The 56,115-nt window shown below is 70.2% G+C and carries 60 protein-coding genes and 2 tRNA genes (1 of these 62 only partly in view); 32 read left to right on the top strand and 30 right to left on the bottom strand.

The window, feature by feature from the left end:
* From VFJ21_08085 to VFJ21_08075, 3 genes are all read left to right on the top strand, one after another.
* A protein-coding gene (locus VFJ21_08085) for a fatty acid--CoA ligase (protein HET7407075.1) crosses the window boundary here: on the top strand, positions 1-373 show its 3' portion. 1,256 nt of this gene lie to the left of the window's left edge; the window shows 373 of its 1,629 coding nt (coding positions 1,257-1,629); its start codon lies beyond the left edge, outside the window; it ends in the stop codon at positions 371-373.
* Positions 374-407: 34 nt separating this feature from the next.
* Positions 408-496, top strand: a tRNA-Ser gene (locus VFJ21_08080).
* A gap of 32 nt (positions 497-528) precedes the next feature.
* Positions 529-2,145 carry a Na+/H+ antiporter gene (locus VFJ21_08075; GenBank protein HET7407074.1) on the top strand — a complete coding sequence of 539 codons (1,617 nt, stop codon included), beginning with the start codon at positions 529-531 and terminating at the stop codon, positions 2,143-2,145.
* Here VFJ21_08075 and VFJ21_08070 read toward each other — a convergent pair.
* Positions 2,131-2,763 carry a GNAT family N-acetyltransferase gene (locus VFJ21_08070; GenBank protein ID HET7407073.1) on the bottom strand — a complete coding sequence of 211 codons (633 nt, stop codon included), beginning with the start codon at positions 2,761-2,763 and terminating at the stop codon, positions 2,131-2,133. The two genes, VFJ21_08075 and VFJ21_08070, sit on opposite strands and share 15 nt — an antisense overlap.
* Before the next feature lie 64 nt (positions 2,764-2,827).
* On the opposite strand from VFJ21_08070, the gene VFJ21_08065 reads away from it, so the two are divergent.
* Positions 2,828-4,012 carry an LCP family protein gene (locus VFJ21_08065; protein ID HET7407072.1) on the top strand — a complete coding sequence of 395 codons (1,185 nt, stop codon included), beginning with the start codon at positions 2,828-2,830 and terminating at the stop codon, positions 4,010-4,012.
* Between the two features lie 114 nt (positions 4,013-4,126).
* Here the strand turns inward: VFJ21_08065 and VFJ21_08060 are convergent, their stop codons facing one another.
* From VFJ21_08060 to VFJ21_08040, 5 genes are read right to left on the bottom strand one after another with little or no spacing between them, the layout of a single operon-like run.
* A complete protein-coding gene (locus VFJ21_08060; protein HET7407071.1) occupies positions 4,127-4,459 on the bottom strand; it encodes a hypothetical protein in 333 nt (110 codons plus the stop codon).
* Positions 4,456-5,349, bottom strand: a complete 894-nt coding sequence (locus VFJ21_08055) for a carbohydrate ABC transporter permease (protein ID HET7407070.1) — start codon at positions 5,347-5,349, stop codon at positions 4,456-4,458. The genes VFJ21_08060 and VFJ21_08055 overlap by 4 nt, the downstream gene beginning before the upstream one ends.
* Positions 5,349-6,284 carry a sugar ABC transporter permease gene (locus VFJ21_08050; GenBank protein HET7407069.1) on the bottom strand — a complete coding sequence of 312 codons (936 nt, stop codon included), beginning with the start codon at positions 6,282-6,284 and terminating at the stop codon, positions 5,349-5,351. The genes VFJ21_08055 and VFJ21_08050 overlap by 1 nt, the downstream gene beginning before the upstream one ends.
* A 2-nt stretch (positions 6,285-6,286) precedes the next feature.
* Complete coding sequence (locus VFJ21_08045; GenBank protein ID HET7407068.1) at positions 6,287-7,327, bottom strand: ABC transporter ATP-binding protein; 1,041 nt, start codon at positions 7,325-7,327, stop codon at positions 6,287-6,289.
* 25 nt (positions 7,328-7,352) lie between these two features.
* The gene (locus VFJ21_08040; protein ID HET7407067.1) at positions 7,353-8,762 is read right to left on the bottom strand and encodes an extracellular solute-binding protein; all 1,410 of its coding nucleotides are present in this window, start codon (positions 8,760-8,762) and stop codon (positions 7,353-7,355) included.
* A 98-nt stretch (positions 8,763-8,860) separates the two neighbouring features.
* Here VFJ21_08040 and VFJ21_08035 point away from each other — a divergent pair, with 98 nt between their 5' ends.
* Entirely contained in the window at positions 8,861-9,772 is a 912-nt protein-coding gene (locus VFJ21_08035; GenBank protein HET7407066.1) for a 2-dehydropantoate 2-reductase, read from the top strand.
* A gap of 12 nt (positions 9,773-9,784) precedes the next feature.
* On the opposite strand, the gene VFJ21_08030 is transcribed toward VFJ21_08035, so the two are convergent.
* The 4 genes from VFJ21_08030 to VFJ21_08015 all read right to left on the bottom strand — a co-directional run bounded on the left by VFJ21_08030 (position 9,785) and on the right by VFJ21_08015 (position 13,291).
* Positions 9,785-10,330 carry a DUF2087 domain-containing protein gene (locus tag VFJ21_08030; GenBank protein HET7407065.1) on the bottom strand — a complete coding sequence of 182 codons (546 nt, stop codon included), beginning with the start codon at positions 10,328-10,330 and terminating at the stop codon, positions 9,785-9,787.
* A 461-nt stretch (positions 10,331-10,791) separates the two neighbouring features.
* Complete coding sequence (locus VFJ21_08025) at positions 10,792-11,334, bottom strand: AAA family ATPase (protein ID HET7407064.1); 543 nt, start codon at positions 11,332-11,334, stop codon at positions 10,792-10,794.
* A 116-nt stretch (positions 11,335-11,450) separates the two neighbouring features.
* A complete protein-coding gene (locus VFJ21_08020; protein HET7407063.1) occupies positions 11,451-12,119 on the bottom strand; it encodes a response regulator transcription factor in 669 nt (222 codons plus the stop codon).
* Entirely contained in the window at positions 12,116-13,291 is a 1,176-nt protein-coding gene (locus tag VFJ21_08015; GenBank protein ID HET7407062.1) for a sensor histidine kinase, read from the bottom strand. Before VFJ21_08015 ends, VFJ21_08020 begins: the two co-directional genes overlap by 4 nt.
* 235 nt (positions 13,292-13,526) lie before the next feature.
* Here VFJ21_08015 and VFJ21_08010 point away from each other — a divergent pair, with 235 nt between their 5' ends.
* Positions 13,527-14,153 carry a DUF998 domain-containing protein gene (locus VFJ21_08010; GenBank protein ID HET7407061.1) on the top strand — a complete coding sequence of 209 codons (627 nt, stop codon included), beginning with the start codon at positions 13,527-13,529 and terminating at the stop codon, positions 14,151-14,153.
* A 391-nt stretch (positions 14,154-14,544) separates the two neighbouring features.
* Positions 14,545-14,620: transfer RNA gene (locus VFJ21_08005), tRNA-Arg, on the top strand.
* Between the two features lie 228 nt (positions 14,621-14,848).
* Here VFJ21_08005 and VFJ21_08000 read toward each other — a convergent pair.
* Positions 14,849-16,129: a Fic family protein gene (locus VFJ21_08000; protein HET7407060.1), complete on the bottom strand. Its 1,281-nt coding sequence runs from the start codon at positions 16,127-16,129 to the stop codon at positions 14,849-14,851.
* Positions 16,130-16,231: 102 nt separating this feature from the next.
* Positions 16,232-19,309: a DUF3427 domain-containing protein gene (locus VFJ21_07995; protein HET7407059.1), complete on the bottom strand. Its 3,078-nt coding sequence runs from the start codon at positions 19,307-19,309 to the stop codon at positions 16,232-16,234.
* Between the two features lie 167 nt (positions 19,310-19,476).
* Between VFJ21_07995 and VFJ21_07990 the strand changes: the two genes are divergently transcribed.
* The 3 genes from VFJ21_07990 to VFJ21_07980 all read left to right on the top strand — a co-directional run bounded on the left by VFJ21_07990 (position 19,477) and on the right by VFJ21_07980 (position 21,455).
* Positions 19,477-20,376: a nuclease-related domain-containing protein gene (locus VFJ21_07990; GenBank protein ID HET7407058.1), complete on the top strand. Its 900-nt coding sequence runs from the start codon at positions 19,477-19,479 to the stop codon at positions 20,374-20,376.
* 276 nt (positions 20,377-20,652) lie between these two features.
* Positions 20,653-21,075: a hypothetical protein gene (locus VFJ21_07985; protein ID HET7407057.1), complete on the top strand. Its 423-nt coding sequence runs from the start codon at positions 20,653-20,655 to the stop codon at positions 21,073-21,075.
* Entirely contained in the window at positions 21,045-21,455 is a 411-nt protein-coding gene (locus VFJ21_07980) for a DUF5615 family PIN-like protein (GenBank protein ID HET7407056.1), read from the top strand. Before VFJ21_07985 ends, VFJ21_07980 begins: the two co-directional genes overlap by 31 nt.
* Before the next feature lie 76 nt (positions 21,456-21,531).
* On the opposite strand, the gene VFJ21_07975 is transcribed toward VFJ21_07980, so the two are convergent.
* Positions 21,532-21,696 carry a DUF4236 domain-containing protein gene (locus VFJ21_07975; GenBank protein ID HET7407055.1) on the bottom strand — a complete coding sequence of 55 codons (165 nt, stop codon included), beginning with the start codon at positions 21,694-21,696 and terminating at the stop codon, positions 21,532-21,534.
* A gap of 208 nt (positions 21,697-21,904) precedes the next feature.
* Between VFJ21_07975 and VFJ21_07970 the strand changes: the two genes are divergently transcribed.
* Positions 21,905-22,267 carry a YciI family protein gene (locus VFJ21_07970; GenBank protein ID HET7407054.1) on the top strand — a complete coding sequence of 121 codons (363 nt, stop codon included), beginning with the start codon at positions 21,905-21,907 and terminating at the stop codon, positions 22,265-22,267.
* A 23-nt stretch (positions 22,268-22,290) separates the two neighbouring features.
* Positions 22,291-23,502, top strand: coding sequence for an RNA polymerase sigma factor (locus VFJ21_07965; protein ID HET7407053.1), 1,212 nt, complete (start codon positions 22,291-22,293; stop codon positions 23,500-23,502).
* Positions 23,503-23,634: 132 nt separating this feature from the next.
* Here VFJ21_07965 and VFJ21_07960 read toward each other — a convergent pair whose 3' ends face one another.
* The 3 genes from VFJ21_07960 to VFJ21_07950 form a co-directional block, all read right to left on the bottom strand.
* Entirely contained in the window at positions 23,635-24,003 is a 369-nt protein-coding gene (locus tag VFJ21_07960) for a nuclear transport factor 2 family protein (GenBank protein HET7407052.1), read from the bottom strand.
* 303 nt (positions 24,004-24,306) lie between these two features.
* Complete coding sequence (locus VFJ21_07955; protein HET7407051.1) at positions 24,307-24,675, bottom strand: VOC family protein; 369 nt, start codon at positions 24,673-24,675, stop codon at positions 24,307-24,309.
* A 65-nt stretch (positions 24,676-24,740) separates the two neighbouring features.
* A complete protein-coding gene (locus VFJ21_07950) occupies positions 24,741-25,190 on the bottom strand; it encodes an ArsI/CadI family heavy metal resistance metalloenzyme (GenBank protein HET7407050.1) in 450 nt (149 codons plus the stop codon).
* A 93-nt stretch (positions 25,191-25,283) separates the two neighbouring features.
* On the opposite strand from VFJ21_07950, the gene VFJ21_07945 reads away from it, so the two are divergent.
* A complete protein-coding gene (locus VFJ21_07945; protein HET7407049.1) occupies positions 25,284-25,634 on the top strand; it encodes a metalloregulator ArsR/SmtB family transcription factor in 351 nt (116 codons plus the stop codon).
* A 44-nt stretch (positions 25,635-25,678) separates the two neighbouring features.
* On the top strand, positions 25,679-26,731 hold the full coding sequence (arsB, locus tag VFJ21_07940) for an ACR3 family arsenite efflux transporter (protein ID HET7407048.1): 1,053 nt from the start codon (positions 25,679-25,681) through the stop codon (positions 26,729-26,731).
* Positions 26,732-26,741: 10 nt separating this feature from the next.
* Here arsB and VFJ21_07935 read toward each other — a convergent pair whose 3' ends face one another.
* Positions 26,742-28,202: an MFS transporter gene (locus VFJ21_07935; GenBank protein HET7407047.1), complete on the bottom strand. Its 1,461-nt coding sequence runs from the start codon at positions 28,200-28,202 to the stop codon at positions 26,742-26,744.
* 98 nt (positions 28,203-28,300) lie between these two features.
* On the opposite strand from VFJ21_07935, the gene VFJ21_07930 reads away from it, so the two are divergent.
* Genes VFJ21_07930 through VFJ21_07920 form a run of 3 tightly spaced genes read left to right on the top strand, consistent with a single transcriptional unit; the run spans position 28,301 to position 30,566 of the window.
* Entirely contained in the window at positions 28,301-29,092 is a 792-nt protein-coding gene (locus VFJ21_07930) for an enoyl-CoA hydratase-related protein (GenBank protein ID HET7407046.1), read from the top strand.
* On the top strand, positions 29,089-29,859 hold the full coding sequence (locus tag VFJ21_07925) for an enoyl-CoA hydratase-related protein (GenBank protein ID HET7407045.1): 771 nt from the start codon (positions 29,089-29,091) through the stop codon (positions 29,857-29,859). Before VFJ21_07930 ends, VFJ21_07925 begins: the two co-directional genes overlap by 4 nt.
* A complete protein-coding gene (locus VFJ21_07920; protein ID HET7407044.1) occupies positions 29,856-30,566 on the top strand; it encodes a VOC family protein in 711 nt (236 codons plus the stop codon). Before VFJ21_07925 ends, VFJ21_07920 begins: the two co-directional genes overlap by 4 nt.
* A gap of 22 nt (positions 30,567-30,588) precedes the next feature.
* On the opposite strand, the gene VFJ21_07915 is transcribed toward VFJ21_07920, so the two are convergent.
* Genes VFJ21_07915 through VFJ21_07905 form a run of 3 tightly spaced genes read right to left on the bottom strand, consistent with a single transcriptional unit; the run spans position 30,589 to position 32,822 of the window.
* Positions 30,589-31,362 carry a maleylpyruvate isomerase family mycothiol-dependent enzyme gene (locus VFJ21_07915; protein HET7407043.1) on the bottom strand — a complete coding sequence of 258 codons (774 nt, stop codon included), beginning with the start codon at positions 31,360-31,362 and terminating at the stop codon, positions 30,589-30,591.
* A 4-nt stretch (positions 31,363-31,366) separates the two neighbouring features.
* Entirely contained in the window at positions 31,367-32,152 is a 786-nt protein-coding gene (locus tag VFJ21_07910) for an MBL fold metallo-hydrolase (protein HET7407042.1), read from the bottom strand.
* Positions 32,124-32,822: a TetR/AcrR family transcriptional regulator gene (locus VFJ21_07905; protein ID HET7407041.1), complete on the bottom strand. Its 699-nt coding sequence runs from the start codon at positions 32,820-32,822 to the stop codon at positions 32,124-32,126. Before VFJ21_07905 ends, VFJ21_07910 begins: the two co-directional genes overlap by 29 nt.
* Positions 32,823-32,940: 118 nt before the next feature.
* Here VFJ21_07905 and VFJ21_07900 point away from each other — a divergent pair, with 118 nt between their 5' ends.
* From VFJ21_07900 to VFJ21_07890, 3 genes are all read left to right on the top strand, one after another.
* Complete coding sequence (locus VFJ21_07900) at positions 32,941-33,915, top strand: ABC transporter ATP-binding protein (GenBank protein ID HET7407040.1); 975 nt, start codon at positions 32,941-32,943, stop codon at positions 33,913-33,915.
* Positions 33,912-34,634: an ABC transporter permease subunit gene (locus tag VFJ21_07895; GenBank protein ID HET7407039.1), complete on the top strand. Its 723-nt coding sequence runs from the start codon at positions 33,912-33,914 to the stop codon at positions 34,632-34,634. Before VFJ21_07900 ends, VFJ21_07895 begins: the two co-directional genes overlap by 4 nt.
* 90 nt (positions 34,635-34,724) lie before the next feature.
* On the top strand, positions 34,725-35,237 hold the full coding sequence (locus VFJ21_07890) for a CAP domain-containing protein (GenBank protein HET7407038.1): 513 nt from the start codon (positions 34,725-34,727) through the stop codon (positions 35,235-35,237).
* Between the two features lie 97 nt (positions 35,238-35,334).
* Here VFJ21_07890 and VFJ21_07885 read toward each other — a convergent pair whose 3' ends face one another.
* Together VFJ21_07885 and VFJ21_07880 are read right to left on the bottom strand one after the other, a co-directional pair.
* Entirely contained in the window at positions 35,335-36,948 is a 1,614-nt protein-coding gene (locus VFJ21_07885; protein HET7407037.1) for a sulfatase-like hydrolase/transferase, read from the bottom strand.
* A gap of 98 nt (positions 36,949-37,046) precedes the next feature.
* Complete coding sequence (locus VFJ21_07880) at positions 37,047-37,487, bottom strand: MscL family protein (GenBank protein HET7407036.1); 441 nt, start codon at positions 37,485-37,487, stop codon at positions 37,047-37,049.
* A gap of 101 nt (positions 37,488-37,588) precedes the next feature.
* On the opposite strand from VFJ21_07880, the gene VFJ21_07875 reads away from it, so the two are divergent.
* From VFJ21_07875 to VFJ21_07855, 5 genes are all read left to right on the top strand, one after another.
* Positions 37,589-38,845 carry an MFS transporter gene (locus tag VFJ21_07875; GenBank protein HET7407035.1) on the top strand — a complete coding sequence of 419 codons (1,257 nt, stop codon included), beginning with the start codon at positions 37,589-37,591 and terminating at the stop codon, positions 38,843-38,845.
* A gap of 1 nt (position 38,846) precedes the next feature.
* Positions 38,847-39,830 (top strand): sigma-70 family RNA polymerase sigma factor, encoded by a 984-nt coding sequence (locus VFJ21_07870; protein HET7407034.1) that lies wholly within the window; start codon positions 38,847-38,849, stop codon positions 39,828-39,830.
* Positions 39,831-39,917: 87 nt separating this feature from the next.
* On the top strand, positions 39,918-41,033 hold the full coding sequence (locus VFJ21_07865) for a sialidase family protein (GenBank protein HET7407033.1): 1,116 nt from the start codon (positions 39,918-39,920) through the stop codon (positions 41,031-41,033).
* Positions 41,034-41,037: 4 nt separating this feature from the next.
* Positions 41,038-41,334, top strand: a complete 297-nt coding sequence (locus VFJ21_07860) for a MoaD/ThiS family protein (protein HET7407032.1) — start codon at positions 41,038-41,040, stop codon at positions 41,332-41,334.
* A 75-nt stretch (positions 41,335-41,409) separates the two neighbouring features.
* Positions 41,410-41,841 (top strand): MarR family transcriptional regulator, encoded by a 432-nt coding sequence (locus VFJ21_07855; GenBank protein HET7407031.1) that lies wholly within the window; start codon positions 41,410-41,412, stop codon positions 41,839-41,841.
* Here VFJ21_07855 and VFJ21_07850 read toward each other — a convergent pair.
* Positions 41,739-42,779, bottom strand: coding sequence for a DMT family transporter (locus VFJ21_07850; GenBank protein HET7407030.1), 1,041 nt, complete (start codon positions 42,777-42,779; stop codon positions 41,739-41,741). The genes VFJ21_07855 and VFJ21_07850 overlap by 103 nt on opposite strands.
* Positions 42,776-44,611: an MFS transporter gene (locus VFJ21_07845; protein ID HET7407029.1), complete on the bottom strand. Its 1,836-nt coding sequence runs from the start codon at positions 44,609-44,611 to the stop codon at positions 42,776-42,778. Before VFJ21_07845 ends, VFJ21_07850 begins: the two co-directional genes overlap by 4 nt.
* A gap of 202 nt (positions 44,612-44,813) precedes the next feature.
* Here VFJ21_07845 and VFJ21_07840 point away from each other — a divergent pair, with 202 nt between their 5' ends.
* Positions 44,814-44,999, top strand: coding sequence for a hypothetical protein (locus VFJ21_07840; GenBank protein HET7407028.1), 186 nt, complete (start codon positions 44,814-44,816; stop codon positions 44,997-44,999).
* A 93-nt stretch (positions 45,000-45,092) separates the two neighbouring features.
* Here VFJ21_07840 and pheA read toward each other — a convergent pair whose 3' ends face one another.
* The 4 genes from pheA to VFJ21_07820 form a co-directional block, all read right to left on the bottom strand.
* On the bottom strand, positions 45,093-46,007 hold the full coding sequence (gene pheA / locus VFJ21_07835; protein ID HET7407027.1) for a prephenate dehydratase: 915 nt from the start codon (positions 46,005-46,007) through the stop codon (positions 45,093-45,095).
* A gap of 16 nt (positions 46,008-46,023) precedes the next feature.
* Positions 46,024-46,593: a DUF4446 family protein gene (locus VFJ21_07830; protein HET7407026.1), complete on the bottom strand. Its 570-nt coding sequence runs from the start codon at positions 46,591-46,593 to the stop codon at positions 46,024-46,026.
* Between the two features lie 21 nt (positions 46,594-46,614).
* Complete coding sequence (locus VFJ21_07825; protein HET7407025.1) at positions 46,615-47,112, bottom strand: PAS domain-containing protein; 498 nt, start codon at positions 47,110-47,112, stop codon at positions 46,615-46,617.
* Between the two features lie 66 nt (positions 47,113-47,178).
* On the bottom strand, positions 47,179-48,081 hold the full coding sequence (locus VFJ21_07820) for an SDR family NAD(P)-dependent oxidoreductase (protein ID HET7407024.1): 903 nt from the start codon (positions 48,079-48,081) through the stop codon (positions 47,179-47,181).
* On the opposite strand from VFJ21_07820, the gene VFJ21_07815 reads away from it, so the two are divergent.
* Positions 48,071-49,042 carry an iron-containing redox enzyme family protein gene (locus VFJ21_07815; protein ID HET7407023.1) on the top strand — a complete coding sequence of 324 codons (972 nt, stop codon included), beginning with the start codon at positions 48,071-48,073 and terminating at the stop codon, positions 49,040-49,042. The two genes, VFJ21_07820 and VFJ21_07815, sit on opposite strands and share 11 nt — an antisense overlap.
* 28 nt (positions 49,043-49,070) lie before the next feature.
* Positions 49,071-50,261 carry an arginine deiminase gene (locus VFJ21_07810; protein ID HET7407022.1) on the top strand — a complete coding sequence of 397 codons (1,191 nt, stop codon included), beginning with the start codon at positions 49,071-49,073 and terminating at the stop codon, positions 50,259-50,261.
* Between the two features lie 91 nt (positions 50,262-50,352).
* Here VFJ21_07810 and VFJ21_07805 read toward each other — a convergent pair whose 3' ends face one another.
* Together VFJ21_07805 and VFJ21_07800 are read right to left on the bottom strand one after the other, a co-directional pair.
* Positions 50,353-50,796, bottom strand: a complete 444-nt coding sequence (locus VFJ21_07805) for an ATP-binding protein (protein ID HET7407021.1) — start codon at positions 50,794-50,796, stop codon at positions 50,353-50,355.
* 107 nt (positions 50,797-50,903) lie between these two features.
* Complete coding sequence (locus VFJ21_07800) at positions 50,904-51,722, bottom strand: glycerophosphodiester phosphodiesterase family protein (protein HET7407020.1); 819 nt, start codon at positions 51,720-51,722, stop codon at positions 50,904-50,906.
* 247 nt (positions 51,723-51,969) lie between these two features.
* Between VFJ21_07800 and VFJ21_07795 the strand changes: the two genes are divergently transcribed.
* From VFJ21_07795 to VFJ21_07780, 4 genes are all read left to right on the top strand, one after another.
* Entirely contained in the window at positions 51,970-53,328 is a 1,359-nt protein-coding gene (locus VFJ21_07795) for a hypothetical protein (GenBank protein ID HET7407019.1), read from the top strand.
* Positions 53,325-53,900: a hypothetical protein gene (locus tag VFJ21_07790; protein HET7407018.1), complete on the top strand. Its 576-nt coding sequence runs from the start codon at positions 53,325-53,327 to the stop codon at positions 53,898-53,900. The genes VFJ21_07795 and VFJ21_07790 overlap by 4 nt, the downstream gene beginning before the upstream one ends.
* Before the next feature lie 12 nt (positions 53,901-53,912).
* Positions 53,913-55,886: an ABC transporter permease gene (locus tag VFJ21_07785; protein HET7407017.1), complete on the top strand. Its 1,974-nt coding sequence runs from the start codon at positions 53,913-53,915 to the stop codon at positions 55,884-55,886.
* On the top strand, positions 55,883-56,115 hold a 233-nt coding region (locus VFJ21_07780; GenBank protein ID HET7407016.1), incomplete at its 3' end, for an ATP-binding cassette domain-containing protein. The genes VFJ21_07785 and VFJ21_07780, both read left to right, overlap by 4 nt.

The raw sequence follows: 56,115 nt of genomic DNA, 5'->3' as shown, positions 1-56,115 counted from the left end.
CGACGCGATGGGCTACATCACGCTGACCGACCGGGCCAAGGACGTCATCAAGTCCGGCGGCGAGTGGATCTCGTCGGTCGAGCTCGAGAACACCCTGGCCGGCCACCCCGACGTGGTCGAGGCGGCAGTCGTCGGCGTGCCCGACGACCGTTGGCAGGAGCGCCCGCTCGCCGCCGTGGTGCTGAAGGAGGGCACCGCGACGACGGTCGGCGAGCTGCGGGTCTGGCTGTCCGAGCGGGTGGCGAAGTGGTGGCTGCCCGAGCGGTGGACGGTGATCGAGGCGGTGCCGCGGACCAGCGTCGGCAAGTTCGACAAGAAGGTCATTCGCCGGCAGTACGCCGAGGGTGAGCTGCAGATCCAGCACGCGGAGTGAGACGCGCCTGCCGTTGGTAGTCTCGGGAGCACCAGGAGGCTTCGCCTAGTCCGGTCTATGGCGCCGCACTGCTAATGCGGTTTGGGTTAATCCCCATCCCGGGTTCAAATCCCGGAGCCTCCGCTCACTGCCGCTCCGCCCACCCGCTCGCGTTCATGGTCAGCGCGAACGGGAAAGCGGGCGGTGTGCACGACGCGGCGTTCGTCCTGGGCCTCGTCGTCGCGATCGCGGTGCTCGCCAGCGCCGCGCTGTCGCGGCTGGTCGAGGTGCCCTACCCGGTGTTCCTCGTGCTCACCGGGCTGGTTGCGAGCTTCGTACCCGGTACCCCGACGTTCCACCTCGCGCCGGAAGTCGTCTTCTACGTCTTCCTGCCGCCGCTGCTCTACTACGCGGCCTTCCTGTCCTCGCCGCGGGCGCTGCGCGCCAACTGGCTGCCGATCGGGCTGCTCGCCGTCGGGCTGGTGCTCGCGACGACGGTCATCACCGCATTCGTCGCCGACGTCGTCGTGGCCGGACTGAGTCTCGGCGCGGCGTTCGTTCTCGGCGCGATCGTGGCGCCCACCGATCCGGTGGCGGCGACGGCCGTCTTCAAGCGGCTCGGCGTCCCCCGCCGGCTCACGGTCGTGCTCGAGGGAGAGAGCCTTGTCAACGACGGTGTGGCGCTCGTGCTCTACGGCCTCGCGGTCTCGGCCTCGATCACCGGCTCGTTCTCGCTGGCGCACGGGGTGTTGCGGTTCGGCGAGGTGGTGGCCGGCGGCATCGCGTGGGGCCTGGTCGTCGGCTACGCCATCGCGCAGGCGCGCACGCGGGTCCATGACGCCGGCATCGAGATCACCCTGTCGCTGTTCACGCCGTTCGTCGCCTACATCCCGGCCGATCGGTCGCACGTCTCCGGAGTCCTCGCCGCCGTCACGGCCGGGCTGTTCCTCGGCACCCGGTCCGAAGGCCTGTTCCGGCCCGGGGTCAGGTTGCAGGCGCGGGCGTTCTGGGACCAGCTCAACTTCCTGCTCAACTCGGTGCTGTTCGTGCTCCTCGGCCTGCAGTTCCGCGACGCCGTCGCCGCGCAGCACGGCCGGTCGGTCGGACGACTGGTGGTCGAGGCCGCGATCGTGAGCGCCGTCGTCATCGGCATACGCGTCGGCTGGCAGTTCGTCGTGCCCCCGAAGGTCTGGACCATCGGCCACGACGAGGAGACCGCACCGGCGACCTGGCGGGAGCGGCTGCTGCTCGGCTGGGGCGGGATGCGTGGCGCGATCTCGCTGGCCGCCGCACTCGCAGTGCCGATCACCGTGCAACAGTCCGACGGCGGCTCCGACCGGGCGACGATCATCTACCTGACCTTCGCCGTCATCTTCGCGACGCTCGTCATCGAGGGCGTGACGCTGCCGATCGTCGTGCGGGCGCTGGGCCTCACCGGCGCCGGAGCGGGCGGCCCGCACGAGCGGGAGGCCAAGCTCGCGATGGTCGAGGCCGCGCTCAAGCGCGCCGATGAGATCGAGGAGGCCGAGCGGGTGGAGCCCGACATCGTCGCCGCGGTCCGCGAGCGCTTCGAGCAGGAGCGCCGGTTCGTCGAGCACGAGGTCGCCGCGGCCGGGGGCGACGAGGAGGAGCGCCATCGCGGGCGGCGGGAGGACTACGACTGGCTGCGCCGCGAGCTCGTGCAGGCGCAACGGGACGAGCTCAACCGCCGCTACCGCTGCGGGGCGCTCAACGCGAGCGAGGCACGCCGGCTGCGCCGCGACCTCGACCTGCGAGACTCACTGATCGGCTGACTCCACCCGAGGCTCACGCCACATCCGCCACACCGGCGGACCACCGCCCGGCAGCGGCAGCTCCTCGACGATCTCGAAACCGTGGCGCTGGTAGAGGGTGAGGTTGCGCTGGTTCGACGACTCGAGGTACGCCGGGATGCCCTTGGTGTCGCAGTCGTCGAGGACCACCCGCAGCAGCGAGGCGCCGATGCCGCGGCCCTGGTGCGCGGGTTCACAACCGAGGTAGCCGAGGTACCAGTGATCTCGGTCGGTCGGGTGCTTCGCGTCGACGGCGCTGAGCGCGCGCAACGCCTTGGTCAGGTTGCGGCCGAACGCCTTGACCAGCGCGGGTGTCTCGCGGGCGATGTCGCTGTTGGCCATCTTCCAGGACCCCGGCGGGCCCCACAACGCGGCGGCGACCCCTCCCGGGCCGGCATAGACGGACTTCTCCCGCCGCACGTAACCCCTGGTCACGGCGCCGAACAGGCTCTTCAGCCGTTCGTGACGGTCGGCGCCACCCGGCGGGACCAGCCACGACATCACCGGGTCGTCGAAGAACGCGCCGGCCAGCGCCGTGGCCACCCGATCCACGCTCTCCGCGCCCACCCGTTGGACCGTCTGCTCGTTCGCCGTGGTCATGGCTGTCCTTCCGTCGGCATTCAGTGAGCATGCACGCGCGGAGAACGGGCACGCCAGAGAGGTCATGAGCAGTCTGGGCACGCGGGACCCACGGGTCGGAGAACGCAGTGGGGCCGGCGGTGGGTCCGACGGCTCGGGTCGGCGGCGCTGGCCGCGCCGGCTGCTCCTCGGGATCGGTGCCGCCGTCGCCGTCTGCGCGCTGGTTGCGGGCGGGCTCTACGGCTACGGGCGCTACCGCTTCGACCAGATCAAGACCGTGCACGTACCGTCCCTGGGCGACAGTGCCGGCGCCGCGGCGGGCTCCGAGAACATCCTGCTCGTCGGCAGCGACAGCCGGGCGGTGCAGGGCAACGACACGCAGGCGTTCGGCTCGGCGCAGCAGGTGGTAGGCCAGCGCGCCGACGTCATCAAGATCATCCATCTGGTGCCGGGCAAGTCGCAGGCCACCGAGCTGACGATCCCGCGCGACCTGCTGGTGACGCTCGCCGGCAGCGACCACAAGGGCCGCATCAACACGGCGTTCGAGAACGGTCCGGACCAGCTGGTCCGCACGATCGAGCAGCAGTTCGACATCCCGATCGACCACTACGTGCTCATCACGTTCGAGAGCTTCAAGAAGGTGGTCAACGCGCTCGGGGGGATCCACCTCGACTTCCCGACGCCGGCGCGCGACAAGTTCACCGGCCTGAACATCACGCATGCCGGCTGCCAGCACCTCGACGGTGCGCAGGCGCTCGCGGTGGCCCGCAGCCGCCACTACTCGTACTTCCGCAACGGGTCCTGGCACTACGACCCGACCGGTGACTTCGGCCGCATCGACCGGCAGAGCGTCTTCCTGCAGGCGGTCATCCACGAGGCGCACTCGATCGGGCTGCTGCACCCGTTGAAGGCCAACGCGTTCCTCACCTCGATCGCCGGCGCTATCACGATCGACGACGCGTGGAGCTTCAACCACGTCATCAGCCTCGGGACGCACTACCGCCACTTCGACTCCTCGCAACTGAAGACCTACGTGCTGCCGACATCGATCGCCAACAACTACGGCAACCTCGGCGACGTGCTGCTGCCGGAGAAGTCCGCCGACCACCAGGTGATCGCGCAGTTCCTGCACCCGGCAACGGTGCGGTCGGCGGCGCCCGCGCCACGCCCGTCCGCGTCCAAGCCCGCCGCGGCGTCGACGCCCGTGCAGCAGGTGCCGCTGTCGGAACCGGCCGACGGGTCGTTCAACCCGCGGGTCTGCTCGGGTTAGGTCTTTGTAACGCCGAGGGAACAGGTGACGAAATCGGCGTACACCCGACATTCGCGGTCGGCATGATCAACCCTTGGCGGGTGATGCGCGGCGTGAATCCATGCGGGGGGTGCATCACCCGTTTTCTCGTGCCCGCCGCAGGGCGACGCCGGCACGCAGCACCTGCACCCGCGACGCCTGCGTGAGCGCGAACGACGCGAGCTCGTCGACCTCCTGCGTCGGTACGGCGGCACCGGCCCGGGTCAGCAGCAGGTGCAACCCGGCCGGGGAGTCGAACGGCGCGTAGACCTTGGCCTGGGCGGCGCAGAAGTCGTCGAGCGACTGGCCGGCATGGTAGGCGTCGACGAGCCGCCGCATGAGCCGCGGATGAAGCCGGCGGAACTCGTCGGCCTGGGCGAACCAGCCCGCGACCCGGTCGGCGACCCGCTCCTGCAACGGCTCCGTCATCCCTTGACCGCTCCCATCGTGAATCCGGTGATGAACCGGTTCAAGAAGAAGTTGAACACGAGAGCGACCGGCACCGCGACCAAGACGGTCGCCGCCTGCAGCGACTGCCACTGGAAGACATCACCGCGGATGAGCTCCGTCGGCACGCCCGTGCTCAGCACCTTGTGCGACGTCGGCGCGATGAAGGCCAGGGCGTAGATGAACTCGCTGGCGACGACGGTGAAGGCGAAGACGACGACCGCCACGACGCCGGGCACCGAGAGCGGCACGACGGTGCGCACGAAGGCGCCCAGGCGGCTGTAGCCGTCGACCATCGCCTGCTCCTCCAAGTCCTTGGGGATCGCCCGAAGGAAGCCCATGAGCAGCCAGACCGACACCGGCAACGTGATCGTCGGGTAGATGACCACCAACGACCAGGTGCTGTCCTGCAGCCCGAGGAACACCACGACCCGGGTCATCGGCAGGAACAGCAGGGTGGGCGGCACGAGGTAGACGAAGAAGATGGCGATCGCCAACGGGCCGGTCCACCGGCCACCGAGGCGGGCCAGGCTGTAGGCGGCGGGCAGGCCGAGCACGAGCGTGATCAGCACGACCAGGACACCGACCCAGAAGGTGTTCCACACGAACGTCGGGAAGGACGTCTGCGTCAGCAGGAAGTTGATGTGGTCCAGGGTCGGGTTCTGGTTGAAGATGAACGGGTTGTTCGCCGCGTTGTAGAGATCGGCGTTCGACTTGAACGCGGTGATCCCCGACCAGATGAAGGGCCCGGCTGCGACGATGACGGCGAGCAGCGCGAAGGCGTAGATCCCGATGCGCGCCAGGACGTGGCGGCGGGCCGCCTTGCGCCGGAAGGCGTCGATCTGACCCTGGCCGGTGAGGTCCCAGGCCATCAGAAGACCTCCATCCGGCGTACGGCGCGCAGGATGGCGATCGCGGCGAAGAGCAGCAGCGGGAAGAGGAACAGCGCGATCGCGGCGCCCTGGGCGATGTCGCTGCCCTCGATGCCCTTGAAGTAGGCCCAGCTGGACAGCACCTGGGTGGCGTTGTTCGGCCCGCCGCGCGTCAACACGTAGACGACGGTCATGTCGGTCGCCGTGAAGATGGCACCGAAGAGGCCGGCCACGGCGATGACCGGCATCGTCATCGGGACGGTGATCTCGAAGAAGCGTCGCCAGAATCCGGCGCCGTCGACCTGTGCCTGCTCGTTGATCTCCTGGGGGATGGCGATGAGCCCGGCCATGATGATGACGGCCGCGAGCGGCACCAGTCGCCAGACCTCCACCGCGATGATCGAGGCCATCGCGAGATGCGGGCGGCCGAGGTAGTACTCGTGCCCACTGATCAGCCCGACACTGCGCAGGACGAAGTCGATCGGGCTGTAGATCGAGTCGAGCAGCCACAGCCACGACACGGCGGACAGCGACACCGGCGTCGTCCACGGCAGCAGCACGAGGAAGCGGACCAGCCACTTGCCCTTGAAGTTCGCCATGAGGATGTTGGCGAGGATCTTGCCGAAGACCACGATCAGGACCATCGAGATCGCGGTGAAGATCAGCGTGTTCTCGAACGACTTCCAGAACACCGGATCGTTGAAGATCCGCATGTAGTTGCGGGCTCCGACCCAGTTGTAGCTGGGGTTGCCGGCGGTCACGTCGCTGAAGCTGTAGGCGATCGCGAGGAAGAAGGGGACGGCGACCAGACCGATGATGTAGACGACGGTCGGCAGCAGGAAGATCTGCGCGAGCAGGCCCTCCTTGTCGGTCCAACGCTGGCGCGGTGCCGCCCGCCCCGTGACGCGACCCTGAGGTGCGGCGACCTGGGCCACGATCAGCCACCCACCGGCACCGGTGCGGTGCGCTCGCCGCTCTCGGCGTCGAAGAACCGAAGGCGATCGGCGTGCACGGCGAACTCGTGCATCTCACCGGGATGCAGCGGCGTCACGACGGTGGCCGGCAGCCGGGCGATGACGCGGGTCTCCTCGCCGATGCGGGAGACGCTGCCGTAGACGTGCCGGTCTCCGGAGAGGTACTCGAGCCGGTCGACCTTCAGGGGCATCGTCACCCGGTGCTCCGCCGGAACCGCCTCCACCGGCCACAGGTGCTCGGGCCGGAAACCGACCAGATGACCGTCGCGACGCACGAGGTTCATCGGGGGCGAGCCGAGGAAGGTCGCCACGAACGTGTCGGCCGGATCGTCGTAGACGTGCTCCGGCCGGCCGACCTGGCGGATGACCCCGTCGTACATGACAGCGATCCGGTCGCCGAGACCCATCGCCTCAACCTGGTCGTGGGTGACGTAGACGGTGGTGGTGCCGAGCTCCTGCTGGAAGCGCTTCAGCTCGTCACGCGCGCTGGTGCGCAGCTTGGCGTCGAGATTGGACAGCGGCTCGTCGAGCAGGAAGACGCTCGGGTCGCGGACGAGCGCACGGGCGAGCGCGACCCGTTGCCGCTCCCCGCCGGAGAGCTGGCGCGGCTTGCGTTCGAGCAGGTGGCCGATGCTGAGCAGGTCGGCCGCCCACCGTGCCTTGCGCTCCCGGTCCGGCTTGCGCATGCCTTCCGCGCGCAGCGGGAAGACGATGTTGGCGAACACCGTCTTGTGCGGGTAGAGCGCGTAGCTCTGGAACACCATCGCGATGCCGCGCGCCCGCGGCGGCAGGCCGTTGACGACGTTGCCGCCGATGACGACCTCCCCGTCGGTCGGCTGCTCCAGGCCGGCGATCGTCCGCAGCAAGGTGGTCTTGCCGCAGCCCGACGGGCCGAGGAGGACGACGTACTCGCCCTCCTCGGTCGCCAGGTCGATGCCGCGCAGGGCGAAGGTCTTGCCCCCGTCGTAGCTCTTCCGCAGATTCCGCGTCTCGACGACGGCCACGTGAACTCCTCCCCTGCACTCGCCGTCAGCCGATGAGACCCTTCGTGCGCCACTTGTCGAAGACGGCCTTCACCTGCTTGTCGGCGTCGGCGACGGCCTGCTGGGCCGACTTCTCGCCGCGGGCCGCCTGCGCGTACATGTTCGGGATGATGTACGTCGCATTGACCTCGCCGACCGCGGTGTTGGCATAGCCGGGGTGCCCGAGGTTGGTCGTCCAGGAGATCGAGTCTTTGAGCACGGTGAGCTTGTCGGCCGGCCGCGACCCGAAGGGATCGTTGGACAGCCAACCGTCGAGCTGCGGCACGAGGTTGTCGTAGCCGGGGAAGTCGTAGAGCTCGGAGTAGTAGGTCGCCGACGGGAAGTTGGCGGTGTAGTGGAGCAAGAACTCCTGGGCGTTGTCGGCCGACTTCGAGAACTTGGGGACGATCCAGTTGTACATGACGTGTGACGCGGCGATCGCGTCCTTGGGGCCCTTCAACGCCTTGACGAAGAGCACGTCCTCGGCCACCTGAGGGTTCTGCTGCTGCGCGCTTCGATAGGCCGAGATCGAGTTGAGGATGTAGGAGAGCTGCCCCGCTACCAGGCCCTGGTTGTTGGAGGCGGCGGTCCAGCTGAAGACCTCGGGCGTCATCGTCTGCTTGTAGAGCTTGGTCATGTACTCGACCGCCGCGACGGTCTCGGGCGAGTTGAGCGTCACGTTGGCGTTGGCGTCCTGCACGGCGCCGCCGAAGCTCCACATGATCGCCCGGCCGGCCATGTTGGAGTCGATCTCCTGGGACATGCCGATGCCCATCTGGACGTTCTTCTTCTTCTTGATCTCGGTGCCGCCCTGCAGCAGCTCGTCCCACGTGGTCGGGCCGTTGGCCATGCTGACCGTCGACCACAGGCTCTTGCGGTAGTCGCCCGGGTCGGGCACCCAGCCGGGCGCGTAGGCGTAGTACTTCTTCGTGTGCGGGTTGTAGCTCGACTTGGTGCAGATGTCGGTGAGCTTGCCGAACCGCTTGGCCGCCTCCTGGTTGAGGTTTGCCAGGTCGATGACGCTCGGCTCGTACTGCGGGATTGCGGAGATGTGCTGGATCAGGTCGTGCCCGGACCCGGCCTGGATCTCTGACGCGATGCGTGCGGGGATGTCCGCCGTGTTGATGTGGTCGACGGTGACGTTGACGCCGACCTTCTTGCCCCAGTCCTTGGCGAACTTGTCGAACCACACGTCGTGCCGGGGCACGAAATGGCTCCACATCAAGATCTTCAGGCTGCCGCTGAGCTTCGAGGCCGGCGCCGCGAAGGTCTCGGTCGGGGCCGGACCGCTGGAGGAGCCTGCCTTGGGGGTGCCGCCTCCACCACCGCCAGAGCTGCCACCGCAGCCGGCGAGCGCTGCCGCCGCGAGACCGGTGCCGACGAGGAACGTGCGGCGGGAAAGCTGGTAGTCACTCACTGCGACCCCCTTGTCGTGGTGTGTGGCGGGACGATATTCCTCGAAAGGGAGAGGAATAAAGACTCAGCGGCTCATCGCGTGTCGCGGGAAGGAGCGACGTGACGTCGTCGTGGCACATCGCCGTGCTCGGGCCCGGCGGTGTCGGCGGCCTGCTCGGCGGCCTGTTGTCGAGGGCGGGACACGACGTCGAATTCGTCGCCACCCCGGCAACCGCAGCAGCGTTGAACGGCCACGGATTGTCCGTGCACAGCAGGGTTTTCGGCGACTTCACGGTGCCGGCTCGGGCGGTCGAGTCACTCGCGAAGCCGGTCGACGCGTGCCTCGTCACGGTCAAGGCAACCGGTCTCGACGCCGCGCTGGAGCGGGTGTCTCCCGCAGCAGTGTCCGGAGCAGTCGTCGTGCCGTTCCTCAACGGTCTGGACCACCTTGCGGTGTTGCGAAATCGTTATCCGCGCGCCGACGTGGTCGCCGCCACGATCTCGGTAGAGGCCACCAGGGTGTCGCCAGGCGTCATCGAGCACACGAGCCCGTTCGCGAACGTCGAGATCGCCGGAGCCGACGAGTTCGCCGCTGTGTTGCGCGCGTCCGGGCCACCGGTCTCCGTCGTTGACGGGGAGCGACAGGTGCTCTGGCGGAAGCTGGCGCGGTTGGCGCCGCTGGCCTTGCTGACGTCGTACGCCGAGGCGCCGATCGGCGTGGTTCGGGACCGCTATGCCGACCTGTTGCGAGACGTCGTGCAGGAGGTCGCGACGGTGGCTCGGGCGGACGGGGCCGACGTGTCCGACGACGACGCGTTGCAGTTTCTCCTCGCAGCGCCGGCGGCGATGAAGTCCTCGATGCAACGCGACATCGAGTCGGGGCGGTCGTTCGAGCTCGACGCGATCGGTGGCGCCGTCCTGCGCGCCGCGGAACGGCACGAGGTCGAGGTGCCGTCGACCCGGCGGCTCGTCGAGGCGATCGTGAAGGCGTCGATCCGGTCGGGGCCGGCGAGCGGCTCCGGCGCCGGGTAGCCGGCCGGCGCGTCAGACGTCAACGGACCCGCCGGTGCGCCAGTAGTCGCCGACGCCGCCCTCGCGGCTCAGGAACCCCTCGTCGACGAGGTAGCGGCGCAGCGCCGCCACGTCGTCGTGAAAGGCGCGCAAGGAGGCGTTGACCTCCTTCTCGCTGTAGCGCACCCCGGGCTCGAATACGCGAGCCAGGTAGTCGAGGACCACCAGCCGCTTCCTGCGCACGGTCGGGATCGACGTCAGCCGGCCGTTGCGGATGAACGCACGCAGCACGACCGCCGTCTCGCGATCGGCCCTCGCGTGCTCGTCGGTCCCCTGCGCGGCGCCGGCCCTGGTCGCCTCCTGCAGAGTCTCCAGACGCGCGGTCCAGGCGCCGTCGGTCTCCTCGACCAAGCCCGCCGACTGCAGCCGCGCCAAGGCCCGCGCGACGACGCGGCCGGTCAGCCGGGTCGTCGCCGCCAGCTGGTCGACGGTGCGGTCGCCGAGCACGACGGCGGCGAAGACCGTGAGCCGGTCACGATCGGCCAGCTGCCCCAGCAGAGAGGCGGCTTCCGACGTCACCGCTGCCCTCCCGTCCGCTCGCCCACGCCGCCATCGTGGCAGTTCCCCTGGTAGCGCTGTTCTCATGAAATCGGCAGAACAGACTTGTATCCGTACGAGGCCTGGGTCGGCTACATGATCGATCGATCACTCAAACGCACGTGACGTCAAAGGGGTGGGGCACATGGCCGCAGCACGAATCACGCGATCCGGGGTAGACCTCGAAGCAACGGAAGCCGGCACGCGGATCACGCAATCGTTTCAAGTCACCAAGCTTCCCAGGTGGCTCGAACAGCTACTCGTCCGGACCAACCCCACACACATCGACCGCAGCGCCGCACTGCGTGAAGACCTTCATCGGCTTGCAGAGGTCGCAGCGCAACAAGAGCCAACCCGCGCCGCGACTCCGAGTTGAGCGGCAAGGCACATCGGTCGCTCCCGCCATCCGGCATTACTCGGGACCTACGACGCGCCACTGGTGGTCAGGTGGCTGCCGGACCGGCCGCCGCAACGACCGACCGGACGTCCCGCCGGGAATGCAGGACGAGGAACTGTAGATGTGCATTGGCGGGGTCGACCTGCGCCTGCGCGAAGCGCTCCTGGTAGGTGTGGTGGCGCGTCCACGCCCAGGCCAGGATCGACCGCTGCGGGTCAACGCTGAGCACGTTCGACCAGGGCTCGCGGTTGCCGTTCCACAGCTCGCGTCGCAGCAGGAGTCGACCCAGCGTCCGCCGGGCGACCCGGCGCATGACCAGGCTCCGTGGCAGGTCGAGGACGATCACGGTGTCCGCCCGTGCCCAGACGATGTCCTGCACCGTGGAGTAGTTGCCGTCGACCACCCACCCGGGCTGCTCGACGAACTCCTGCAGCGCCGCGCGGAAGTCGGCGGCCGGCAGCTCCTGCCAGTCGGGCTGGTGGAAGATCGCATCGAGCTCGACGTGAGCAACGCCGAGCCGCCCGGCCAGCTGTCGGGCGAGCGTGGTCTTCCCGCTGCCGCTGTTGCCGACGACCGACACCCGCTGCACGTGATCGAGCGTAGGACCCCGACGGCGTCGAGGCGGTGTTTCAGCGCTGCAGGAGCTGGCCCCCGGTGGAGGGGGCACGGCCTCACGCCCTTTCCCCCTGTTGAGCCCGAGGCGTGTCAGCGGGTGCCGGGCCGTACTAGGCCGCTCTCGTAGGCGGCGATAACGGCTTGCGCGCGATCGTTCAGGTGGAGCTTCGCCAGGATTCGCGCGACGTGCGTCTTGACGGTGGACTCGGCTACGACGAGTTCAGCGGCGATGGCAGCGTTGGCGTGCCCGCGGGCGATGAGGGTGAGTACTTCGACTTCGCGTGGTGTCAGTTCGGCGAGTGCGGGCGGTGTCGTCGTGGCTGGGGATGGCCGGGCGCAGAACTCCTCGATGAGGCGACGAGTGATCGTGGGCGCGAGCAATGTCTCACCGCGGATGACCGTGCGAACAGCGTCGGTGAGTTGGTGGCGTCGGGCGTCTTTGAGCAGGAACCCGCTGGCGCCGGCCTTCATGGCTTCGTAGACGTACTCGTTGCGGTCGAAGGTGGTCAGGACCAGTACCCGTGGCGGGTTCGGCGCCCTGAGCATCTGTCGGGTCGCCTCGATGCCGTCCAGCCCGGGCATCTGGATGTCAACGAGCGCGACGTCTGGACTGAGCTCGCGCGCGGCCGTGACCGCTTGCGCGCCGTCTGCGGCCTCGCCGACGACGGTCATGTCGTCTTCGAGATCGAGGATCGTGCGCAGCCCGTCGCGGACGATCGCCTCGTCGTCTGCGATGAGGATGCGAATGTCGGCGGTCATCGGTCGTTGATCGGGAGTCTGGCGCGAACGGTGAACCCGCCGGTGGGGACGGTGTGGGCGATGAGAGTACCGCCGAACACGGTGACGCGTTCGCGCATTCCGGTGAGCCCGCGGCCGGCCGGTGCGGGTGTGGCGGCTCGGCCCGCGTCGCAGACCTCGACGACGAGTTCGTCGAGGTCGCGGGTGACGCGCACGGTGCAGATCGGCGGGCGGGCGTGCTTGAGCACGTTGGTCAGCGACTCCTGCAACACGCGGTAGGCGGTCAAGCCGAGGCCCGGGGGCAGCGAAGCCAACGGGCCAGTGACTTCGACGGTGACCTCGGCACCGGCCAGCCGCGTCGCCTCGACCAGCTCGTCGAGGTGCTCTAGTCCGGGTTGCGGTGTGAGTGTCGAGTCGTCGGGTCCATCGAGCAGACCGAGGAGCCTTCGCATCTCGGTCAGCGTCTGCCGGGCGGTTTGCTCGGTAGTGGCCAGACGTGTCCGCGCTTCGACTGGGCGCTCTTTCTCGAGCAAGGCGGCGGCAGCGACCAGCTGCAGCACAGTGACGCTCAGCCCGTGTCCGACGATGTCGTGCAGCTCGCGGGCGATGCGGGCCCGTTCGGCACTCGCTGCTTCCTGGGACAGTCGTTCGCGGTGCGCGACGAGTTCCGCGGTCTGCGCCTGGAGCTGGTGGGTGTGTTCGGCACGGCGCCGGAACGCGTGTCCGAGCGGCCATGCGCCGGCGACGACGCCGTAGAAGACGGCGTTCGAGCCGGTCAACGTGAAGACCGGGTCCGTCAGCTCGTGGACGGCAATGCCGAGCAGCGCCAACGGCGCAGCCACAGAGAGGGCGCTGGTGCGGGCGTAGCGGCCGACGGCGTAGAAGCCCACCACGGTCGGTAGCAGCGATCCGAGTCCTTCGGGGGCACCGAAAATGAGGTACTCGACGGCGTCGACGGTGACGATGAACGCCAGGACGCCCAGCGGGAAGCGCTTGCGCCAGATCAGCGCCAGCGCGGTCACGGCGTAGAGCAGCGCCACCACGGGTGCTGGCCCCACCAGGTGACCCAGGTTGTACGACGCCGGCGCCCACACATCCGCTTGCGCGATCACCGCCAGCACGACCGGAAGCACGAGCTCCGTTGCTGGCCACGCGACCCGTGGCGCCGGTACGGCGAGTGTCTGCGCTCCCACGGACCCCGACCGTAGCGACCCAAACCGCCTCGCACGTCCGCCTTCGAGATGACCCGTGTCGTCTCCGGGACGACAACCGGCCGGCGACGTCATCCGCCATAGACACCTCAAGGCTGACGACCGGCGCCGTCCGCGATGCCTAACGTGCCCCCGTTCCCAACCCGGAGGTGCCCTCGTGAACAGCTCCACCCGACCCGTCCGCGGCCTCGCCACCGCCGCGGTCGCGCTGACGTCGTTGTTCCCGCTGATCGTGATCGTGCTCAACCTCATCCAGCGACACGACTACAGCCCCACCCGGCAGGCGATCAGCGAGCTGGCCCTTGGAACCGACGGCAACGCCATGATCATCGCGTTCTGCGGACTGGGCGTCGGGATCTTCTTGCTCGCCGTGAGCATCTACCGCACGAGTCGCAACGCGCGTGTCACGCCGCTGCTCCTCGCCCTCGCCTCCGTTCTGGCCGGTCCCGTCTCCGCGGCGTTCCACACCGACCGCACCGGCGCCAAGACCACGGTGCACGGCAACATTCACAACGTGGCTGGGCTGGCCGCCTTCCTGCTCATTCTGGTGGCGATGATCACCGCCGCTTACCGGTTTCGCCGTGAACCGGCATGGCGGGCACACGCAACCGTGACCAAGGCGTTCGCCGCGCTTGGTATCACCACGTTCTTCCTCGTCCCCGTGCTCGGCAACAGCCAGTTCGGGCTCGCCCAGCGGTTGTTCGTCGGCACATTCGTCGTGTGGCTGCTGTCCACGGCCGCCCATGCCGCCCGCGTCACCGGCACCTCCAACGAAGCCGCCAGGCGAGAAGAGACCGACCGCGCACTGGCACCTAACGAGGCACACATGCCGGCTCGCCCATAGCCGAGCATCGACGGGACATCCGGATGCAACGCGCCGCAGCAGGGAGCGGTAGCGGTTAGCGGCCGTCGACGGTGAGTGCCGCGCGAGCACGTCGTCGATGTACGCCTCGATGTGCTCGCGGCGGATCGCGGCCGGCCGTCGCGGGCATTCCGGTTCGCGCCAGGAAGTCGACGAACTGGCGGCCGGCCTCCAGGTAGCTGACGATGGTCCGTGGCGCACGGTTCATAGCCCGGAGGCGCCGCTGCCAGGACGGGAGCAGCTCCGCGAGCTGTCCTACACTGGTCATACCTCGAGTCGATGTCACGGCCCGAATCACTTGCTGTACCAGCGCTGTGCTCGCGAGCCGAAGGGATGTAGTCAAGCAAACCCGCAGGTCACAGCCTTAATTCTGGCGCTCGTAGCTCAACGGATAGAGCATCTGACTACGGATCAGAAGGTTGGGGGTTCGAGTCCCTCCGAGCGCGCCACGTTGGTGCAGGTCAGCGAATGATCACAATGTCGGCAAGATCGTTGATCATGGCTCGAGAGCCCAAATGGGGAGCCAAAGTCGGTTCTGCCCGCTCCTGGATCGCGCCAGAAGCCGAGGTCAGGGGCCGGCTTCCGGACAGCAGCGTTCGGTTGCAGTTCGCCAAAGCAGCCGGCCCGGCCTGATCATGCTGACCGTGAGTTGCGGAGGCAAGGGTTCAGTCGCAAGGTCATGTCCGACGGCGAGCAGGTACCGGACGGCTGGGCTTGCTCGTTCGCGTGTTGCCTTCCGGACTGGCGAGCTGTCGCTCCAGGTCCGTGAATGCCGCAATCACTTCAGGCGCTTCGAACGCCCGATTGCGCCGACCGATAGTCACCTGACGTAGAACGCCGGCCTCCACCATGCGCTGGATGGCGTCGTTAGCGGGCTTGTACGTGCGCCCGATGAGCGCAGCGGCGCTTTCGACGGTGATGACCGGTGCGCCGGGTAGGGCTCGGAGTAATAGGTCAAGGGCTGAGTTCGCACGAACGGGAGACAACTGAGCGCGCCACTGCTGCTCGAGCTCTGTCGTCTTGGCCTCGAAGGCGAATGCATCTTCAACTGCACGGGTGCAGGCAGCCGCGAACTCTCCGACCCACTCATTCAGACCCTCGCGTGCCTGCGTCCCGGTCGGCGGCCCTACATAGCGGAACGCGGTCAACCCGGCGATGTAGCTGGTGGCCCGCGTGGCAAGGACCAAGGACACTGGCGGCAGCACCCGTGGTGCTAATCCACGTCGACGCAGCACGAGGTGGATGAGCGCGCGTCCCGTGCGCCCGTTGCCGTCGACGAATGGATGAATCGTTTCGAACTGGGCGTGAGCGATCGCGGCCTGCGCGACGGCTGGAAGGTCGTCGGTGTCGCAGAACGCGCAGAGGTCGTCCATGAGATCGCGGACGAGTTCGTGCGGAGGAGGCACAAACGCGGCGGAACACGGGTTGTAGGAGCTTCCCCCGATCCAGTTCTGCTCGTTACGAAAGCGTCCGCCGTGTTCACGGATGCTGGTGTCCGCGAGTAGCCGCCGATGGACTTCGAGGAGCAGATCGACAGTGATCGGGTCCTGCTCGGAGACCGCGTCGAGAGCGTGCACCATCGCGTCGATGTTCCCGAGCACCTCGGCCGCGGTGACATCGGCTGATGGGTCGTGCCCGCGCCGTGCGGCCTCCGCATGCAGCAGGCGTCGCGGTCCGACCTCGAGCCCCTCTATTCGTGAGGAGGCGACCGCCTCGGCGCGGAGCAAGATTCGGGCGAGGGCCTCCGTGTCCATTAGCGCCACCGCGTCAATGTTCAGGCGGGAGATTGCGGCTTCGGCGTCTGCCAGATCGGCGGCCACCGCGCCGTCGAAGACAAAGTGACGGACGAGCAAGGAGTCCGGCACGTACGCTTCGTAGTCGCATGACCGGCGGTCGCGCCGCGGGACGCCGGTGCCGGCCATCTCACTCGGCCAGCGACGACGCAGAAGCTTCGACAAGTCCACCTCCTTATTAGAGGTTAACCCAGAACCTCCAATAAGGAGGTGCATATTGTCAGTTAGCGCACCATGCACTCATCGAACGCGGGACGGTCAGCCGGGTCAGGACGCCACAACGCTGGCTACGCGGAATGTGTCCGCCGGCATCGGGCGGTCGAGGTGCCAGGTGATCGCGATCGGTCGCTCGCCGCGGTGGTCGACGTACGTGGCTTGGCCGAGGCACAGGAACGGTGCCGCGCCGAGATCGTCGGTGGGTGACTCGCGGACGAAGAGCACGACGTGGGTCCGGCGACCTGCTTGCCCCAGGTACCGCCGGCCAGCCTCGGAAGTCGTGGAGGTGGCGTTCTGGGATTCCCAGTGGAACAGCTCCGGGCTAATGGCGTAGTCGCGGTACATCGTGGTCGGCGAAAACTCGTGCTCGGTCTTGCGCAGGTTGATCAGCAACGCGTCGGTCTGGGTCTCTTCGGCCCAGGCGACCCCGGTGATGTTGCCGCGGGCCGATCGTTCGAGGTTGGCCCAGCCGAGCGCAGCGAGGGCCTCCTCGCGGCGGTAGTGCGCGTGGCTGAGCAGGGGCACGTGCTGCAGGCCCTGGCCGAGTGACCGTGGTGTGTGCCGAGAGCGGTCGACCCCGAGCGCGATCAGCTCTCGCAGCTCGGCGCAGACGGCCGGGTGGCGCCGAAGGTGGGCGAGGCCGTCGGCGTACGACGTGAAGCCGCCTCGGTTGGGCCACAGCGTGAAGAAGAGCATCCGCGCGAGCCGCTGCTGGCGTTCATCGAGTTCTTGGTAGTCCGGGCCCGCCGGCTCGGCGAGGGTGGAGTAGAGGTCGGCCCGTTCCGGGTCATCCACGTGGGCGAGCGAGGAGACCCGGCGCAGGAGCGCTTCGTCGTCCGGCCCCGGCGGTAGCGTCGGTAGGGACGCGTCACGTCGTAGCCCGGTCCATGAGCCGTTGCCGCGGTAGACGTCCGCGAGATCGCGGCCGGACTCACCCAGGTACTGGGCAAGGCTGAGGTCACCGTAGGAGCGCAGGTCGGCGACGAGCTGCTTGCGGGTGAGGCGCAATTGCCGACGCACGTTGTCGAGGACGATCTGCTGGGCTACCCGGTCGAGGATCAGCTGCGAGCCGGAGGGCAGGAAGGGGAAGCCGGTCTCGATCTGCCGTTCCAGACCCTTACGGGTGGAGCCGGTCAGTGGCCGGTAGCGGACGTCGAAGCGGAACTCGCGCCGATGCTGGCCGATGAAGTCCAGCGCGGTGAGCACGGCCTTGCCAGGAGCCCGCCGCAGCCCGCGGCCGAGCTGCTGCAGGAAGATCGTCGCGCTCTGCGTCGGCCGTAGGAAGAGAACCGTGTCGACCTCAGAGACGTCGAGTCCCTCGTTGAACAGATCGGCGGCGAACAGGCAGTTCACCTCTCGCTGTCGCAGCTGGCGAAGCGCGTCCGCGCGGGCGGTGTTCGCGGTGTCGCCGGACACTGCAAGCGCCGGGATGCCTGCTCGGCGGAAGACCTCGGCCATGTACCCGGCGTGCGCGATGGACACGCAGAAGCCAAGAGCACGCATGGTGCCGACGTCGGTGACCTTGTCCCGAAGGGTCCGCAGCACCTTCGCGGCTCGGGCGTCGTTGCCGGTGTAGACCCGGTCGAGAAGTGAGACGTCGTACTGCCCGCGCTTCCACTCGATGCCGCTCAGATCGACATCGTCTGCGACGCCGAAGTAATGGAACGGCACCAGCAGGTCCGCCGCGAGGGCGTCCCAGAGCCGCAGCTCGTAGGCGGCACGGTTGTCGAAGAACGAGCGGACGTCGACACCGTCGGCGCGTTCGGGCGTGGCCGTCAAGCCGAGTAGCTCCGCCGGCTGAAGGTGGTCGAGCAGACGGCGGTAGGTAGGTGCTTCCGCATGGTGGAACTCGTCGATGACCACGACGTCGAAGTGGTTCGGCTCAATCCGGTCGACGCCGTACGAGGCGAGCGACTGAACGCTGGCGAAGACGTGGCTCCACCGCTCGGGCCGGTTGCCCGCGACGTACAGCTCGCCGAATGCGCCGTCCGCGAGCACTTCCCGGTACATCCGAAGCGACTGCTGCAGGATCTCTTGCCGGTGGGCGACGAACAGCAGACGCGCCTGGCCGTCCCGCTGCTCCCGAAGCCGTCGATAGTCCAGCGCGGCGACGACCGTCTTGCCGGTGCCCGTTGCCGCGACGACAAGGTTGCGGTGCCGGTGATGGATCTCCCGCTCGGCCTCGAGTGCCTCGAGGATCTCGGTCTGGTGGGGCAGGGGGCGGACCTCCAGACCGGACAGCGTGATGTCGGCGGACGAGGCGCCTCGGGAACCGGCACGCGCCAGCGCGTCATCGAGCCGGTCCGCGTCGCTGGCCGGGTCGTACCGCACAAACGCCGGATCAGCCCAGTAGGTGTCGAACGTCGCGGCGAACTTTCGCAGCAGTTCCGGCGTCGCGACACCCGACAACCGAACGTTCCACTCCAAGCCGTCGACGAGCGCCGACCTCGACAGGTTGGAGCTGCCGACGAACGCGGTGTCGAAACCGGAATTGCGCCGCAGCAGCCATGCCTTGGCGTGAAGGCGGGTGGACTGGGTCTCGTAGGTGATGCGTACGTCGGCGCCGAAGCGTCGGACGAGCTCGTCGATAGCCCGCCGCTCGGTCGCACCGACGTAGGTCGTGGTGATGACCCGCAGGCGGACGCCGCGGTCACGCAGCCGGAGTAGCGGCTCCTCCAAGACGCGTAGCCCGTGCCAGCGGATGAAGGCGCACAGCAGGTCAACCCGGTCCGCGCTGGACAGCTCCGCCCTTAGTTCCGAGCCGAGGGTGGGCTCGTCCGGCCCGTTGGTGAGCAGGGCCGCGGACGACAGCGGGGTTGCTGGCCGCTGTAACTCGTACACGCCCGGGGCGATGGCCCGGGTGAGGAGGACCAGTTGCTCGAGGCCATCGACAAGCCGCTCGTCGGGCGCGTGCACGACGTCCATCAACTCGTTGATGATCGCCGCCTGCTTCCCCTCGTCGCGCTCGTCAGCGAGCAGCCGGCGTACTGCCCGAGCCACGTGGCGAGCGAGGACGTCGGGAGCGTCCGCCGGATCAACCGGGGCGAATCTCGGCTCGAGGTCGCGGACGAGCGCGAGGGCGCCTTCCAAACCCGAGGTTCGAAGCGACTCGTACACGCCTTCGGCCAGAGGGTCGGTCACGCGGTCGAGCTTCGCACGCTGGTCATTCTGACGAGCGAAGTCGGCCGAATCGAAATGCTGGCCCCACGACCCTACGCACGCCGACTAGAGCCGTGCTCCCTTTTCCTGGTTGCAGCGGGAGCACAGCACGCAACCACTGGCGCTACCTGGCGCTTATGGCGAGTCTGCCGCTAGCCCTTGGCTCGCTGGCACTCTGGTTCATGCCGGACGGTCAGTTTCGGGCCTTCTGCGCCGGGCTGGTCGTAGCGGGTGACCTGGGCGCGGTCGCGTTCTGGGTAGCGCAGGCGACCGGGACGGCGTCGACCATGATGGGCGATCTGGCTGAGCAGTGGACGGCCTCTGAGCTGCGGAAGCTGCGGCGACGCGGGTGGCGGGTGCTCAACCACGTCATGCTGAAGCAACGCGATATCGACCACGTCCTAATCGGGCCTGGCGGCGTCTATGCCGTCGAGACCAAATGGGGCGCTGACCCCTGGGAGATTTCAGGTCCAGGCGGACGAGTCATCAAAGCGGCGCAGCAGGCCACCGACAACGCCCACGATCTCTGGCTGTGGTTGAAGAGCTACGGCGTAGAGACCGTGCACCCAGTCGTGATTCTTTGGGGCGCCCCGGATGCCACCGGCGCCGACCGCACTCGATGCGGCGATGCAGCGGTGCTGCACGGACACGCCGCCGATGAGTGGCGCAGATCCTTGGCCCAAGAGGGACTTGCCGACAGCGTGACGAGCCAGGTATGGCAAGAGCTGGACAAGCACGTGCGCAGGCGGGACGTGCGCGACGCGGAGAGCGAACAGGTGCCTCCTTCGCTGTACGAGTACACAATGCTCGGTCTGGCGATGTTCCTTGCCGCGGTCGTTGCAGTCGTCGCGGTTGGGGAAGGCATCACCCACACGCATCACACCGCGGTCTGGGTGGCCGTGTTCGCGGCAGCGTTACTGGTCGGTGTTGCTGGCGCCCGGCTGCGCCGGTTGCGACTGCTGGCACTGGGGTGGATCGCCGGTGTCGCCTTCTCGTTCCTCGTCCTGGTCGGCACGTACATCAACGCGGTTGCGTGACGAGGTTGTCTCGGCTGGGACCGAGGTCCGATCTCTATTGGGGCGACTGCCACTCGTTCCCGCCGGATAGGGCGAGTCCTTGGACCGCTCACTCTCCTCGCGGAGCCGTCGCGCAAAACCGCGGTTGATGCTCTCGGCCATGACCTGCCTCTCCGTTTCTCGCAACCGGCCAAGCATGCAAGGCGAAGCTGTAGGCGGTCCAGCCTCGGATCGGCGCTTGCGGATCTTGCCAACCTTGCGAATTGGCCTGTGTAGCGCGCGCGCTACAATTGCTACATGAGTACGCCGCTGTCGATCAGATTCGATAGTGCCGTGCTGGATCGACTGCGGCGCAGGGCGCAGACGGTGCCCGGAGCGACACCGTCCGGACTGGCCCAGCTGCTGGTCGATGAGGGACTGCGGATGGCCGAGCATCCCGGCGTCGTGTTCAAAGACGGCCCCGCTGGGCGACGGGCAGCCCTTGCCCTGGGCCCTGACATCTGGGAAGTCGTCACCGTCGCGAAGGAGATCGACCCGCGAGGGGCACGGGCGGTGACGGCGATCGCCGAGAGGCTCGACCTGCCTGCCGCGCGAATCGAGACGGCGCTGCGCTACTACGCGGCGTATTCCGACGAGATCGACGCCGAGATCGAGGACCGCGAGGCGGAGTCCCGCGCCGCCGAGGAGGAGTGGCACATCAGGCAGCGTCTGCTCTCGTGAGCACCGGACCCGCAGCGCGTCTCCTTCTCGACGAGATGTTCCCCCTGGTCATTGCGACGCAGCTGCGCGAGCGTGGCCACGACGTCGTCGCGGTCGCCGAGGATCCACAGCTGCGAGCCATGACCGACCCGGAACTGCTGGCATGGGCACGCGAGCACAGTTGCCGCGTCGTGACAGAGAACGTCCGCGACTTCCGTGCACTTGTCGTCGACGACCCCGCCGGGCCTGGTGTCCTGTTCACGAGCAGCCGGACGTTCCCCCGCACCAGGCGCGGCATCGGCAAGCTGATCGCGGCAATCGACGACTGGATCGCGGCCGCGGCCAAGACCGATCAACCGGTCGAAGTATGGCTCCAGCCGGCGTCGCGTCACCGACCCTGACTGATCCGCGACGTCACTTACACGGCACGTAAGTGCGTACAGCTAACGCGGACCGGCGCGTAACCATCGGAGCGGCCTACTTGATCCGCCAGCTCAAGCCCTTTCCGAGCCGGATTCGCATCCCGCCGCGGCTGTTGACGGTCACCGGCCCCACCCGCTCGGAGACCGAAGCACCTCGCTTGCTGACGTTCAGCCAGGAGTTGCGACCGGTGCGCTTGCGGCTGCGAAATATCAAACCCATGGTTGGGACGGTAGCGCCGCCGGACATCTGCTGCCGGCGAAATGGGGACGGAGCCTCCGCCGACGGTCCCGCCCGCTCATCGGTCCCCGCGATACAAACGCGACGACGCGCCGTACTCGCTTGTCGGAGGCTGTCGTATCGGCGGGACGTCGTTCGTAGTGAGGGTAAGTGGCGGTCACCGGGACCGCTCTGAACCGGGAGTAGAGACATGGCGCACTACCTGCTGAGCGTGCACGGCCCGGCCGAGCGCAACGAGTTCGGCAACTACACCTCCAAAGAAGAGATGGAGGAGGCGTTCGCGCGGACCGGCGAGTTCAACGAGAAGCTCAAGGCCGACGGCTACTGGGTCTTCGCCGGTGGTCTGGAACCGGCAGCCACGGCGACCGTGGTCGACGGCCGGGGTCCGACGCCGGTCATGACCGACGGACCGTACCTCGAGACCAAGGAGATCATCGGCGGGTTCTGGGTGATCGAGGCTCCCGACCTTGACGTCGCGCTCAGCCTCGCCGCCCAGGGTTCCAAGGCGTGTGGCGGCAAGGTCGAGGTGCGCCCCTTCGAGGGCCTGGCCTGAGCCACCACGACTCCGGCACAGAGATGCGTCGCGAGGCCGAAGCTGTCGAGCGGGTGTTCCGCGAGGAGTACGGCCGTGTCATCGCCTCGCTTGTCCGCCGCTTCGGCGACATCGACGTCGCCGAAGAGGCGGCCGGCGAGGCGTTGGTCACTGCCCTCGAGACCTGGCCGGACAGCGGGGTCCCGCCGAACCCCGGCGGCTGGCTCACCACGACGGCGGCCAACCGGGCGGTCGACCGACTGCGCCGCGAAGCGAAGCGCGACGCCAAGCATCAGGCGGCTGCCATGCTGTACGACGACTCGCCCCACGCACCCACCGGACCGGTTGAGGACGACCGGTTGCGGCTGCTGTTCACCTGCTGCCACCCGGCCCTGGCTGAGGAGGCGCGCACAGCGTTGACGCTGCGCCTCCTCGGTGGGCTGACCGTGGCCGAGATCGCCGCGGCGTTCCTCGTCCCCGAACCGACCATGGCCCAGCGCATCACCCGGGCGAAGAAGAAGATCGCCGCGGCGAACGTGCCCTACCGCGTGCCGCAGGCCACCGACCTGCCCGAGCGGCTCAGCGGTGTGCTCACCGTGCTCTTCCTGATCTTCAACGAGGGCTACCTCGCCACCGGCGACGGCGACCCGGTCCGCGCCGAGCTCACCGGCGAAGCGATCCGGCTCACGCGCGTCGTGCGGCAGCTGATGCCTGACGAGCCGGAGGTGACCGGCCTGCTCGGACTGATGGTGCTCACCGAGGCCCGGCGCGCCGCGCGTGTCCGGAACGGAGAGCTGGTCCCCCTCACCGAACAGGATCGCACCGCCTGGGACCGGTCACTGGTCGAGGAAGGGCACCGGCTGGTCCGTGAGTGCCTGTCGAGCAACCGGCCTGGCCGCTACCAGATCCTCGCGGCGATCAACGCGGTGCACACTGACGCCCCGACGGCGGCCGACACGGACTGGTCGCAGGTCGTCGCCCTCTACGACCAGCTGAGGCTGCTGGACCCATCGCCGATCGTCGCGCTCAACCGCGCGGTGGCCGTCGCGGAGATCGACGGCCCGCACGTCGCCCTCGCACAAGTCGACCGGCTGCCCCTCGCCGGCTACCACGCATGGCACGCCACCCGCGCCGACCTGCTGCGCAGGCTCGGCCGCAGCGCCGAAGCCCGCGAGCAGTACGACGCCGCCATCGCCGCCACCCAGAACTCCGCCGAGCGCGCCTACCTGAGCAGAAAGCGCGGCCAGCTGATCTAGCCGGGCTCAGACGCGAATCGCGTGACCGGGTGGGTCCGGGAAACGTGCACCATGACGACGGCCCGTAGTGGCGCGCCTCGGCACGGATGACGCCGGCCGCGCGGACCGGCGCCATCCGGAGAGCCGACTCGGCTATCCCTGAGCCGGCACCCGGTCGAGGAAGCCGCGCACCTGCTGAATTCGGCCGTCGTCATCGAGCACGGCGACATCGAAGCCCGCGACCGGCGCCGGTGCGCCTGTCGGCCCCAGCTCCCACGCGAACCGGAGTTGCCGGTGATGACCATCGACCTGGCCGCTCAGCCTGAAGGCGAAGTCTGGAAACTGGCTGCGCACTGCCCCGATCGTGGCCGCGAGCTCGTCATGCCCTTGCACATCGACGAGCGGGTCGACGTAGGACACCGACTCGGAGAAGAGCGCTCGCACCCGCTCCTCGCACGAAGCGTCGTCGGGTGCGTTCCACGCGTTGAGGTAGTCGGCGGCGATCCGCTGGTAGTCCGTCATGGCTCTCCTTGAAGGTCTGGCACCGAAGTGCTCCATGACGCTGTTCTCGGGCCTCCCGTAGGGGGAGAGTCAAGACCTTCGCTGGCCAACCTGGCGGGGCGCCGGTCGATGACCCGCGACAAGCCCCCCGCCCTGCGCACCGACCTGCCGGGTGCGCACGAGGACCTCCGCCTCGTTGACGGGTGTAACGCCCAAGGTCGGCAACTTAGTTCTTCGGTGCCGCGAGGACCGGCGGCCGATGAGGCCGGCACCACGGCGCGCGTTCGGCAGCAGGGGCCGTGCCGCCACGGCCGCGCTCTGCGCTCAGCCCCAGCAGAGGCAGAACGGGTGGCCGGCGGGATCGAGGTAGACCCGGAAGGGATCGCCTGCCTCCTCGCCCGGCTGGATGTGATGCCTGGTGGCGCCGAGCGCGAGCACCTCGGGTTCGACCGCGTCGACGTCGTCGACGGTCAGGTCGAGATGGAACTGCTGCGGCCGCTCACCGGTCGGCCACGTCGGCGCAGCGAAGTCCTCGGCCAGCTGAAACGCCAGGCGCCACCCGTCGACGGTCAGCACGACCCAGTCGTCATCTTCGAATGCGATCTCTCCGCCGACGAGGCCTCGGTAGAACTCGGCGAGCGTCCGCGGGTCTGCACAGTCGAGCACGACAGAACGCATGCGGGCCAGCGACATGGCCCGGCAGTGTCCCACGGGACCACCCGCGCGGGCAACGTCGGCACCCGGACCGGGACGTTGGTTCAGCAGCAGGCAGCCGCGGTCTCCGTGGTCGCGTCGGTGGAGCAGCAGGCCGGGTCGTCGCTGCTGTCGCCGAAGAACGTCGGGCTGTCGGCGAGCACCGTGTAGATCTCCCACCGCTCGCCGGCGGGGCTGCCCTCGACCCAGAACTTGTCCTGCTTGGCGTAGCAGCAGGTCGTTTCGCGCTCGTCGACGGAGGCAAGACCGTGCTCGGCGAGACGCGACTGCTCGGCGTCAACGGCGTCGGTCGACTCCACCTCGACGCCGAGATGGTTGAGCGTGCCGCCCTGGCCGGGGTTCTCGAGCAGCACGAGCTTGAGCGGCGGGTTGGCAACCGCGAAGTTGGCGTAGCCGGGACGGGTCTTCGCGGGCGCCGTGTCGAACAGCTTCGAGTAGAACGCGACCGCCTCGTCGATGTCGTCGACGTTCAGCGCCAGCTGGATCCGGGCCATGACCGAAGCCTCCTGTATCGATAAACATCTATGTCTTCGCTAGCACAGATTGCCACAGGCATCGAGGTCTGTCAACATAGACGAGTGTCGAAACTGAGCGAGCTGTCGGCGGTCGAGACGGCGGCATGTTGCTCGCCCCTCGCCCGTGAGCCACTCACCGCCACCCAGGCAGAAGCGGTCGTGCCGCTGCTCAAAGCGCTGGCGGACCCGGTGCGGCTACGGCTGATGTCACTCATCGCGTCGCACGCCGGCGGGGAGGCGTGTGTCTGCGACCTCACCCCGGCCTTCGACGTGTCCCAGCCCACGATCTCCCACCACCTCAAGGTGCTGCACGACGCCGGGTTGGTCGACCGCGAACGCCGCGCCACCTGGGTCTACTACCGCGCACGCCCGGAGGCGCTGACCGCCCTCAGCTCGCTGCTCGCAGAAGTCGGCACGTCGTGAGCGATGTGCTCACCGAATCGCCTCGGTCGGATGCGGCAGCGCCGGTGGTGGCGCGACTGTCGCTGCTGGACCGATTCCTACCGGTGTGGATCCTCGCCGCGATGGGCCTCGGCCTGGGGCTGGGTCGCGGCGTCTCCGGCGTTGCTGATGCGCTCAACGGTGCGCAGGTGACCCGCGGGGTGTCCGCACCGATCTTCGCCGGGCTGTTGATCATGATGTATCCGGTGCTGGCCAAGGTGCGCTACGGCCAGCTCGGCCGCATCACCCGCGACCGCCGGCTGCTCGTCGGCTCACTGGTCCTGAACTGGGTCGTCGGACCTGCGGTCATGTTCGGTCTCGCCTGGACACTGCTGCCCGACCAGCCCGCCTACCGGACCGGGCTCATCATCGTCGGGCTCGCACGCTGCATCGCCATGGTGCTGATCTGGAACGACCTCGCCGGCGGTGACCGCGAGGCAGCGGCCGTGCTCGTCGCACTCAACGCGATCTTCCAAATCGTCGCGTTCGCCGGCCTCGGCTACTTCTACCTGCAGCTGCTGCCCGGCTGGCTCGGGCTGTCGACCGCAGGCCTGCACGTCTCGGTCGGCAGCATCGCCGAAAGCGTCGCCATCTTCCTCGGCGTACCGCTCGTGGCGGGCTACGTCACGCGCACCGTCGGCGAGCGCACCCACGGCCGCTACTGGTACGAGACCACGCTGCTGCCTCGGATCGGACCGTTGGCGCTGTACGGGCTGCTCTTCACCATCGTCGTGCTGTTCGCGCTGCAGGGCGACACCATCACTCACCGGCCCGCGGACGTGGCCCGGATCGCCCTGCCGCTGCTCGCCTACTTCGCGCTCATGTGGACCGGCTCGTTCGCCCTCGGCAAGGTCATCCGGCTGCCGTACGACCGCACCGTGACCCTGGCCTTCACGGCTGCGAGCAACAACTTCGAGCTCGCCATCGCAGTTGCCATCGGCGTGTTCGGCGTGACGTCCGGCCAGGCGCTGGCGGGCGTGGTCGGCCCACTGATCGAGGTCCCGGTCCTGGTGGCGCTCGTCTACGTCGCGCTCTGGGCGCGCCGCTTCTTCCCGCGCGCGCGGCGCCGCGTCATCTGACTGACAGCGGTCAGAACTCTTCCTGCGCGAGTGCCGGGTCGCCCAGTGGCGACGCGGCACCCATCTCGTCGAGGGCCGACCCGCGACGACCCTGACGTGCCGACGGGATCATCGCTGCCACCACACCCGCGCAGACTGCAACGCCCGCGGAGACCGCGAACGCGTGCGTGAAACCGGAGTCCTGCGCGAGCCCGGCAACCGTGCTGGCCGCGAGGATCGTCGCCGACACCTGCGACCCGAGCGAGGAACCGACCGAACGCACCAGCGCGTTGAAGCCGGTCGCCTCCCCGGTCTGATGTGCCGGCACCGCCTCGAGGATCAGGTTGGGCATCGCCGCGTAGGCCAGCCCGATGCCACCCGACATCAGGATGCTGAACAGCAGCACCTCCAGCTGCGTGCTGTGGGCGACGGCCAGCAGCGCGAGACCGAGAGCAGTGGCGCAGCTGCCGACCGTCAACGGCAGCTTGTTGCCGTAGCGGCTGCCGATGATGCCGGAGATCGGACCGAACGCCAGCATCGACAACGAGCCAGGCAGCAGCAGCAGGCCGGCGCGCGTCGCGTCGACACCGAACCCGTAGCCGGTCGACGTCGGCGCCTGGGCCAGCGTCGGGATCAGGATGAACGAGCCGAACATGCCGTAGCCGACGAACAGAGTCGCGACGTTCGTCATCAGCACCGGCGGCTTGACCAGGGCGGCGATGTCGGCCAGCGGCTGCGGCGTACGCCGTTGCAGCCAGACCCAGAAGACGAGCACCGCAAGACCCACCCCGATCAGCCCGAGCGTGCGCGGCGCGCCCCAGCCGATCTCGCTCGCCTGCGAGATCGCGATGAGCGGAAGCGTCAGACCGACGGCGAGCACGAGCGCACCGCGCACGTCGAGACGCGCCGGCGTGCGCACCGGCGACTCGGGCACCGCGACCTGCGCCGCCAGTGCCCCGCCCGCACCCATCAGCCCGCCCAGCCAGAAGATCCAGTGGTACGACGTGTAGTCGACGAGCAGCCCACCGACGATCAGCCCGAGCCCGCCGCCGATGCCGGCGATCGCCGACATCAGGCCGACCCCACGGCCGACCTGGTCGCGCGGGAACTCGTCCCGGATGATCGAGAAGCACAGCGGGAAGATGCCGCCGCCGACGCCCATGACGGCCCGCCCGGCGACGACGACCCACAGCTGCGACGACACCGCCGCCACAAGCGATCCGGCGGCGAAGACGAGCAGCGCGACGACCAGCAGCCGCCGCTTGCCGTAGATGTCGCCGAGCCGGCCGAGCAACGGCGTGAACACCGCGGCCGCGATGAGGTAGGCCGTCACCGTCCAGGTGACGCCGCTCTCGTCGGTGTGCAACCCGCGCATGAGCTCGGGCAGCGCGGGGACGACGGTCGTCTGCGCGAGGGCGTAGGCCAGGCCGGCGAGGCTGAGCACCGCCAGCGTCCGCATGTGGTGCGGGCGGTGGTGCTCGATCGTGGACAACCGTCCTCCGGATCAGCAACGCGACGGGGATCCGGAGGCACGCTCCGGCGGCGTCAGCATAGGTCGGCGTACGGCGGGTCCGGGGCTAGTCTCCGGCCATGGCCGAGATCCGCTACCAGGTCGACGACCCCGTCGCCGTCATCACGCTCGACCGGCCCGACAAGCTGAACGCGCTGACCTATCCGATGCTCGCGGAGTTCCGCGAGGCGGTGACGTCCGCGGCGCAGGACCGCAGCGTCGTCGGCATCGTCGTCACCGGTGCGGGGCGGGGGTTCTGCTCCGGGCTCGACGCGTCCGTGCTCGCCGAGACCACGACCGCCGGCTCGTCGTCGCGCCGGGAGACCGGCGAGGTGCCGGGCCTGTTCACCTGGCTGCTCGAGATCCCGAAGCCGGTCATCGCCGCGGTCAACGGGGTCGCCGCCGGCGGCGGCTTCGTGCTGGCGGTCATGTCCGACGTCCGGATCGCGTCGTCCGCGGGCTCGTTCACCTCGATCTTCTCCAAGCGCGGGCTGATCGCCGAGCACGGCACGACGTGGATCCTCCCGCGCCTGCTCGGTGCCGGCGCCGCGCTGGACCTCCTGTGGACGTCGCGGCGGATCGACGCGGCGGAGGCGCACCGGATCGGCCTCGTGCAGCAGGTGGTCGAGCCGGACGACCTGCTCGCCTCCGCGCGCCGCTACGTCGAGGACCTGGCCGACAACGTGTCACCGGCGTCGCTCGCCGACACCAAGCGGCTCGTCTACGAACACCTCGGCGGCGTCGGCTACCGGGCGGCGCTGCGCGAGATCGACACGGTGCAGTACGCCGCGCTCGACCGGGTCGACGCGAAGGAGGGCGCGGCGGCGTTGCTGGAGAAGCGACCGGCGACGTTCCCGAGGCTGGGCACGTGACCGACTTCGAGACGATCCGCTACGGGGTCGACGGCGGCCTCGCCCGGCTGACCCTGGACCGGCCGGACGCCATGAACGGCATGACGAACCGGATGGTCCGCGAGGCCCGCGACGCCGTGGAACTCGCGGGCTCGGACCCATCGGTGCGCGTGCTCGTCCTGACGGGCGAAGGCAGAGCATTCTGCCCCGGCGCCGACCTCAACCACTTCACCACAGGAGCCGTCGACGAGCGGCTCACCTCCCGCGAGTTCGCTGTCGCCACGCTGCTGCACGAGATCCCCGCGGTCACCGTCGCCGCGATCAACGGCGCCTGCGCGGGCGCGGGGCTCGGCTGGGCGCTGGCCTGCGACCTGCGGCTCATGGCCGCCTCGGCAAAGCTCAACACCGCATTTCTCGACGTGGCCGTCGCCGGCGACATGGCGATCCCCTGGACCCTGCCGCGTCTCATCGGCGCGGCACGCGCACGCGAGCTGTCGTTCCTGCCGCGCAAGGTCGGCGCCGAGGAAGCACTGCGCATCGGGCTCGTCGCCCGGGTGTACGCCGATGAGTCGTTCCGCGCGGACACCGAGGGCGTGCTCGCCGGACTACTCAAGAAGTCACCGACTGCGCTGCGCGGGCTGAAGCAGAACTACCTCGCGGCCGAACGCATGGGCCTTCCGGACTTCGTCGACTACGAAGCGGAGCGACACCTGCGGATCGCCGCCAGCGCCGACACCGCGGAGGCGTTCCGTGCGTTCCTCGAGAAGCGGGAGCCGAGGTTCACATGAGCTGGATCCGGCTGCGCCAGATCGCACTCGTCGCCGCCGACCTCGAGTCCGTCGTGCGCGACCTGCACGAGGCGTACGGCCTGGAGATCGCCTTCCGCGACCCGGGCGTCGCGCGTTTCGGCCTGCACAACGCCGTGCTCCCGGTGGGCAACCAGTTCATCGAGGTGGTCGCGCCGACGCGCGAGGGCACCGCCGCCGGCCGGCAGCTTGAACGACTCGGCGGCGACGGCGGCTACATGGTCATCTGCCACACCGACGATCAGCCTGCCGTACGCCGGCGGGCCGAGGCTCTCGGCGTACGCACTGTCGTCGACGCTCAGGACCACGACGGCTACCGCATCATGCAGCTGCATCCGAGCGACACCGGCGGCTCGTTCCTGGAGATCGACTGGCAGCCCGGCGGCGAGGACCCCGACGGACCGTGGGGCCCTGCCGGTGCCGACTGGCAACGAGCCCGGCGCACCGACGTCGTGAGTGGCATCACCGCGGTCGAGGTACAGGCCCGCGACCCGCAGCGGACCGCCGAGCGGTGGGCCGCCATCACCGGCTGCCCCTCGACCGACGGCAGGCTGGAGCTGGACAACGCGACGGTGCTGTTCGTCGAGGGCCCGGTCGACTCCCTCGTCTCCGTGACGCTCGCGGCAGCCGACGCGGAACGACGCGGTGAACAGCGCACCATCTGCGGAGTGCGGGTCGCTCTGACGTGAAGCCGCTGGGCGCACGTCAGCGTCAGAACGGCACTCGCGTCGCGAGGAGCCCTTCGCCGTTGCCGCGACCCGACAAGGTGCGGCAGAACTCCACCGCGTCGAGCTGCAGCTCGGGTCCGTCCGCACCGAAGCCCCAGCTGCCTCCGGCAGGGCCGGTGAGGGTGAGCCGGCAGGGCGACCCGTGCCGCTGCGCCCACTCGGCCACGACGTCGGCCACGAGAACGCCGTCGTGCTCCGGCGTCAGCGTCATCGGGCGGCCGGTCGCCGCCGCGATGTCGCTGCGGTGCATCCAGGGGTCGCGGGTGAGGATCACGTCGGTCAGGTAGCCCATGGTCCACGTCTCGGTCACGGTGCCGGTCTCGTCGAGGGGCTGCTCCTGCGGCATCGGTCGGCGGCGCAGCAACCCCGGCATCATGCGGCGGCCGCGAGCCGCCTTCGGCCCAAAGGCCGCCAGACGCGCCACGACGTCGGATGGCGAGCGGTGCCGGTGCTTGTCGACCTGCAGCGCGGTGAGCCGGTCGATGAACACCCCACCGGCTGCGGCCGCGGCCCCCGTCTGCCGACGTGCCTCCAGGGGCGACGCGGCCATCTCCGCCATGCCGAGGACGTGGCACGCCATGGCGTGCACGTCCCACTCCGGACAGGCTGTAGGGGCGCGCCAGTCGTCGTCGGTCAGCTCGCGGAGCTGGTCGGCCAGCCGCGCGTACTCGGTGCGCGCCAAGCGCATCGCCACCGCGCGGTCGAGAGCCGGGCGGCGCGGCGGCGGAACCTGCCGCCCGGCCGTCGACGTGCTCATGCCCTCACGCCCCCACGAGATCGTCGTGAGCCGGCAGTGGCTGGGCCGCGACCGCGGCCTCCCCGCAACCGAAGCGGTGCTCGTAGGCGTCGGCGAGTGCGCGCAGCAGCGTCGAGCAGTCACCGTCGTACGACGAGCCGTGCATGATGGCCAGCCGCTGCGGGTCGAGATCGGCGAGCCGCCGGTAGGTGGCAGGCACCGCAGGTCCCAGCGAGGTCTGGTGGAAGAGCTCCTCCGCGGCGATCGCGGCGTCGAAGAGGTCATCTCCGGTGATCGCCGGCCCGTCCCCGATCTGCGTCACCAGATCGCCGCAGAACAAGGTGCCCGACTCCTGCTCGAAGAACAGGTGCGACTCCCAGTTGTGCGGCACGTGCGGCGTCGCGACCTCGAGCATCCGGCAGGCGAACGACGCGCCGCCGATGTCGAGCACCTCGCCGTCCTGGAGCGGGCGCGGGGCTCGACTGAGCTGGTCCTCGAGCGACAGCATGCAGCCGAGTGCGCCGTGCGCGACCTGCGCGTGCGGTGCCACCTCGAGGAACTCGTCGACCGCTCCGCACTCGTCGGCCTCGAGATGTGCGAACGCGATCCAGCGCAGCCGCTCGACCGGCATGACGGTCTCGATCGCCTCGCGCACAAGGGGAAACAGCCCTCGCATGCCGGTGTGGTAGAGCAGCGGCTCCTCCGCGTCGACCAGGAACTGGTTGAACGTGAAGCCTCCTGGTGCGACTTCCGGGACGCAGGTGGAGATGCGGTAGATGCGATCAGCGATCTGATCGACGCGAGCGTTCACGGGTGGCCCTCCTTCGGGGCACGGATGTGGGTCCGGCGCCGTAGTAGCGCGCGAACATGGCGACCATCGCGGGAAGCGCGGCGACGAACCGCCCCCGCTCGAAGTCCTCGTCTGGTGCGTTCGCCAGCTGCTGGCTGACGACGCCGGCAATCAAGACCGTCCAGTCGCGCTGCACGACGTCGAGGGAGACGTCGGTGCGCAGCAGCCCGCGGTCCCTCATCGCGGCGAACCGCTCACTGCTGAGCGTGACGAGCTCGGTGGCCGGTGCATAGGCCGACGGCGACGGCTCGAACCCCGGCACCGGCCGCCAGAACAGCAGCTGCGAGTACGCCGGATGCTCGATCGTCCAGCGGACGAAGACGCGCGCAGCGTCGAGCAGGATCTCCTCCATCGACGCATCACGACTCGCCAGGTCGGCCGTCTTCGTGCGCACCTGCGTGACGAGCAGCCGGGCACCGCGCTCGAAGAGCGCGTCGTACAACGCGTGCTTGCTCGGGAAGTAGACGTAGAGCGACGGCGGCCGGATGCCCATGCGCCGGGCGACCTCGCCGACGGACAGCCCGGCGACCCCCTGCTCGGCCATCACTTCGATGGCGACGTCGAGAACCTCCTCGATCGTCTCCAGGCGCCGCCGCTGACGGCGATCCAGGGGCACCGGCTCCGTTGCCATGACGCGAGAGCATGTCCTAATACCATTAGGAAGTCAAGAGGTGGGTAAGCAGGAGGTCGAGCATTTCGTCGAAGTGCTTGACGGGTGGCAACCACCGGCATAGACCGAGGCGGTGTCCATGCCAGCGCCGGCCGAGCACCTGCCTGCCGCCGGCACCGGCATCGCACTGTCGGTCGACAGGCTGACCAAGCAGTTCGGGACGCGGCTGGCGTTCAGCGACGTGACGTTCGAAGTCGGCCAGGGCGAGGTCTTCGGCTTCCTGGGTCCCAACGGCGCGGGCAAGACGACGACGGTGCGGACGCTCGGCACGCTGATCGCCCCCACGTCGGGCACGGCCACCGTGGCAGGCCTGGCGCTGCACCCGGACAACGGCGTCGAGATCCGGCGGCGCATCTCGATCATGCCGGAGTCGCCCGGGCTCTACTCGCGGCTCAGCGTCGTCGACAACCTGACCTGCTTCGCCGACCTCTACGAGGTCGCCCACCCGCGCGAGCGCATCGACCGGGCGCTGCACGTGGTCAAGCTGACCGACCGGGCGAGCGACCCGTGCGGCAGCCTGTCGAAGGGGCTGCGCCAACGGGTCGCGCTTGCTCGCGCGCTGCTCAACGAACCGCAGATCCTCTTCCTCGACGAGCCGACCTCGGGGCTCGACCCGGCCGCCGCCCGCGACGTGCACGACCTGGTCGACGACCTGCGCCGCCAGGGCGTCACCATCTTCCTCACGACGCACCGCCTCGAGGAGGCCGAGCGCCTCTGCGACCGGGTCGCGATCCTCAACACGACCCTGCGCACCATCGGGCGCCCCGACGAGCTGCGTGACCGGCTGTTCGCCAAGACGCTCACCGTGCGCACGCTCGCGCCGCTCGACGCGCCCGAGCACGTCCTGTCCGGGCTGCCGGGCGTCGAGGGGTGGCAGGCGGACGGCTCTTCGGCGTACGTCCTCACCGTCTCCGACGCGAACCTCGCAGCTCCCGCCGTGACCCGCGCGCTGGTCGCGGCCGGTGCCGACGTGCTGTCCATCGCCGAGGCCCGGCGGTCGCTCGAGGACGTCTACCTCGAGCTGCTCGACCAGGACGGAGCGACCACGCCATGACCATGAGCCGGCGGCGGATCGGCGCAGTGTTCTTCAAGGAGCTGCGGGAGTACCGCCACAACGGCAACGTCGTCTCCGCCATGGCGATCCTGCCGCTGGTGTTCGTCATCCAGCCGGTCGTGCAGGTCTTCACGCTGCCGTCTGGGGCGTCGGTGCCGCTGCGGCACGAGCACTCGCTGCTGTACATGCTGGCGATCCCGGTCCTCGTCCCCGCGGCCATGGCCTCCTACGCCGTCGTCGGCGAGCGGCTGCAGGCGACGCTGGAGCCGATCCTGGCCACCCCGATCCGCCGCGAAGAGCTGCTGATCGGCAAGGCGCTGGCAGCGTTCGTGCCGTCGGTCGCGGTGTCCTACCTCGTCTTCGGCCTGTACGTCGCCATCGTCGAGCTCTTCGCCCGACCCGAAGTCGCCTCGGCGGTCGTCCGCGGTGGTGACCTCGCGGCCCAGCTGGTGTTCACGCCGCTGCTGGTCTCGTGGTCCATCTGGGTGGGCATCGCGGTGTCCGCCCGCACCAGCGATCCGCGCACCGCCGGCCAGCTGTCGATCCTCGCCAGCCTGCCTGCCGTTGCGGTCACGTCGCTGGTCGCCTTCAACGTGATCCCGCCATCGTTGCGGGTCGCCGTCGCCTTCGGCATCGCGCTGATCGTGCTGAACCGGTTGGGTGCCCGGCTCGCCGCCACGGTGTTCGACCGCGAGCGCCTCATCACCAGCGTGAAGTAGCCGCCGGCCGCCGCCGCTGCTGATACGGCCGAGCCGACACGCCGATGCCGTTTGTCCGGTCTATGCCGCTTTACGGCATACTGCGGCCCCGTGCGAGTTTCACAGCATGCCGTCGAGCCATGCCCCCAGACCGTCCCGTCCGTCTCTCGAGCCCGGCCCGGCGCCCGCCCGCCGCGCCGCGTCCTGCCGCTGGCACTGCTCGCGGTCGCGCTGGCGTTCGTCAGCGTGCTCGCGACGATGCCGTCGGCCCATGCGGCCACCGACCTGCGCGGCTACCTGATCGGCCGCATCAACCAGGTCCGCGTCGCATCGGGGCTCCCGGCGCTCGCCGAGCGCGCCGAGCTCGACGCCTTCGCGCAGCAGCACACGCAGCGGATGGCCGCGGCCGGCACGCTGTTCCACGACGCGGCCGACCCGACCAACGCGATGAGGTGGGCGCAGAACGTCGGCTACGGCGACTGCCCCTGCTCGGTCGAGCACGCCTTCGAGCTGTCGGCGAGCCACATCGCCAACATCCTCGACAGGGGGTTCCGCGAGGTCGGCGTAGGGCTCGTGCAGGACCGCCACGGCTACTGGTGGATCACCGAGCAGTTCGCCGGCTGAGGGCAGCGGGCCTACCGCGCGGCGCAGGCGATCGGCCGCGGGTCGGCGGTCGGCGTCGAGATCGGCGATGCCGTCGGCTCGATGTACACGACTCTCCTCAGGCGGGGTGGGTGACGGGCAGCGGCGCGTGCGCCGGGGGCAGGCTGTCGTAGAGGTCGGCCACCAGGTCCGAGCGCAGGCCGGCGCAGGCCGGGTCGTCCCACATGTTGCGCTGCTGGTGCGGGTCGGCCTCGAGGTCGTAGAGCTCACCCTCGGACCCGTCGTACTCCACCGTGCTCTGCGGCCCCATCGGATGGGACACGTCGAGGTCGAGCAGTTTGGCGATCATCGGGTCGACGTCGGCAAGCCACCGCTCGAAGCCGTTGGGCTGGTTCTTGGTGCTCGGCTCGTAGACGGTGCAGAGGAAGCCGTCGCGCACGATCGAGCGCAGGTGGAAGCCGTAGCCGGGCAGCTGGCTGTCCCACTCGCACAGCACCCGTTCGCGCCCGGAACCCGGGGCGGTCGGTAGCGAGCAGCCCTGCACCCAGTCCGGCACAGGCACGCCTGCGATCTCGCAGAAGGTCGGCGCCAGGTCGAGGTGGCCGACCGGCTCAGGGACGTCCGCCGGCGCCATGCCCGCCGACGGCGCCGGGCGCCACACCAGCGGCACCCGCATCAGCGCGTCGACGTGGAACGGCCCCTTGAAGAGCATGCCGAAGTCGCCCTGCATCTCGCCGTGATCGGTGGTGAACACCACGTCGGTGTCGTCGGCCCAACCGCGCGCGGCCACCCGGTCGAGCACCCTGCCCACCGCCTCGTCGATGAGCTCGTTCATGACATGCGTCTTCGCGTTGACCTCGCGGATCATGTCGTCGGACAGCCGCTGCGGCCGGTAGTTGCCCGGGCCGCCCTCGAGGTTGAGCCAGCTTCCCTCCCAGCAGGCCAGCCAGTGCGCCGGTTTCTGCGCGAGCAGCTTCGCGATGGCGTCGCCCGAGCCCGGGTGGCCCGGCGGCAGGTCGAGGTCGTGCCAGTCGACCCGGCCGAGCTCGCAGGCGGGCGGATCCCACGGGTGGTGCGGGTCGGGGAACGACATCCAGCAGAACCAGTCGTCGTCGGCAGGAAGCGAGTCGAGCCAGGCGATCGTGCGGTCGGCGACCCAGTCGGTGTGGTACCACTCGCGCGGGATCGGGTTGATCTTCGTCTCCGGCGCGCCGGTGTCTCCACCGCCCTTGCCGCTCAGCACTGCGACGTAGGAGTCGAGGTGCTCGGGGTGCTCCTTGGCCAGCCACGTGCCGTAGTGCCAGAACGGGCTCGACCCGTGCATCGCCATCTCGATGTGCTCGAACCCGCGGTGCGGCCCGTAGGAGTCCTCGCGGGCGAGCGCGTTCTCCCGGTACTCGCCGCGCGGGTCGAGCGCCGGCTCGAAGTGCGCCTTGCCGAGCAGTGCCGTGCGGTAGCCCGCCTGCTCGTGCAGCCAGCCGGCGATGCTCGGCGCGTCGTCGGGCAGGGCTATCCCGTTGGCGACGACGCCGTGGGTCCGCACGTACTGCCCGGTGAGCATCGTCGAGCGCGCCGGCGTGCAGACGGTGTTCTGGTTGTAGGCGCGCCGGTAGTTGATGCCCTCGGCGGCGAGCCGGTCGACGACCGGCGTGCGGGCGATGGCGCCGCCGTTGCAGCCGAGCGCGTCGTAGCGCTGCTGGTCGGTCGTGATGAAGAGGATCTTGCGGCCCACGGCGCCACCCTCCAGAGAAGTTGCCCGTAGTGTGCAACGACGCTCGTCGCGCCGGAGCCGGCGACGCTGCCCGACGACACTCTGGACGGGCTGCCGAGCTAGGCCGTCGTCGTCGCCACCGGTGGCAGATCGCTGGCGCAGAAGCGGCACTTCGTCGCCTCGACCGGCAGGTCGCCCGACAGGCACGCCGGGCACGTGCGCACCGGCGGCGGGTCGCCGAAGACCGTTATGCCGCGGCGCTTCTGGATCAGCCGGTAGGGGGCGATGATCGCGAAGTAGACGACCGCCATGAAGATGAGGAAGTAGATGATCGCGGAGATGAACGCACCGAGATTGAGGAAGGTGCCGTTACCACCGCCGGTCCGCAGCTGCCAGCCGAGCCCCGGACCCTTCGTCCCCTGAGCCGCGGCGATCAGCGGGTTGATGATGTTGGTCGTGAACGCGTTGATCAGCGTGCTGAACGCCAGCGCGACGACCAGTCCGACGGCGACCACGATGACGTCACCACGCATGAAGAAGTTCTTGAACCCACGCAGCATGACTCGGCTCCTTCCAGCCGGCGCGTAGATCACGACGGCCGCACGCTACAACCGGACCCGTCGTACGCATAGGCATCAACGCGCAACGGTCACACTGGGGTGTGAGCAGCGTCGGCGCGGAGCAGCAGACCGCAGCCCGGCGTACGACGAAACCCCTCGACTGGGGGCTGGTCGGCGCGATCGTCCTGGCGGCGATCAACCTGCGCACCGCGGTGACCAGCGTGGGCCCGTTGCTCGACGATCTCGAGCACAGCATCGGGCTGTCGAGCGGCCTCGCCGGGCTGCTCACGACGCTGCCGGTGATCTGCTTCGCCGGGCTGGGGTGGGTGACCCCGCGGATGGCCAACCGGCTCGGTGCGGCGCGCACGCTGACCGCGGCCCTCGCCTTGATGACGGCCGGCCTGGTCCTGCGGGTGCTGGTCGGCGACGCGCTGCTCTTCCTGCTGTTCAGCGTGCCCGCGCTGGCCGGCGGCGCGATGGGCAACGTGTTGCTGCCGGCCATGGTCAAGCGTCATTTCCCGACCCGGGTGGGCCCGGTCACGGCGGCCTACACCACGGCGCTGGCCGTCGGCACCACGGTCGCGGCGGCCGCGGTCGTGCCGATCGCGTCGATCGGGGGCGCGCGCAGCTGGCGGGTCGGCCTCGGTTCGTGGGCGGCCCTGTCGGCACTCGCCGTCGTCGTCTGGCTCGCCCGTCGTCCCTCGCGCGACGCGACGGTCGGTGACGCGCCGGCCCACGCGTGGCTGCTGCGAGACAGCCGCACCGCCTGGGCGATGGCGCTGTTCTTCGGCGCTCAGTCGATGCAGGCCTACATTGCCTTCGGCTGGTTCGCGAACTTCTTCCAGGAGCAGGCGGGGTTCTCCTCCGCGCGCGCCGGCCTGCTCGTGGCGTTCCTGTCGGCACTGTCGATCCCGATGTCGATGGCGGTGCCCGCGGTGGCCGCGCGGGTGCGGTCCCAGCGCAGCCTCGTGATCCTCTTCGTCGCCTGCTACGTCGCGGCGTACGTCGGAATGCTGGCGGCACCCGCAGCAGGAGCCTGGGCGTGGGCGCTGCTGGCCGGGGTCGGCGGTGGCGCGTTCCCGTTCGCGCTGACGCTGATCGGTCTGCGCAGCCGCGGGCCGGCGGTGACCGGCGCGCTGTCGGCGTTCACCCAGAGCATCGGCTACTCGATCGCAGCGATCGGCCCGCTGCTGGTCGGTGTGCTGCACGGAGCGACCGGCGGCTGGAACGCGCCGTTCGTCCTGATGTTCGCCGATCTGGTGCTGCTCGCCGGCGCCGGCTGGGTGGTCGCCGCACCGCGCTTCGTCGACGACGAGGTGGTGCTCGGACCGGTCGTGGAGACCGGCGTCGCTACGTAGCATGTCGCGGGTGAGCGCCCCGACGATCGCCCGCGAGCTGGAGCACGGTTTCGAGCGGCACCGGATCGAGCTGCGCGCCTACTGCTATCGCATGCTGGCCTCTCCGTTCGACGCCGAGGACGCCGTGCAGGACACGTTCATCCGGGCGTGGCGGGGCTACGACGGCTTCGAGCAGCGGTCGACGCTGCGGTCGTGGCTCTACCGCATCGCCACCAACGTCTGCCTCGACATGCTGCGCAGCCGCGACCGGCGGGCCCGGCCCATGGACCTGGGCCCGGCCGGCGAGCCGGTGGCGGAGAACCTGCACGAACGGCCGGAGACGACCTGGCTGGAGCCGATCCCGGACGGCCTCGTCATGACCGCCGAGGCCGACCCGGCCGACCTGGCCGTCACCCGCGACAGCGTCCGGCTGGCGCTCGTCGCCGCGCTGCAGCACCTGCCACCGCGGCAGCGCGCGATGCTCATCCTCTGCGAGGTCCTCCAGTGGAAGGCCGCCGAAGCAGCCGAGCTGCTCGACACCACCGTGGCCTCGGTCAACAGCGGGCTGCAGCGGGCCCGCGCCACTCTCGCCGCCGACGTACCTCAGCAGTCGGTCGATGATCTGGGCGAGGCCGACCGGGAGCTGCTCGCCCGCTACGTGCGGGCGTTCGAGGCCTACGACGTCGGCGCGCTGACCGAGCTGATCCACGCCGACGCCACCCAGTCGATGCCCCCCTACGACCTGTGGCTGTCCGGCCGCGACGACATCTTCACCTGGTGGTTCGGGCCGGGCATCGCCTGCCGCGGCTCACGGGTCGTCACCGCGCCCCGGGCCAACGGCGCCCCGGCGTTCGGGCAGTACAAGCCGGACCCCGCCGGTGGCTACGCGCCGTGGGCGCTGCAGGTCCTCGACCTGCGCGACGGTGCGATCGGTGAGCTGACGTTCTTCCTCGACACCGCACGGCTGTTCCCGCTCTTCGGGCTGCCGCCGCGGCTCGACGCCTGACCCGACGAAACTGGTCGACCGCGGACCGATGACTTCTGTCGGTCCCCGCCGTCAGGATGAGCGAGACACGTCACGGGAAGGACGCGCATGAGCGGAGTCAGAGTCCTGGTCGGCACGCGAAAGGGCGCCTTCGTGCTCACCGCCGACGGGAAGCGCACCGACTGGGAGATCACCGGTCCGCACTTCGGCGGCTGGGAGATCTACCACGCCAAGGGTTCGCCGGTCGATCCCGACCGGATCTACCTGTCGCAGTCGACCGGGTGGTTCGGGCAGCTCGTCCAGCGCTCCGACGACGGTGGGCGCACCTGGACACCGGTCGGCAACGAGTTCCGCTACGAGGGCGTGCCCGGCACGCACCAGTGGTACGACGGGACACCCCATCCCTGGGAGTTCGCTCGCGTCTGGCACCTGGAGCCGTCGCTGACCGATCCCGACACCGTCTTCGCCGGGGTGGAGGACGCCGCGCTCTTCCGCAGCACCGACGGCGGCGGCTCGTGGCAGGAGCTGCCCGGCCTGCGCGGGCACGGTTCCGGCCCGCACTGGCAGCCCGGCGCCGGCGGCATGTGCCTGCACACGATCATCCTCGACCCGGCCGACGCCCAACGGATGTTCATCGCGATCTCGGCCGCGGGCGCGTTCCGCACCGACGACGGCGGCGGCTCGTGGCTGCCGATCAACCGCGGCCTGCACTCCGACGGGCTCCCCGACCCCGACGCCGAGGTCGGCCACTGCGTCCACCACATCGCGATGCACCCGTCCCGCCCGGGCACGCTGTTCATGCAGAAGCACTGGGACGTCATGCGCAGCGACGACGGCGGCGACAGCTGGCGCGAGGTCAGCGGCGACCTGCCGACCGACTTCGGCTTCGTCATCGACGTGCACGCCCACGAGCCCGAGACGCTCTACGTGGTGCCGATCAAGAGCGACTCCGAGCACTACCCGCTCGACGGCGCGCTGCGAGTGTTCCGCAGCCGCAGCGGTGGCCACGAGTGGGAGCCGTTGACCAAGGGCCTGCCGCAGCAGCACTGCTACGTCAACGTGCTGCGCGACGCGATGGCGGTCGACACGCTCGACGACGGCGGCGTCTACTTCGGCACGACCGGCGGCCAGGTCTACGCCTCGGCCGACGGGGGCGACAGCTGGGCGCCGATCGTCAACAGCCTGCCGCCGGTGCTGTCGATCGAGGTGCAGACGCTGCCGTGAGCCGATGATCCGGGTCGTGCTTCCCTCGCACCTGCGCCGGCTGGCCGGCGTCGGCGGCGAGGTGGCGCTCCAGGTCGACGAACCCGTGACCCAGCGCGCCGTGCTCGACGCGCTGGAGCAGCACTACCCGGTGCTGCGCGGCACGATCCGCGACCACGACGGGTCCCGACGGCGAGCGTTCGTGCGGTTCTTCGCCTGCGAGCAGGACCTGTCGCACGCCTCGCCCGACGACCCCTTGCCCGCCGAGGTGGTCAGCGGCCGCGAACCGTTCCTCGTCGTCGGAGCCATGGCCGGCGGCTGACCCCTGCTCTCCCCCGGGCGCCGGCCGCCGTGGCCGGGCAGGTCCCGGATCCGACGCTGGCATACCGTTCTGAGCGTGCTGGGACAGTCCGACGCGGAGGTCGCCGCCCGGCTGCGCGTCGCCGTCGGGCGGCTCATCCGCTACCTGCGCCACCACGCCGTCGAGCAGCTGACGGTGTCTCAGCTGTCGGCACTCGCAACGTTGGGCAACGGGCCGCTGCGGCTCGGCGAGCTGGCCGCCGCCGAGAACATCTCACCCTCGACGCTCACCCGGATCGTCGCGTCGCTCGAGGAGCGCGGGCTGGTGGCCCGACGGCAGGACGCCGACGACCGACGGGTCATCTGGACGGAGCTGACCGCGACGGGCACCGACCTGCTGGAGCGGATGCGGCAGGAACGAACGCTCTACCTGGCGCGACGGGTGGCGGCACTCGACGCGCCCGACCGCGCCGCCCTGGAAACCGCCTTGCCGGTGCTGGAAGCGCTCGCGTCGGAGACCGAGCCCTGAGGCGTCGCGAGCACGACGACGCGCGACTCGTCGAGGTCGATGACCCGCGGCTGCGCGGGCACCGGTGCCGGCAGCGCGCGTGGCTCCCCCTCCTGAGCGGCCACCACCGGTGACGTGTCGAGCAGCGCGATGCCGGTGACCGCGAGAGCCGCGGCGAGCAGCTCGCCGAGCAGCGCCTGCGGCGAGGTGACGATCGGCTCGTTGAAGACGGTGACGCCGACGGCGACACCGACGATCGGCTGCACCGCTTGCAGCACCGGCAGGCTGACCGCGATCGACCCGCTGTGGAACGCGCGCTGGCTCAAGGTGAAGCCGACCAGCGCGACGACGCTCATGACCCATGGCTGCCAGGTGATGACCGTGGCAACGCCGCGGCTCTCGAAAAGCTCGGTCGTGGCCTTCATCAGCGGCGCCATGGTGGCGAACGTCACCGCTGCCGCCCCGGCGAGCAGGCTCGTGCGCGGCACCGACCCTTGTGCCCGGCCGGCCGCGATCGTCAGAGCGCCGACGATGAAGGCCATCGTCGGCAGCAGGGTGAGCCAACCGGTCGTGCTCGCCTGGTCGGCCCCGCCGCGCGGCGACGCGGACAGCAGGAAGATGCCGATGCCGCCGGCAACCATCAAAGCGGCGCCCATCTCGCGCAGGCCGATCCGCCGGCGGTGCACCCGGGCGGCAAGCACGAGCGCGAACGGCAGCTCGAAGACCAGCAGCGGCTGCACGAGCGTCAGCGGTCCGTTCGCCAGCGCGAGCGCCTGCCAGCCATAGGCGGACGAGGCGACCGCGAGCCCGCCGAGCCAGCGCCGCCGACGCATCAGCGCCTTGATCAGACGCCGGGTGTCGCCTGCTTCGACGAGCTGCGCCTCGCGCTGCTGCAGCACGCTGCCGACCGCGAAGCTGAGCCCCGCGAGCAGCGCACCGGCGATGGCGAGCGACCTCATCGTCGTTCAGCGCCCCTCGACGTCCTGGCCCCGCCGTCGTACGCCGGAGCGGGCCCGGCGGGTGCGGCCGGCGCGGCACCCACCGGCGGCGCGCCGGGCAGCGTGGCGGCGCCGGTTTCCACCGGAGCGTCCTGGCCGTGGACGTACTTGGCGCCGCGCGCGAGCGAGGCCGCCGCGCCGATCAGCGACATGATGATCGCCATCGTGAAGACGACCACCAGGCCGTGGTGGAACGGGCCGGACATCAGGTGCGGGAAGAACTCCTTGCCGGTCAGCACGTGCACCTGCGCGGACGACAGGTGCTGCAGGACGCCGGAGGGTCCGAGCAGGCTCTGGATCGGGTTGTAGCCGAGGAACGCGGCGAACAGGCTGCCAACGGGAGGCAGGTTGGCCACCTGGTGCGCCGCGTGCGACGGCACGCCCTGCGCGGTCAGGCCCGCGTAGAGCGACGAGGGCAGGCTGCTCGCCAGTCCGACGATCATTAGGGAGAAGAACAGCCCGATCGACAGCACCATTCCGGAGTTCTGGAACGTCGCACGCATGCCGTTGGCGGCACCGCGCTGCGTCGCAGGCACGGAATTCATGATGGCGGCTGCATTGGGCGCTGCAAAGAGTCCGGACCCCAGCCCGCTGGCCGCGATAAGCACCGCGAACTGCCAGAAGGCGAAGTCGGTCGGCAACAGCAACAAACCGCCGAAAGCGGCCGCGACCACCACAAGCCCGCCCGTGGCGAAGGCGCGCGCGCCGAACCGGTCGGACAGCCAGCCGGACACCGGCCCGGCGACCAGGAACCCCGTCGTCAGCGGCAGCAGGTAGATGCCCGCCCACAGCGGCGTGTCGACGTAGTTGTAGCCGTGCAGCGGCAGCCAGATGCCCTGCAGCCAGATGATCAGCATGAACTGCAACCCGCCCCGGGCGATGGCGTTGAGCCACTGGGCGGCGTTGCCGGCGGCGAAGGCCCGGTTACGGAACAGCCGCAGGTCGAACATCGGGTCGGTCACGCGGCTCTCGACGACCACGAAGACGACGAGCATCGCGGTGCCGCCGATGAGACCGGCAAGCACCCACGGATCGAGCCAGCCCATGTCGCGGCCGCCGTACGGCTCGATGCCGTAGGTGATCGCCGCGAGGATCGCGATCAGCCCGACCGCCAGGGTGATGTTGCCCCACCAGTCGATGCGCGCGTGGGTGCGGGTGCCGACCTCGCGCAGGCTCTTGTAGGCCCAGATCGTGCCGAGCACGCCGAACGGCACCGACACGAAGAACACCGACCGCCAGGCGACCTCCGAGAGCAGGCCGCCCATGATCAGACCGATGAACGAGCCGGCGATGCCGGCCACCATGTTGATGCCGAGCGCGAACCCGCGCTGCTCCACCCGCCACGCGTCGGTGATGATCGCCGTGGAGTTCGCCATGAGCATCGCGCCGCCGATGCCCTGCAGCACCCGCCAGCCGATCAGCCAGAGCGCGCCGCTCGCGCCGAGCAGGGGGTCGACCGCCAGCAGCACGGAGGCCAGGGCGAACACCGCGAAGCCCGCGTTGTACATCCGCACCCGGCCGTAGATGTCACCGAGGCGGCCCAGCGTCACGACCAGGACGGCGCTGACGAGCAGGTAGCCCATCAGCATCCAGAGCAGGTAGCTCGAGTTGCTCGGCTGCAACGGGTCGAGGTGGACGCCGCGGAAGATCGCCGGCAGCGAGATCAGCACGATCGACCCGTTGATGGTCGCCATCAGCATGCCGAGCGTCGTGTTGGTCAGGGCGACCCACTTGTAGCGCTCGTGATCGTGGCCCCCCGCCTGCTGCACGGCTGCTGTGGGCGCGGTCGTCATGCATGCCCTCCCGGTGCACGTCGCTGGCCCCATTGAGACCACAATAGTTGCGTAGGGCGAACCATTCGTCCTACGAGGATGTTCCCTCGTGCCTGTCGTTCCCGGCGGCGTACGCCGAAAAATCTTGCTCACCACGCGCGACGTTCGGTGGGGACGGCCGTTAGCCGGTCGTCAGCGGGGGGCGCCACGACAGGAGGTCTTGATGAAGCGGTTCGCTGCACTCGCACTCACGGTCGGCGCACTCGGCGTGTCCGGTGCTGTCATCGCCCCCGCGGCGTTCGCCGCCACCAGCGGCTCCGCCTGCGTCACCTACAGCATCAACATCAACGACCAGGGCCAGAGCGGCACGGAGTGCCTGCCCGCCCTGCCAGCGCCGAGCCTGCCCTGACATAGAGCCCCGGCTTCACGGCCGGTTGTCTCGAGAGGGTCCTGACCTGCGGGGGGTCGGGGCCCTCTCGCTTGTCCCGCGGCTCTCAGGCGGCTAGCGACCGTCGCGGATGTGGCGCAGCCAGTCGGCCGCGGCAGCGAAGTCGGCGTCGGAGGTGGCCCGCTGCAGCCGCGGCGGCAGCCCGTCGGCCCGCGGGTAGGAGCCGAGGAACCGCACCTCGGCGCAGACCCGCCGCAGCGCCGACAGCGCCTCGCCGACCCGGGCATCGGCGACGTGCCCTTCGCAGTCGATCGAGAAGAAGTAACGACCGAGCGCGCTGCCCGTGGGCCGCGACTCGATGCGGGTCAGGTTGACCCCGCGTACGGCGAACTCGGTCAGGATCTCCAGCAGCGCGCCCGGGTGGTCGTCGGCGATGAACGCCACCACCGTCGACCGGTCGGCGCCGGTCGGTCCGGGCGGCGGCCCGGGCGGCGTCACGAGCACGAACCGCGTGACCGCATCGGGGTTGTCGTGGATCTCGTCGGCGAGGATCTCGAGCCCGTAGCGGTCGGCGGCCAGCGGCGCCGAGATCGCGGCATCGGCCTCGCCGGCGGCGACCGCACGGGCGCCGTCAGCAGTGCTCGCCGCCGGGATGAAGCTGATGCCGGGGAGGGTGCGGCGCAGCCAGCCGCGTACCTGGGCCTCGGCGTGCGGGATCGTCGTGACGGTCTTGACCGCGTCCAGCGTCGTACCGGCTCGCGCCAGCAGCGCGAACGACACCGGCAGCAGGACCTCGCGAGCGATCCGCAGCGGCGGCTCGTCGGCCAGCTCGTCGAGCGTGGTGGGGACCGAACCCTCGACGGAGTTCTCCAGGGGGACCATCGCCGCATCGGCCTCGCCGGAGCGGACGGCGTCGAGCGCGTCGGCTACCGACGGGCAGGGCACCATTTCGCTGCCCGCAGACTCCGGCGCCGCCCGCAGCGCCGCCTCGCTGAACGTCCCCTCGGGCCCGAGGTAGGTCAGCCGCACCAGGGACGCCGTGGCACTAGGACCGCGCCGGCGCGGGCCGGTCGACGCGGTTGGCGGCGTGGGCTCCGGCACGGCGGCCTCGGGCGTCGCGCGGCAGCCGGCCGCTCATCGCGGCCTCGATCGCCTGGGACTCCTCGGGTGACAGCGCCTGCTCGCTCGCACCCGCCTTCACGCCCTTCGCGTAGGTGCGGGTCTCGCTGCGTCCGTTGATCGACGTGAGTACGACGCCGTCACCGGCGTCATCGAGCAGCGCCGCGGAGAACGACAGCCGCCCGCCCATGTCGCCGAAGGCGTCGTAACGCACGACCGAGACGTGCCGGAGCGCGTCGGCCAGGTCGCCGCGGGCGCGGTCGACATCGCCGCGCGCGGCCGTGATCTCCTGGCGCAGCGCGGCCACCTCGGCCTCCTGCCGGTGCAGCGCGTCGAGCACCGTCTCGCGACCGCTCGGCCCGTCGAGGACGGCGAACCGGCGGCGCAGCCGGCCCACCCGCAGCTGGGCGACGAGGCCGAGGACCAGCCCGAGCCCCCCGGCCCCGGCCGCCGAGAGCGCCAGCAGGTCGAGGGTGTGGCGGTCCAGGGGGAGCACGGCGACCAGCGTATCCGCCGGTCAGTCGCGAGCGACGTCAACGAGAAAGGAGACCGATCCGACGACCGCGCCGGCCGCGTCGCGCACCGCCGACGAGGCGCAGTCGAAGGTCACCAGCCGTCCGTCTCCGCGCCGGATCCGCAACAGTCCCCGCATGAGCCCGCGCGACCGCAGGACCAGCAACGGTCCGAGCCGGTCGGCGTAGTCACCCGGCAGGTCCTGCTCGTCGAAGTCGACCAGGTGCAGCACGTCGAGCAGCCAGTGCCCCAGGACGTCCTCGGCGGCGTAGCCGAGCTGCTCGGCGGCGTGCGCCGAGATGGCGCGGATCACGCCCGTCCCGTCGAGCAGGAAGCAGGCGTCGGCCTCGGCCGCCGAGACGGCGTCCGCCCAGGCGCCGAACGGATCCGGCGCCACGCCGCCCGCAGCCGCCGGCCCGGCGGGTTCCACGGAGGAGCCCGTGTCTGCCTGGTCGGGCAGCACGATCGGGTCGGAGCCGAGCGGGCGCAGCCGCAAGACCATGGACACCACGCCGCCCCCACCCTCTCGGTCCGGTGACCGAGTGTTACCAGACGGTAACTATATGCGTCAAGCGCCCCGGTCGGTCATCGAATAGCGCAATTTGGCCATCATGTTCTCCGCGCGCGGCACGATGCCACTCTCGTCGAACAGCTCCTGCGCCCGCTCGACGAACTGCTCGGGCTCCCACCGCGAGCCGCCGTTCTCGATCGCCGCCACCGAGGTGAACGGCCGGTAGATCTCCACTGCGTCTCCCTGGACCCCGAAAACCTTGCCCGAGATACCGGCCGCGGCGTCGGAGCAGAGGAACGTCACGAACGGCGCGACGTTGTCGGGGTGCCAGAAGTCGAAGCCGCCCGACTGGCCCTGCGGGATCTCGCCGTAGGCGCCCTCGGTCATCCGGGTGCGGGCGGCCGGCGCGATCGCGTTGCAGGTGACGCCGTACTTCGCCATCTCCTGCGCGACGATCGTCGAGAACGCCGCGATGCCCGCCTTGGCCGCGCCGTAGTTGGCCTGGCCGAAGTTGCCGAGCAGCCCGGACGTCGAGGCCGTGCAGACGATGTGCCCGGGGCGGCTCTCCGCCTTCCAGTAGTCGCACGCGAAGTGCGTCGGCGCGTAGTGGCCGCGCAGGTGCACCTTGATGACGGCGTCCCACTCCTCGGGGGTCATCTTGACCAGCGTGCGGTCGCGCAGGATGCCGGCGTTGTTGACCAGCGCGTCGAGGGCGCCGAACTCGTCGATCGCCTGGCGCACCAGCGCCTCGGCCGCCTCGGCGTCGCTGCAGTCCCCGGTGTTGAGCACCGCCTGGCCCCCGGCCGACTTGATCTCCTCGACGACCGCGCCGCCGACCTCCGCGTCGAGCTCGCTGACCACGACGCTGGCGCCCTGCCGGGCGAGCTCGATCGCCTCACCGCGCCCGATGCCGCGCCCCGCACCTGTGACGATCGCCACCTTGCCGTCCATGAGTCCCATGCGGCTGACTGTAATAACGGCCGGACGCCGCGGCGTCGCCGGTGCGCCGAGCGGGCATACCGATGAAATGGAGATCAGCCGTCGCGAGCGCTTCCTGCAGCTGTCGCGCATCTACGCGCTGCACACCGCTCCTCTCGAGACCCTCGGCGAGGACCCCCGGCGGCAGCACGATCCCGACCTCGCCGCACTGAAGGTCCGCCTCGAGGACGACTGGCTGGCCGAGCTCGACCAGGCGATCGCCGACGACGAGCTCAACCCGGCTCTCGGCGGCCGGGCGGCCACCGACGACGTCGTCGCGACGATGCGCCGGCTCGCCGCGCGCGACCGGCTGCCAGAGATCTACCGCTGGCTGGCCGAGGAGGCCGACCGCGACCAGCTCGTGCGTTTCCTCGCCGTCGAGGGTGGCCCCGACGCTGGCTTCGACGACCTCGTCTCCGCGTGCCAGCTCGGGCTGCGCGGCGCGGCGAAGGTGGCGCTCGCGGTCAACTACTGGGACGAGATGGGCCACGGCGATCCGGCCGCGGTGCACACCGTCCTGCACGACCGGCTCGTGCGCGCGCTCGACATCGACGAGGTGCCGGCGGCCGATCAGCCGGAGTCCGCGCTTGCCCGCACGGCGTTCTGCGGGCTGCTCGCGACCAACCGCTGGCTGCAGCCGGAGATGCTCGGGGCGCTCGGCCTCGTCGAGCTGCAGGCCGGTCCCCGTTGCCGGCTGGTGCTGCACGCCTTCGACCGCCTCCAGGTGCCGGCCGAGGCCTACCCCTTCTACGAGGTGCACGCCGAGGTCGACCCGACCCACGGCAAGGACTGGCTGGAGAAGGCGATCGCGCCCTACATCGACGAGCACCCGCACTGGGCGGCGCGCGTCCTGCGCGGGGCGCTGTGGCGCAGCGTGGTCAACTCGGCATTCCTCGACGACGTCTCCGCCGACCTGATGCCCGCGCAGCAACGCGCGGCGTGACCGCTCCAGGCTCGCTAGCGTCTGGGCGGTGCAGCGGGTCGACACCGAGGTGGGACGGCTGCGGACGGTGCTGCTGCACCGGCCGGGCCCGGAGCTGCGACGGCTGACCCCCCGCAACAGCAGCGACCTGCTCTTCGACGCGCTGCCCTGGGTCGAGCGCGCGCAGGAGGAGCACGACGCCTTTGCGGCGGCCCTGCGGGCGTACGACGTCGAGGTGCTCTACCTCTACGACCTGCTGGTCGAGACGCTCGCCGTGCCGGCGGCCCGGCGGGCGCTGGTCAGCGGCGCCGTCGCCGATGTGCACCTGGGGCCGGCGCTGGCCGAGGCCGTGCAGGAGCACCTGGAGCTGCTGCCGGCGGCGGCGCTCGCTGACGCCCTTGTCGGCGGGGTCGCGCACGAGGAGGTCCCCGGCAACCCCGCCGGGTTGGCCTACCGGTTGATGGGGCGCCACGACTTCGTCGTACCTCCGCTGCCGAACCTGTTGTTCACCCGCGACTCGTCGGTATGGATCGGCGGGCGGGTGGCCATCGCCAGCCCGTCGCTGCCGGCGCGCCGGCGCGAGGTCGAGATCACCTCGGCGATCTACACCCACCATCCGCGGTTCGCCGGCACGCCGCAGCTGTACTGGCCCGGCGGGCCGGGACTCGAGGGCGGCGACGTACTGCTGCTGGCACCGGGCGTCGTGGCGATCGGCGTCGGCCAGCGCACGACGCCCGCAGGCGCGGAGGTGCTGGCAGCGCTGCTGCTCACCGAGGGGCTGGCCCACAGCGTGCTCGCGGTGCCGATCACGCAGGAGCGCGCCACCATGCACCTCGACACCGTCTGCACGATGGTCGACGTCGACCGGGTGGTGATGTACCCGCCCTTCGCCGACACGCTGGTCGCCTACCCGTTGTCGTGGACGGGCGACGAGGTCCACGTCGGGTCGGCGGCGCCGTTCCTGGCCGCGGCGGCCGAGGCCATGGGAATCGCCGCCCTGCGCGTGATCGACACCGGGCTCGACCCGGTCACCGCAGAGCGCGAGCAGTGGGACGACGGCAACAACACCCTCGCGCTCGCACCGCGCCTGTGCGTGGCCTACGAGAGAAACACCGAGACCAACGCCAGGCTGCGCGACGCCGGCATCGAGGTGATCGCGACAAGCGGCAGCGAGCTCGGCAGCGGTCGCGGCGGGCCGCGCTGCATGTCGTGCCCGATCCACCGGGAACCGGTGAGCTGACCGCACGAGCCCGAGCGCCGCCGACGGGGGATACAACGGCGCTCGGGTGCATCCAGCGTAGTGCCGCCTCCCTGCAGTGGGGAGCGTCGAGTCAGCCGGCCAGGCGGGATCCCCGATGCCGCAGCGACAGGCGTGCCCAGACGGTCGTGCCCCCCGGTTGGCGGCGAACCCCCCAGGCGTCGGCGAGCGACTCGACGATCGCCAGCCCGCGCCCGCCGAGCGCCATGCCGGCCACCGGCCGCACGCCGGGGCTCGCCCGACGCCGCTGGAGCCGGGGCTCGGTGTCGGCGCCGCCGTCGGTGACCTGCATGAGAATCCCGTCGCCGTCGACGTCCCACATCACCCGGACGCCGCCGTCGGGCAGCGGCCGCGCATGCCGAAGCGCGTTGCCGACGAGCTCCCCGGCGATGATCACCGCGTCGTCGAGCACCGCCGAGGACAGGCCAACGGCTCGCAGCTCCTCGCAGAGCCGGTGCCGCACCGCCGCCGCGCTCGCGTAGTCGTGGGGGACCAGCAGCGCGCCCGTCGTACCCACCTCCCGCGCCCCCCGGGAGCGCCTGACGCATCTCCTGCCCCACTGTGCCCGCGATCCGACCCGCCGAAAACCGGACACGCCGGAACCTTGCGTCAGTAAACCTGCGGCTACTCGCCGCGGCCGAGCTGCCGGAGCACCTGGCCCGGGCGATCCGTGATGATCGCGTCGACGCCGAGCCCGAGCACGAACTCCACGTCATCCGGCTCGTTGACGGTCCAGACGTGGACCCGGTGGCCGAGCGCCTGCGCACGCTCCACGAACTGCGGCTGCAGGCGCAGCGCCGCGAGGGAGGGGCCGGCGATCGTCACCCGCGGCGGTAGCGAGCCGTCGCGGTGGCGCACCGGCACCCGGCGCATGAGCAGCACGGTCGCCACCTCGGGCGCGAGCACGTGGATGCGGCGCAGGCTGCTCGACGCGAAGCTCATGACGCGGACCGCGGCCCATCCGTCGGGTAGCGGCCGCTCCAGACCGTGCCGACGCAGCACCTCGGCGAGGCGCAGCTCGACCAGGCCGGCGTAGCGGGTGGGGTGCTTGGTCTCGATCGCGATCTGGACCGGTCGGCCGCAGGAGGTGACGACCTCCAGCAACCGCTCGAGGGTGAGTACGCCGTGCCGGTCGAGGTCGGGCTCCTCGTCCTCGGCCACCAGCATCGGGTCGAGCCGGCGCCGCCGGCCGGCCGCGAAGTCGAGCTGGGCCAGGTCGGCGAGCTCCAGTGTCGAGACCACCCCCCGGCCGCTGGACGTGCGGTCGACGCGGCGGTCGTGCACGCACACCAGCACGCCGTCACGGGTGAGCCGCACGTCGCACTCGACCGCGTCGGCGCCCCCGGCGATCGCCAACTCGTAGGCCTCGAGCGTGTGCTCCGGCGCCACCGAGGAGGCGCCACGGTGCGCGACCACCTGAGGGTGGGGAAGCGGCGGGCGCACGCAGCGATCGTTGCATCGCGTGCGGGCCGTCACCCAACCGTCCTGTACGCGTTGTCCTCTTCGGCGGAAGATGCCCGTCTGCGGCTACGGTGGGTCACCGGCTGTTGCCGCAGATGGTTGGACGGCGACGAGCGTGGAACAAGAGGCGGCGATGAATGCCGGGAGCGGCCCTAGACGCCGCCCAGGAGCGCGCAGGGACGGGGCCCGGACCAGGGCTGTTGTGACGGCGTGTGCGGGGAGTGTCGTCGTGCTGCCCGCCATCGGGCTGCTCGCGGCCACCCCTGCAGCCGCGGTCGACATCAGCGTGCCCGGGTTCTACTCGGTCGCGACGGAGGCGGCCGGCGTGCAGCTGGTCAGCGTGCAGAACCCGCCGCTCGGCCCGGTCACCAACCAGTTCGTCCAGGACACCGTGGGCTACGCCGCCAGCAGCCTCGACTCGGGCGGCGGCTCGTCGGCCGCGGCGGCGACGTTCTACCCGGGCGAGCTGGCGGCGCAGGCCGGATCGCTGATCTGCACGCAGTTCATCCCGAGCGGCCAGCCGGTGCAGTGCCCGACGACCCCGCCCCCCTACCCGCTGCTCGCGGACGCGCAGTACCCGACCAACGAGCAGGACACCGCCAGTGCCAACGGCCAGCAGGTCGGCGGCGACAGCGTGCCCCTGCTCATCACCCCGGGGATCGCCGAGGCGACCGCGCACGAACGCGACAACTCGAGCCACACGACGGTTACGTCGGGCTCACTGCTCACGGGGACCCCGGCCGCACTGTCGATCGGCGCCGTCACCAGCGCGACGTCGACGACGGTCGACGGCAAGGGCGTGCACGTGCACGTCGAGACGACCGTGCACGACATCACGCTGCCCGGACGGCTGCACATCGACGTGCTGCACGCCGTCGACCAGCTGCTCGTGCCCGAGGGTGGGAAGCCGGTCGGCGCGCCGCAGGTCACCATCGGCGGGGTGACCGTGGCGGGACACGCGGCAACGATCGACGAGAAGGGCGTGCACATCGAGGGTCAGGCCGCACCGTCGCTGCTGCAGAACATCGCCCAGCAGGGCATGGACGTGCGCTTCGGCGGCATCGACAAGACACTGGCACTCGGCACCGCACGCACCGCGGCCTACGGCCTGCAGGTGCAGTTCGACCGGCCGATCAACGGCATCCCCTACCAGTGCCTGGCCAGCCCGACCGTCCCGCTGCCCGACCCGCTGCCGAACCAGGTGCCCTGCCCGCCCGACGCCAACCGGCAGTACACCGTCACCCTCAACCTGGGCGCGGTCGGTGCCGCCGTCATCGCACAGCCCGGAGACAACCTGTCGTTCCCCGACTTCTCCGGCGGCCTGCCGACTCCGGGCTCCTTCGGGGTCGGTGCGCCGTCGTTCACCCCGCCCGGCGCCGGCGGCACGCTGCCGAGCGTCGCCGGCGCGACCGGCACTGCCGGCACGACGGGCGCCCGCCCGCAGGTGGCGGCCCGCCCCCAGCGCGGCGTCGCGCTGCTGACCGACGACCTGTCCACCCTCTACCTCGTGCTCGCCGGTGGTGCGGCAGCCTTGTTCCTGGGATGGCGCGCGGCCACCGTCCTGATGTCCACCCGGAGGCATGCGTGACCTCTCTCACCGAGCCGTTGTCCGACCAGCTCGCGGACGACTCGCTCGCCCGCGCCCGTGAGGACCGGCTGCAGCTGCCCGACCGCGCCCTGTTCTGGAAGTGGGTCTGGGCCTCGGTCCGCCCGGTCGTCGGCTGGGTGCTCGCCGGCCTCGGTGCCCTCGCGCTCTTCCTCGGCTGGTACGGCGTCTCCGGGCAGGCGCTCACCGCCAAGCAGCTGCCCTACCTGGTCTCCGGAGGGCTGACCGGCATCGCGCTGATCGTCCTCGCCGGCGTCTTCCTCGCGACCGAGGACGTACGCCGCCAGCTGTCGCGGCTGGACCGGGTCGAACAGCAGATGGCGCAGCTCTACGCACTGTTCGTCGAGGATCTCGCCAACCCGGCTACGCCCGCCGCGCCACCCGCAGGGACGGCCACCGAGCTTCTCCTTGCGCTGCCCAACGGGACGTCCTACCACCGCAGCGGGTGCGCGCTGATCAGCGGCAAGCCGGCGGCGACCGGCGTCGGCGTCACGGACATCCGGCAGCGGGCGCTGCGACCGTGCCGGATCTGCACGCCGCCCGCCGTCGACTGACCGGCCCCCTGCGTGCTCACGATCAACCTGGCGCTCGCCGGCATCACGCTCGGCAGCATCGCCGCGCTGTCCGGCATCGGGCTGCTGCTGACCTACCGGACGACCGGGGTCTTCAACCTGGCGCACGGCGGCATCGCGATGATCACGGCCTACCTGCTGTGGCAGATGGTGCGGGTCTGGCACATCCCCACGACGCTGGCCGCCATCCTCGCGATCTGCGTGTTCGCACCGCTGCTCGGCATCATCGTCGAGCGGCTGGTCTTCCGGCAGCTGCAGCGACGCAACGCCTCGCCCGCCGAGTCGCTGGTGGCGACGCTCGGCCTGCTGGTGCTGCTGATCGGCGTGGCGGCGGTCGTGTGGGGGCTCGCGTCGAAGAGCGACGCGCCGCAGCTGTTCCCGTCGCGCAGCATCGACCTGCCGGGCGGGGCGATCATCGGCGTCGACACGTTGATCATGCTCGCGATCGCGGTCGGCGCGACGATCGGCATCGCGATCCTCACGGAAGGCACCCACCTCGGCACCGAGATCCGCGCGGTGGTCAACCGGCGCGAGTTCGCCGAGCTGGCTGTCGTCGACGCCGACCAGGTGTCGTCGATCGGCTGGGCGGTCGGCGCAGCGTTCGCCGGCCTCACCGGTGTGCTGCTCGCACCGGTGCTGCAGCTCAACCCCTACAACCTGACCTTCGTCGTGCTGGAGACGTTCGCAGTGCCGGTGATCGCGCGGCTCTACAGCCTGCCCGCCGCGATCCTCGCCGGCCTCGGCATCGGCGTCGCGCAGAGCGAGCTGGTGCAGGTGCACGTCGGCTGGCTGCAGGGCTTCGTCCGCGAGGTGCACGTCAACGGGCTCGTCGTCGCGCTGTTCATAGCGCTGATGGCGCTCAACTCGCTGCACGAGGTCGGCGGCGGCGACTCCGGAGCGGCGTCCATCTTCGCCACCCGCACGGCGGACGACACCCCCGTACGACGGCGCGCGGCGCAGTACACGATCGGCGCGGTGCTGCTCTGCGTGCCGTTCTTCATGTCACCGCTGCACCTGCGGCAGGCCGAGATCGTGCCCGCCCTCGCGGTCATCTTCGTGTCGCTCGTCGCCGTCACCGGCTACAGCGGGCAGATCTCGCTCGGCCAGGTCGGCTTCGCGGGCCTGGGCGCGCTGTTCTACGCGAAGTTCGCGCAGGGCGACCTGTTCGGGTTGCACAGCCTGCCGGGGCTGGTCTCACTGCTCGGCGGCATGATCGTCGCCGGCATCGTCGGGTTCGCCACCGGCTACCCCGCCATCAGACGGCGCGGGCTGTTCCTCGCGCTGACGACGTTCGCCGTCGGCGCGCTGGTGAGCCGCTTCGTGTTCAACGACCCGTTCTTCACCAGCGGAGTGCAGGTCAACCGGCCCAGCGTGCTCGGCTGGTCGCTCAACGGCGAGGTGGCCTTCTACGCGTTCGAGCTCGGCTGCCTCGTGCTCACCTTGCTGGTGGTGCGCAACCTGCGGTCCGGCCGGCTGGGGCGTGCGCTCGTCGCCGTCCGTGACAGCGAGGCCGGCGCGCGATCGGTCGGCATCGACATCGGCGTACTCAAGATCTTCATCTTCGCCGCGTCGTCCGCACTGGCCGGTCTCGGCGGCGCGCTGCTCGCGCTGAGCCAGCGGTCGTTCGAGCCGACGACGTTCGATCCGCTGCAGGGCCTGTTCTGGTTCACCGCGGTCGTCGTCTTCGGCGCCGACAGCGCCGCCGGCGCGGTCATCGCCGCCGCGGTCGTGGTGACCCTCGACACCGTCTTCGTGCCCAACTCCTCGACGGTCCTGATCGGCGTGCTCGCCCTGTTCCTCGGCCGGATGCCCGGCGGCGTGGTCGAAGGGGTGCGGCAGCTCACCGCGCGGCTGGTCACGCCGGCCGGGCTCATCACGTCGTGGGAGAGCTCGCTCACGCTCGCCCCGCCGCCGCCCCGGCGGCTGTCGGCGGCCGGCCGCGCCGCACTCGCCCGGGTGCGCAGGTGACCGGCGGCGCCCGGCTCGAGGGCATCGGCATCACGAAACGGTTCGGTGGGCTGACCGCCGTCGACGACATGAGCATCGTGGCCGAGCCGGGTCGGGTCACGGCCCTGATCGGGCCCAACGGTGCGGGCAAGACGACGCTGTTCGCCTGCCTGACCGGCATGGAGATACCCGATGCCGGCACCGTGCTTCTCGACGGCCGCGACATCACCCGGGCGACCAGCGACGAACG

The organism is Mycobacteriales bacterium (assembly GCA_035690485.1).
Classification (GTDB): domain Bacteria; phylum Actinomycetota; class Actinomycetes; order JAFAQI01; family DASSKL01; genus DASSKL01.
This window is presented reverse-complemented; position numbering and strand designations above follow the sequence as displayed.

Coding starts and splice junctions, on each gene's coding strand:
- VFJ21_07960 (HET7407052.1), bottom strand. CDS start 24,003: ATGACGGACTACCAGCGGATCGCCGCCGACTACCTCAACGCGTGGAAC.
- VFJ21_07820 (HET7407024.1), bottom strand. CDS start 48,081: ATGGGACTCATGGACGGCAAGGTGGCGATCGTCACAGGTGCGGGGCGC.
- VFJ21_07955 (HET7407051.1), bottom strand. CDS start 24,675: ATGTCGCTGGCCCGCATGCGTTCTGTCGTGCTCGACTGTGCAGACCCG.
- VFJ21_07975 (HET7407055.1), bottom strand. CDS start 21,696: ATGGGTTTGATATTTCGCAGCCGCAAGCGCACCGGTCGCAACTCCTGG.
- VFJ21_07985 (HET7407057.1), top strand. CDS start 20,653: ATGAGTACGCCGCTGTCGATCAGATTCGATAGTGCCGTGCTGGATCGA.
- VFJ21_07880 (HET7407036.1), bottom strand. CDS start 37,487: ATGCTGCGTGGGTTCAAGAACTTCTTCATGCGTGGTGACGTCATCGTG.
- VFJ21_07900 (HET7407040.1), top strand. CDS start 32,941: ATGCCAGCGCCGGCCGAGCACCTGCCTGCCGCCGGCACCGGCATCGCA.
- VFJ21_07850 (HET7407030.1), bottom strand. CDS start 42,779: ATGAGGTCGCTCGCCATCGCCGGTGCGCTGCTCGCGGGGCTCAGCTTC.
- VFJ21_07865 (HET7407033.1), top strand. CDS start 39,918: ATGAGCGGAGTCAGAGTCCTGGTCGGCACGCGAAAGGGCGCCTTCGTG.
- VFJ21_07840 (HET7407028.1), top strand. CDS start 44,814: ATGAAGCGGTTCGCTGCACTCGCACTCACGGTCGGCGCACTCGGCGTG.
- VFJ21_08055 (HET7407070.1), bottom strand. CDS start 5,349: ATGGCCTGGGACCTCACCGGCCAGGGTCAGATCGACGCCTTCCGGCGC.
- VFJ21_07860 (HET7407032.1), top strand. CDS start 41,038: ATGATCCGGGTCGTGCTTCCCTCGCACCTGCGCCGGCTGGCCGGCGTC.
- VFJ21_07815 (HET7407023.1), top strand. CDS start 48,071: ATGAGTCCCATGCGGCTGACTGTAATAACGGCCGGACGCCGCGGCGTC.
- VFJ21_08070 (HET7407073.1), bottom strand. CDS start 2,763: ATGACCACGGCGAACGAGCAGACGGTCCAACGGGTGGGCGCGGAGAGC.
- VFJ21_07915 (HET7407043.1), bottom strand. CDS start 31,362: ATGAGCACGTCGACGGCCGGGCGGCAGGTTCCGCCGCCGCGCCGCCCG.
- VFJ21_07950 (HET7407050.1), bottom strand. CDS start 25,190: ATGGCCCGGATCCAGCTGGCGCTGAACGTCGACGACATCGACGAGGCG.
- VFJ21_07905 (HET7407041.1), bottom strand. CDS start 32,822: ATGGCAACGGAGCCGGTGCCCCTGGATCGCCGTCAGCGGCGGCGCCTG.
- VFJ21_07920 (HET7407044.1), top strand. CDS start 29,856: ATGAGCTGGATCCGGCTGCGCCAGATCGCACTCGTCGCCGCCGACCTC.
- VFJ21_07870 (HET7407034.1), top strand. CDS start 38,847: ATGTCGCGGGTGAGCGCCCCGACGATCGCCCGCGAGCTGGAGCACGGT.
- VFJ21_07825 (HET7407025.1), bottom strand. CDS start 47,112: ATGGTCTTGCGGCTGCGCCCGCTCGGCTCCGACCCGATCGTGCTGCCC.
- VFJ21_07970 (HET7407054.1), top strand. CDS start 21,905: ATGGCGCACTACCTGCTGAGCGTGCACGGCCCGGCCGAGCGCAACGAG.
- VFJ21_08075 (HET7407074.1), top strand. CDS start 529: ATGGTCAGCGCGAACGGGAAAGCGGGCGGTGTGCACGACGCGGCGTTC.
- VFJ21_07965 (HET7407053.1), top strand. CDS start 22,291: ATGCGTCGCGAGGCCGAAGCTGTCGAGCGGGTGTTCCGCGAGGAGTAC.
- VFJ21_07990 (HET7407058.1), top strand. CDS start 19,477: ATGGCGAGTCTGCCGCTAGCCCTTGGCTCGCTGGCACTCTGGTTCATG.
- VFJ21_07895 (HET7407039.1), top strand. CDS start 33,912: ATGACCATGAGCCGGCGGCGGATCGGCGCAGTGTTCTTCAAGGAGCTG.
- VFJ21_07930 (HET7407046.1), top strand. CDS start 28,301: ATGGCCGAGATCCGCTACCAGGTCGACGACCCCGTCGCCGTCATCACG.
- VFJ21_08065 (HET7407072.1), top strand. CDS start 2,828: ATGAGCAGTCTGGGCACGCGGGACCCACGGGTCGGAGAACGCAGTGGG.
- VFJ21_07845 (HET7407029.1), bottom strand. CDS start 44,611: ATGACGACCGCGCCCACAGCAGCCGTGCAGCAGGCGGGGGGCCACGAT.
- VFJ21_08020 (HET7407063.1), bottom strand. CDS start 12,119: ATGACCGCCGACATTCGCATCCTCATCGCAGACGACGAGGCGATCGTC.
- VFJ21_08060 (HET7407071.1), bottom strand. CDS start 4,459: ATGACGGAGCCGTTGCAGGAGCGGGTCGCCGACCGGGTCGCGGGCTGG.